56 protein-coding genes and 4 pseudogenes (1 of these 60 running past the window's edge) are annotated in these 55,167 nt (G+C 70.6%); 41 read left to right on the forward strand and 19 right to left on the reverse strand.

Annotated elements, in window-relative coordinates:
- The first annotated feature begins 386 nt into the window (after nt 1-386).
- Nucleotides 387-1,148 carry an IclR family transcriptional regulator gene (locus tag ACLZN2_RS04920; RefSeq protein WP_416977110.1) on the forward strand — a complete coding sequence of 254 codons (762 nt, stop codon included), beginning with the start codon at nt 387-389 and terminating at the stop codon, nt 1,146-1,148.
- Nucleotides 1,145-1,549, forward strand: coding sequence for a RidA family protein (locus ACLZN2_RS04925; RefSeq protein ID WP_416977111.1), 405 nt, complete (start codon nt 1,145-1,147; stop codon nt 1,547-1,549). The genes ACLZN2_RS04920 and ACLZN2_RS04925 overlap by 4 nt, the downstream gene beginning before the upstream one ends.
- On the opposite strand, the pseudogene ACLZN2_RS04930 reads toward ACLZN2_RS04925, so the two are convergent.
- Nucleotides 1,489-2,313, reverse strand: a pseudogene (locus ACLZN2_RS04930) (RNA-guided endonuclease InsQ/TnpB family protein); the annotation flags it as partial. The gene ACLZN2_RS04925 and the pseudogene ACLZN2_RS04930 overlap by 61 nt on opposite strands.
- A 243-nt stretch (nt 2,314-2,556) precedes the next feature.
- Here ACLZN2_RS04930 and ACLZN2_RS04935 point away from each other — a divergent pair.
- A complete protein-coding gene (locus ACLZN2_RS04935) occupies nt 2,557-3,066 on the forward strand; it encodes a hypothetical protein (protein ID WP_416977112.1) in 510 nt (169 codons plus the stop codon).
- An 18-nt stretch (nt 3,067-3,084) separates the two neighbouring features.
- Here the strand turns inward: ACLZN2_RS04935 and ACLZN2_RS04940 are convergent, their stop codons facing one another.
- A complete protein-coding gene (locus tag ACLZN2_RS04940; protein WP_416977113.1) occupies nt 3,085-4,455 on the reverse strand; it encodes a M14 family metallopeptidase in 1,371 nt (456 codons plus the stop codon).
- A gap of 270 nt (nt 4,456-4,725) precedes the next feature.
- Here ACLZN2_RS04940 and ACLZN2_RS04945 point away from each other — a divergent pair, with 270 nt between their 5' ends.
- The 5 genes from ACLZN2_RS04945 (at nt 4,726) to ACLZN2_RS04965 (ending at nt 9,812) form a co-directional block, all read left to right on the forward strand.
- On the forward strand, nt 4,726-7,176 hold the full coding sequence (locus tag ACLZN2_RS04945; protein WP_416977114.1) for an ATP-binding protein: 2,451 nt from the start codon (nt 4,726-4,728) through the stop codon (nt 7,174-7,176).
- Nucleotides 7,177-7,246: 70 nt separating this feature from the next.
- Nucleotides 7,247-8,173 carry an anti-sigma factor RsbA family regulatory protein gene (locus tag ACLZN2_RS04950; RefSeq protein ID WP_416977115.1) on the forward strand — a complete coding sequence of 309 codons (927 nt, stop codon included), beginning with the start codon at nt 7,247-7,249 and terminating at the stop codon, nt 8,171-8,173.
- 88 nt (nt 8,174-8,261) lie between these two features.
- Nucleotides 8,262-8,759: an ATP-binding protein gene (locus ACLZN2_RS04955; RefSeq protein ID WP_416977251.1), complete on the forward strand. Its 498-nt coding sequence runs from the start codon at nt 8,262-8,264 to the stop codon at nt 8,757-8,759.
- 73 nt (nt 8,760-8,832) lie between these two features.
- Nucleotides 8,833-9,414 (forward strand): isochorismatase family protein, encoded by a 582-nt coding sequence (locus ACLZN2_RS04960; RefSeq protein ID WP_416977116.1) that lies wholly within the window; start codon nt 8,833-8,835, stop codon nt 9,412-9,414.
- 23 nt (nt 9,415-9,437) lie between these two features.
- Nucleotides 9,438-9,812, forward strand: a complete 375-nt coding sequence (locus tag ACLZN2_RS04965) for a hypothetical protein (protein WP_416977117.1) — start codon at nt 9,438-9,440, stop codon at nt 9,810-9,812.
- Nucleotides 9,813-9,868: 56 nt separating this feature from the next.
- On the opposite strand, the gene ACLZN2_RS04970 is transcribed toward ACLZN2_RS04965, so the two are convergent.
- On the reverse strand, nt 9,869-10,324 hold the full coding sequence (locus ACLZN2_RS04970) for a DUF5707 domain-containing protein (RefSeq protein WP_416977118.1): 456 nt from the start codon (nt 10,322-10,324) through the stop codon (nt 9,869-9,871).
- Nucleotides 10,325-10,556: 232 nt separating this feature from the next.
- Here ACLZN2_RS04970 and ACLZN2_RS04975 point away from each other — a divergent pair, with 232 nt between their 5' ends.
- From ACLZN2_RS04975 to ACLZN2_RS04985, 3 genes are read left to right on the forward strand one after another with little or no spacing between them, the layout of a single operon-like run.
- Nucleotides 10,557-12,956 (forward strand): histidine kinase, encoded by a 2,400-nt coding sequence (locus tag ACLZN2_RS04975; protein ID WP_416977119.1) that lies wholly within the window; start codon nt 10,557-10,559, stop codon nt 12,954-12,956.
- The gene (locus tag ACLZN2_RS04980) at nt 12,953-13,636 is read left to right on the forward strand and encodes a response regulator (protein WP_416977120.1); all 684 of its coding nucleotides are present in this window, start codon (nt 12,953-12,955) and stop codon (nt 13,634-13,636) included. The genes ACLZN2_RS04975 and ACLZN2_RS04980 overlap by 4 nt, the downstream gene beginning before the upstream one ends.
- A gap of 24 nt (nt 13,637-13,660) precedes the next feature.
- A complete protein-coding gene (locus ACLZN2_RS04985) occupies nt 13,661-14,002 on the forward strand; it encodes an SCO4225 family membrane protein (protein WP_416977121.1) in 342 nt (113 codons plus the stop codon).
- Here ACLZN2_RS04985 and ACLZN2_RS04990 read toward each other — a convergent pair.
- Nucleotides 13,994-15,684, reverse strand: a pseudogene (locus ACLZN2_RS04990) (chitinase). The gene ACLZN2_RS04985 and the pseudogene ACLZN2_RS04990 sit on opposite strands and share 9 nt — an antisense overlap.
- A gap of 240 nt (nt 15,685-15,924) precedes the next feature.
- On the opposite strand from ACLZN2_RS04990, the gene ACLZN2_RS04995 reads away from it, so the two are divergent.
- From ACLZN2_RS04995 to ACLZN2_RS05060, 14 genes and pseudogenes are all read left to right on the forward strand, one after another.
- Entirely contained in the window at nt 15,925-16,794 is an 870-nt protein-coding gene (locus tag ACLZN2_RS04995) for a hypothetical protein (protein WP_416977122.1), read from the forward strand.
- Nucleotides 16,795-16,856: 62 nt separating this feature from the next.
- Nucleotides 16,857-17,564, forward strand: a complete 708-nt coding sequence (cpaB, locus tag ACLZN2_RS05000; protein WP_416977123.1) for a Flp pilus assembly protein CpaB — start codon at nt 16,857-16,859, stop codon at nt 17,562-17,564.
- A gap of 13 nt (nt 17,565-17,577) precedes the next feature.
- Nucleotides 17,578-18,867, forward strand: coding sequence for an AAA family ATPase (locus ACLZN2_RS05005; protein ID WP_416977124.1), 1,290 nt, complete (start codon nt 17,578-17,580; stop codon nt 18,865-18,867).
- 59 nt (nt 18,868-18,926) lie between these two features.
- A complete protein-coding gene (locus tag ACLZN2_RS05010) occupies nt 18,927-19,256 on the forward strand; it encodes a pilus assembly protein (protein WP_416977252.1) in 330 nt (109 codons plus the stop codon).
- A 178-nt stretch (nt 19,257-19,434) separates the two neighbouring features.
- Entirely contained in the window at nt 19,435-19,815 is a 381-nt protein-coding gene (locus ACLZN2_RS05015; protein WP_416977125.1) for a TadE/TadG family type IV pilus assembly protein, read from the forward strand.
- A gap of 14 nt (nt 19,816-19,829) precedes the next feature.
- Nucleotides 19,830-21,167 carry a CpaF family protein gene (locus ACLZN2_RS05020; RefSeq protein ID WP_416977126.1) on the forward strand — a complete coding sequence of 446 codons (1,338 nt, stop codon included), beginning with the start codon at nt 19,830-19,832 and terminating at the stop codon, nt 21,165-21,167.
- Between the two features lie 53 nt (nt 21,168-21,220).
- Nucleotides 21,221-22,165 carry a type II secretion system F family protein gene (locus ACLZN2_RS05025; protein ID WP_416977127.1) on the forward strand — a complete coding sequence of 315 codons (945 nt, stop codon included), beginning with the start codon at nt 21,221-21,223 and terminating at the stop codon, nt 22,163-22,165.
- Between the two features lie 16 nt (nt 22,166-22,181).
- Nucleotides 22,182-23,069: a DUF5936 domain-containing protein gene (locus ACLZN2_RS05030; protein ID WP_416977128.1), complete on the forward strand. Its 888-nt coding sequence runs from the start codon at nt 22,182-22,184 to the stop codon at nt 23,067-23,069.
- Between the two features lie 9 nt (nt 23,070-23,078).
- Nucleotides 23,079-24,365, forward strand: a complete 1,287-nt coding sequence (locus ACLZN2_RS05035; RefSeq protein ID WP_416977129.1) for a sensor histidine kinase — start codon at nt 23,079-23,081, stop codon at nt 24,363-24,365.
- A pseudogene (locus ACLZN2_RS05040) lies at nt 24,338-25,003 on the forward strand (response regulator); the annotation flags it as partial. The gene ACLZN2_RS05035 and the pseudogene ACLZN2_RS05040, both read left to right, overlap by 28 nt.
- Nucleotides 25,004-25,085: 82 nt before the next feature.
- Nucleotides 25,086-25,301: a Flp family type IVb pilin gene (locus tag ACLZN2_RS05045; protein WP_416977253.1), complete on the forward strand. Its 216-nt coding sequence runs from the start codon at nt 25,086-25,088 to the stop codon at nt 25,299-25,301.
- The gene (locus ACLZN2_RS05050; protein WP_416977254.1) at nt 25,301-25,903 is read left to right on the forward strand and encodes a pilus assembly protein TadG-related protein; all 603 of its coding nucleotides are present in this window, start codon (nt 25,301-25,303) and stop codon (nt 25,901-25,903) included. Before ACLZN2_RS05045 ends, ACLZN2_RS05050 begins: the two co-directional genes overlap by 1 nt.
- Nucleotides 25,904-25,920: 17 nt before the next feature.
- Nucleotides 25,921-26,505, forward strand: a complete 585-nt coding sequence (locus ACLZN2_RS05055; protein WP_416977130.1) for a hypothetical protein — start codon at nt 25,921-25,923, stop codon at nt 26,503-26,505.
- 8 nt (nt 26,506-26,513) lie between these two features.
- Entirely contained in the window at nt 26,514-27,131 is a 618-nt protein-coding gene (locus tag ACLZN2_RS05060) for an OmpA family protein (protein WP_416977131.1), read from the forward strand.
- A 462-nt stretch (nt 27,132-27,593) separates the two neighbouring features.
- Here ACLZN2_RS05060 and ACLZN2_RS05065 read toward each other — a convergent pair whose 3' ends face one another.
- A complete protein-coding gene (locus ACLZN2_RS05065; RefSeq protein WP_416977132.1) occupies nt 27,594-28,208 on the reverse strand; it encodes a Uma2 family endonuclease in 615 nt (204 codons plus the stop codon).
- Between the two features lie 133 nt (nt 28,209-28,341).
- Here ACLZN2_RS05065 and ACLZN2_RS05070 point away from each other — a divergent pair, with 133 nt between their 5' ends.
- Both ACLZN2_RS05070 and ACLZN2_RS05075 read left to right on the forward strand, forming a co-directional pair.
- Complete coding sequence (locus tag ACLZN2_RS05070) at nt 28,342-28,572, forward strand: Arc family DNA-binding protein (RefSeq protein ID WP_416977133.1); 231 nt, start codon at nt 28,342-28,344, stop codon at nt 28,570-28,572.
- A 96-nt stretch (nt 28,573-28,668) separates the two neighbouring features.
- On the forward strand, nt 28,669-29,013 hold the full coding sequence (locus ACLZN2_RS05075; protein ID WP_416977134.1) for a hypothetical protein: 345 nt from the start codon (nt 28,669-28,671) through the stop codon (nt 29,011-29,013).
- A gap of 82 nt (nt 29,014-29,095) precedes the next feature.
- Here the strand turns inward: ACLZN2_RS05075 and ACLZN2_RS05080 are convergent.
- Together ACLZN2_RS05080 and ACLZN2_RS05085 are read right to left on the reverse strand one after the other, a co-directional pair.
- Nucleotides 29,096-29,428, reverse strand: a pseudogene (locus tag ACLZN2_RS05080) (DUF6247 family protein); the annotation flags it as partial.
- Nucleotides 29,429-29,509: 81 nt separating this feature from the next.
- On the reverse strand, nt 29,510-29,827 hold the full coding sequence (locus ACLZN2_RS05085; protein WP_416977135.1) for a GntR family transcriptional regulator: 318 nt from the start codon (nt 29,825-29,827) through the stop codon (nt 29,510-29,512).
- A 150-nt stretch (nt 29,828-29,977) separates the two neighbouring features.
- On the opposite strand from ACLZN2_RS05085, the gene ACLZN2_RS05090 reads away from it, so the two are divergent.
- The 4 genes from ACLZN2_RS05090 to ACLZN2_RS05105 are packed head-to-tail and all read left to right on the forward strand — an operon-like array spanning nt 29,978 to nt 30,940.
- Complete coding sequence (locus ACLZN2_RS05090) at nt 29,978-30,322, forward strand: hypothetical protein (RefSeq protein ID WP_416977136.1); 345 nt, start codon at nt 29,978-29,980, stop codon at nt 30,320-30,322.
- Nucleotides 30,319-30,537, forward strand: a complete 219-nt coding sequence (locus ACLZN2_RS05095; protein ID WP_416977137.1) for a hypothetical protein — start codon at nt 30,319-30,321, stop codon at nt 30,535-30,537. The genes ACLZN2_RS05090 and ACLZN2_RS05095 overlap by 4 nt, the downstream gene beginning before the upstream one ends.
- Entirely contained in the window at nt 30,534-30,737 is a 204-nt protein-coding gene (locus tag ACLZN2_RS05100) for a hypothetical protein (RefSeq protein WP_416977138.1), read from the forward strand. The genes ACLZN2_RS05095 and ACLZN2_RS05100 overlap by 4 nt, the downstream gene beginning before the upstream one ends.
- Nucleotides 30,734-30,940: a hypothetical protein gene (locus ACLZN2_RS05105; protein WP_416977139.1), complete on the forward strand. Its 207-nt coding sequence runs from the start codon at nt 30,734-30,736 to the stop codon at nt 30,938-30,940. The genes ACLZN2_RS05100 and ACLZN2_RS05105 overlap by 4 nt, the downstream gene beginning before the upstream one ends.
- A gap of 784 nt (nt 30,941-31,724) precedes the next feature.
- Here ACLZN2_RS05105 and ACLZN2_RS05110 read toward each other — a convergent pair.
- The 8 genes from ACLZN2_RS05110 to ACLZN2_RS05145 all read right to left on the reverse strand — a co-directional run bounded on the left by ACLZN2_RS05110 (nt 31,725) and on the right by ACLZN2_RS05145 (nt 39,964).
- Entirely contained in the window at nt 31,725-32,384 is a 660-nt protein-coding gene (locus ACLZN2_RS05110; RefSeq protein WP_416977140.1) for a hypothetical protein, read from the reverse strand.
- Nucleotides 32,377-34,551 (reverse strand): hypothetical protein, encoded by a 2,175-nt coding sequence (locus tag ACLZN2_RS05115; RefSeq protein ID WP_416977141.1) that lies wholly within the window; start codon nt 34,549-34,551, stop codon nt 32,377-32,379. Before ACLZN2_RS05115 ends, ACLZN2_RS05110 begins: the two co-directional genes overlap by 8 nt.
- Nucleotides 34,552-34,556: 5 nt before the next feature.
- Entirely contained in the window at nt 34,557-35,003 is a 447-nt protein-coding gene (locus tag ACLZN2_RS05120) for a hypothetical protein (protein ID WP_416977142.1), read from the reverse strand.
- A 117-nt stretch (nt 35,004-35,120) separates the two neighbouring features.
- The gene (mycP, locus tag ACLZN2_RS05125) at nt 35,121-36,461 is read right to left on the reverse strand and encodes a type VII secretion-associated serine protease mycosin (RefSeq protein WP_416977143.1); all 1,341 of its coding nucleotides are present in this window, start codon (nt 36,459-36,461) and stop codon (nt 35,121-35,123) included.
- Between the two features lie 30 nt (nt 36,462-36,491).
- Nucleotides 36,492-38,048, reverse strand: coding sequence for a translation initiation factor IF-2 (locus ACLZN2_RS05130; protein ID WP_416977144.1), 1,557 nt, complete (start codon nt 38,046-38,048; stop codon nt 36,492-36,494).
- The gene (locus ACLZN2_RS05135) at nt 38,048-38,626 is read right to left on the reverse strand and encodes a hypothetical protein (RefSeq protein ID WP_416977145.1); all 579 of its coding nucleotides are present in this window, start codon (nt 38,624-38,626) and stop codon (nt 38,048-38,050) included. Before ACLZN2_RS05135 ends, ACLZN2_RS05130 begins: the two co-directional genes overlap by 1 nt.
- 72 nt (nt 38,627-38,698) lie before the next feature.
- Nucleotides 38,699-39,079 carry a DUF192 domain-containing protein gene (locus ACLZN2_RS05140; protein WP_416977255.1) on the reverse strand — a complete coding sequence of 127 codons (381 nt, stop codon included), beginning with the start codon at nt 39,077-39,079 and terminating at the stop codon, nt 38,699-38,701.
- 81 nt (nt 39,080-39,160) lie between these two features.
- A complete protein-coding gene (locus ACLZN2_RS05145) occupies nt 39,161-39,964 on the reverse strand; it encodes a hypothetical protein (RefSeq protein ID WP_416977146.1) in 804 nt (267 codons plus the stop codon).
- A gap of 425 nt (nt 39,965-40,389) precedes the next feature.
- On the opposite strand from ACLZN2_RS05145, the gene ACLZN2_RS05150 reads away from it, so the two are divergent.
- Nucleotides 40,390-40,971 carry a dihydrofolate reductase family protein gene (locus tag ACLZN2_RS05150; protein ID WP_416977147.1) on the forward strand — a complete coding sequence of 194 codons (582 nt, stop codon included), beginning with the start codon at nt 40,390-40,392 and terminating at the stop codon, nt 40,969-40,971.
- Nucleotides 40,972-41,057: 86 nt separating this feature from the next.
- Nucleotides 41,058-41,852, forward strand: a complete 795-nt coding sequence (locus ACLZN2_RS05155) for a methyltransferase domain-containing protein (RefSeq protein ID WP_416977148.1) — start codon at nt 41,058-41,060, stop codon at nt 41,850-41,852.
- Between the two features lie 30 nt (nt 41,853-41,882).
- Here the strand turns inward: ACLZN2_RS05155 and ACLZN2_RS05160 are convergent, their stop codons facing one another.
- On the reverse strand, nt 41,883-43,037 hold the full coding sequence (locus tag ACLZN2_RS05160; protein WP_416977149.1) for a winged helix DNA-binding domain-containing protein: 1,155 nt from the start codon (nt 43,035-43,037) through the stop codon (nt 41,883-41,885).
- Nucleotides 43,038-43,777: 740 nt separating this feature from the next.
- On the opposite strand from ACLZN2_RS05160, the gene ACLZN2_RS05165 reads away from it, so the two are divergent.
- The 8 genes from ACLZN2_RS05165 (at nt 43,778) to ACLZN2_RS05200 (ending at nt 51,651) form a co-directional block, all read left to right on the forward strand.
- Entirely contained in the window at nt 43,778-44,551 is a 774-nt protein-coding gene (locus tag ACLZN2_RS05165; RefSeq protein WP_416977150.1) for an isoprenyl transferase, read from the forward strand.
- 317 nt (nt 44,552-44,868) lie between these two features.
- Nucleotides 44,869-46,194 (forward strand): PhoH family protein, encoded by a 1,326-nt coding sequence (locus ACLZN2_RS05170; protein WP_416977151.1) that lies wholly within the window; start codon nt 44,869-44,871, stop codon nt 46,192-46,194.
- 418 nt (nt 46,195-46,612) lie between these two features.
- Complete coding sequence (locus tag ACLZN2_RS05175; protein ID WP_416977152.1) at nt 46,613-47,290, forward strand: transglycosylase SLT domain-containing protein; 678 nt, start codon at nt 46,613-46,615, stop codon at nt 47,288-47,290.
- Nucleotides 47,291-47,357: 67 nt separating this feature from the next.
- Entirely contained in the window at nt 47,358-48,062 is a 705-nt protein-coding gene (locus ACLZN2_RS05180) for a transglycosylase SLT domain-containing protein (protein WP_416977153.1), read from the forward strand.
- A gap of 122 nt (nt 48,063-48,184) precedes the next feature.
- The gene (locus tag ACLZN2_RS05185; RefSeq protein WP_416977154.1) at nt 48,185-49,555 is read left to right on the forward strand and encodes an AI-2E family transporter; all 1,371 of its coding nucleotides are present in this window, start codon (nt 48,185-48,187) and stop codon (nt 49,553-49,555) included.
- 192 nt (nt 49,556-49,747) lie between these two features.
- Nucleotides 49,748-50,695, forward strand: coding sequence for a MarR family transcriptional regulator (locus ACLZN2_RS05190; RefSeq protein WP_416977155.1), 948 nt, complete (start codon nt 49,748-49,750; stop codon nt 50,693-50,695).
- A 136-nt stretch (nt 50,696-50,831) separates the two neighbouring features.
- A complete protein-coding gene (locus ACLZN2_RS05195) occupies nt 50,832-51,218 on the forward strand; it encodes a roadblock/LC7 domain-containing protein (RefSeq protein WP_416977156.1) in 387 nt (128 codons plus the stop codon).
- 4 nt (nt 51,219-51,222) lie between these two features.
- Complete coding sequence (locus ACLZN2_RS05200; RefSeq protein ID WP_416977157.1) at nt 51,223-51,651, forward strand: hypothetical protein; 429 nt, start codon at nt 51,223-51,225, stop codon at nt 51,649-51,651.
- An 80-nt stretch (nt 51,652-51,731) separates the two neighbouring features.
- Here ACLZN2_RS05200 and ACLZN2_RS05205 read toward each other — a convergent pair whose 3' ends face one another.
- The 3 genes in view from ACLZN2_RS05205 to ACLZN2_RS05215 are tightly spaced (each overlapping or abutting the next) and all read right to left on the reverse strand, a layout consistent with a single transcriptional unit that may run on beyond the window.
- Complete coding sequence (locus ACLZN2_RS05205; protein WP_416977158.1) at nt 51,732-54,053, reverse strand: ABC transporter permease; 2,322 nt, start codon at nt 54,051-54,053, stop codon at nt 51,732-51,734.
- The gene (locus tag ACLZN2_RS05210) at nt 54,050-54,739 is read right to left on the reverse strand and encodes an ABC transporter ATP-binding protein (RefSeq protein ID WP_416977159.1); all 690 of its coding nucleotides are present in this window, start codon (nt 54,737-54,739) and stop codon (nt 54,050-54,052) included. Before ACLZN2_RS05210 ends, ACLZN2_RS05205 begins: the two co-directional genes overlap by 4 nt.
- Nucleotides 54,736-55,167, reverse strand: the 3' portion of a protein-coding gene (locus ACLZN2_RS05215; protein WP_133912636.1) for a PadR family transcriptional regulator. It continues 93 nt past the right edge of the window; the window shows 432 of its 525 coding nt (coding positions 94-525); the start codon falls outside the window, past its right edge; its stop codon occupies nt 54,736-54,738. The genes ACLZN2_RS05210 and ACLZN2_RS05215 overlap by 4 nt, the downstream gene beginning before the upstream one ends.

Genomic DNA, 55,167 nt, shown 5'->3' on the forward strand with positions numbered 1-55,167 from the left:
AAGGGGGACGTGATCGTCCGGTATCCGGCCAAGGTGACAGTGATCGGTGCGAGCGGGCGGGGTTCCTACGCGTGGACACGCCCCGACCGCCATGGATTTCCCCGCCTATGTCTGACCCGCACGAAGGTCCACCACGGGTACCGGACCGGTGACCTCGTCCGTGCCACAGTCCCGAAGGGGAAACGGGCCGGTACGTACACGGGCCGGGTGGCGGTGCGTGCCAGCGGAAGTTTCAACATCACGACCGCTGAGGGCACGATTCAAGGTGTTCACCACAGCCACGTTCGACTACTCCAACGTGCTGACGGCTACGCCTACACGATGAAAGAGGAGGAAGGCGCCTCCCGCTCCGAGTCGAAGACAGGAGCGCGCGCCCCAGATAACCCATGAGCCAGAGTGTCGACCGCGCGCTGTCCATCCTGCCGTTGCTCGCGCAGGGCCCCGCAGGCCTCAGGGAGGTCGCCGACCACCTTGGCGTCCACAAGACAACGGCCTTGCGTCTTCTGCGTACCCTGCACGAGCACGGCATGGTGTACCGCCAGGCCGACCAGCGCTACCGCCTTGGCGCCCGCCTCTTCGCCCTAGCCCAGGAGGCGATGGAGAACCTCGACATCCGCGAGATCGCCCACCCCCACCTCGTACGCCTCAACGAACAGTGCGGACACACCGTGCACCTCGCCGTGTACGAGGAGGGCGAGGTCCTCTACATCGACAAGGTGGAGAGCCGCAACCCGGTGCGGATGTACTCGCGGATCGGCAAGCCCGTGGCCATCACGGTCGCCGCCGTCGCCAAACTGCTCCTCGCCGACCTGCCCGAGGCCGAGCGGCGCGCGGTCGCCGAAAAGCTCGACTACCCGATGTACACGGCCCGTTCCACCCCCAACGCCCCCGCTTTCCTACGCGAGTTGGAGAAGGTACGGGAACAGGGCTGGGCCACCGACCTCGGCGGTCACGAGGAGTCCATCAACTGCGTCGCCGCCCCCATCCGCGGCGCGGACGGCCGGGTGGTCGCCGCGATGTCGGTCTCGGCGCCGAACGTCGTCGTCACCGCCGACGAACTCCTCACCCTCCGCCCGCTGGTGCGCCGTACGGCGGACGCGATCAGCGGCGAGTACTCCGGCAGAACGCCAGTAAAGGACCCCGTATGACGGACAAGATCGCGCTCACCCCGAAGACCCACACCACCCCGCCCGCGAGGTTCTCCCACGGCGTGCGCAAGGGCAACATCCTCCAGGTCGCCGGCCAGGTCGGCTTCCTGCCCGCCGAGGAGGGCAGGGCCCCCACCCCCGCCGGCCCCACCCTGCGCGAGCAGACCCTCCAGACCCTGGCCAACGTCAAGTCCGTTCTGGAGGAGGGCGGGGCGCGCTGGGAGGACGTGATGATGATCCGCGTCTACCTGACGGACGTGAACCACTTCGCGGAGATGAACGAGATCTACAACGAGTACTTCGCGGATCTCACCGAGGCACCCGCCGCCCGCACCACCGTCTACGTCGGTCTGCCCGCCGGCCTGCTCATCGAGATCGACGCGCTGGCCGTACTCGGCTGACGCTTCCCCTCAACCCCCGCACTCCCCGTACACCGTACGGCGGTACTCCGTTGTAGGTCTCCGTTGACGTGCTCCCTGGGACAAAGTCCAGGGATTCCGGCCTGGGCGTCCGGCCCTTCCGAAGGCTTCCTGCTTCAACGCGCTGTGCCGGGACTTTCGTCCTGGTCTTACCGGCGCTCCACGAGGCGTTTGGTGTCTCCGCCCGCCCGGCGGCGACGATACGGCGTCCTTCGAAGAGGACGTTGCGGCTTGCGTTGTGGTCGCGGCCGTGCAGGGCCGCCTTGTACTCCAGCATGCCGACGAACGCGGACCATCCCGCGTCGTGCACGGACTTGGCGAGCCGGGTGCGCACGAGGCCGGACACCGCGAGGTCTTCCACATACACCGCTTGGTCGTCGCGAATGATCTGTGTGGATGCCTTGTGGTGGAAGTCCCGGCGCCGGTCGGCCACCTTGGCGTGCTGGCGTGCGACCTTGATGCGGGCCTTGGCCCGGTTCTTCGATCCCTTGGCCTTGCGGGACAGCCCCTGCTGAAGACGCTTGAGCTTCTTCTCTGCGCGGCGCAGGAAGCGGGGGCTCCTTGGTGACGGTCAGGGACGTGGGTGGGGCCGGAAGCCGGCGGGACCACTTGACCTTGAGGATGCCGACCTTGGCCACGTACACCGTGCCGTCGTCCTGCAGCAAGAAGGCGTCGGTGTTGAGGCGGATCGACTGCCGGGTGTCCTTCTTCGACTTGTACCGGGGCGGTCCGGCTTTCCGGCCCTGCTAGTTGTAGCGGACCTGCACGCCCAAGACCTTACGCATGATTGGCCTCGTGAATGACCAGAACGATCAAGGACTGGGCATACCGGTTGTCTGGCGATGCGTGTGCACTTGGTCGCCACAAGAGCTGGTCCAACAGCTTCAGAGGCGTTCATCCCCGGCAGGAACGCCGGAGCCTTCTACATCCCGGTAACGAAACAGGGGCTGGCTGTGTCCGGCACAGGATCTTCGACCATACTTCGCGCTGTGGAGCAGCAGCGGATAGGTTCGAGCAGCAAGCCCCTGGAGGGCGCCGGATTCGACCCGGCGTTCATCCCCGGGCTCTCGTCGCCCCTGAAGGCGGAGCCGGAGGACGCGAAGCCGGCCGAGGAGGTCGAGGAGTCCGAGGAGACGGCGGAGACGGCCGAGGTCGAGGAGACCCCGGCCGCCGAGGCCGAGAAGGAGGCCCCCACCGAGGAGGAGGCCTCCGACGGCCCCGTCTTCGAGGCCTCCGACCGCCGGGCGCGGATCACCGCCGACGCCCAGGGCGTCCGGCTCCGCCTCGACGAGGAGGCGTGTGAGTTCCGCTGGGACGAGATCGGCGCCATCGAGACGGAGTCCCCGCGCTTCGGCAAGCGGTTCACCATCACGGTCCACACGCCTGACCGCCGCTGGTACCCGATAGAGATCGAGGCGACGGCCAGGTCCCGCTTCAAGGAGTGGGAGGACCAGCTGGACGAGGTCCTGGACGCCTACTTCGAGGAAGAGGACGCCTAGTCCAGGTCAGGGGCGCACCTAGCTGCAGTACTGGGCGGCCTTCCCAATGGACCGGTACATACAGTCCGCGTTCTCCAGCAACTGCAGAACCGCGTCCCGGTTCCGGGAGGTCTCCCGCTCGATCACCTCGTCGGGCGGGTAGAACCCACCCCCGGAGCTGGACGTCGGATACATCTCGAACGTGTACGAGAAGATCTTGTGCACGCCCCAGAGATAGTCGTCGATCGTCCCGTCGGTGATGTACAGGTCGCTCGACTGCTCCGCGGTGTAGCCGTTGCTGGCCGCCATCTTCTGCCCCACGGCCTTGAACGCGGCGTTGTCGTCGGCCGTCATCCCGGTCGCCGTGTCCGAGTACGTGTACCCGAACGGCCACAGCACCAGCTCGCTGTAGGTGTGGAAGTCGATCCCGGCGGTGATCTGCTGCTTGCCGCCGACGACCCGGCTGCGTACGAAGTCGGAGACGACCTTCACCTCGGGCGCGGACTCGGCCGCCGTACCCCGGTAGGTCTCGGATGACGTGGAGCCCGAGGAGCCGCCGCAGCAGCCGAACTTGTAGTTCCAGTTCCGGTTGAGGTCCGTACCGACGTACGAGGAACCGGAGTTGGGCTGCCGGTTCTTGCGCCAGGAGCGGTAGGAGCCGGTGGCGATGTCGTACTCGCCGCCGTCCGGGTTGAGGTCGGGGACGATCCAGATCTCGCGCCCGTTCACCATGTTCGTCACCCGGGAGTCGGTGCCGTAGCTCGCGCCCAGCTCGCGGAGCAGATACAGCGCCATCTCCACCGTGAGGTGCTCACGGGCGTGCTGGTGGTGGGTGAACAGCACCTCCGGCTCGGCCTCGTCGGTGCCGACGTTGTCGCTGATCTTGATGGCGACGATGTCCCGGCCGCTGTACGACTTGCCGATGACCTGCTTGCTCATGATGCTCGGGTAGGCCGCGATCCGCTGGTCGATCTCCGCGGTCATCTCGGCGTAGTTGTGGTACTTGGCGTCCGCCGTCGGGAAGTCGAAGAGGCGCACCTCGCTCTCGGCGAGACGGTTGGGCGCGGAGCCCACCGGGGTGACCTCGTACCCCTTGGCGCGGAGCTTGCTGATCTGGTCGGCGCGGCCGGAGACGACGACCGTCTCCTCGTCGGCCTCGTCGACGCTCACCCCGGCCTGGGCGATCGCGGTGCGGGTGACGGGGGTGTTGTGGTCGACGTGGATCTCGTACTGGCGGATGTCGTCGGAGGAGGCGGTCGCCTTCGGGGCGCTGTCGGCGGAGGCGGGGCCGGCCGTCGCCGAGAGGGGGGCCGCGAGGGCGAGGGCCAGCAGGGTGGCGAGGGCAGCGGTCCGTTTCCCGCTGCGGGCGCGGGTGGCGCCGGCGCCTTGGCCGCGGATGCGAAGTCGCATGAACTCTCCTTGTGGGGAGTGGTCGTGGGGGGTCGTGCTGTGCGCTTGCTGTGTGCGGCGGTGCGGTGCCGCTCATGGTCCGGGGTTGGCATGGTCAGGTCAACAAGCGACAAAGAGCCGCTTGGCCTGAATCATGCGGAAAGGGACGGGCTGATCGGCGGCGCAGTGTACGCGTGGGCGTGTCGCGGCGGTCGGACCTCGCCGAAGTGCACCCGTGGGGGTGAGGCCGAGGTGCATATATGTACAAGCCGGGGAAGCCTGAGGGTCCGCATGAACGCACCCCCAGAGGACTGGCCGATCATGGGCGGATCAGCGCCGCGCCGGGACTGTCACCTGCCGGTGGAGACGACCAGCTTCGTCGACCGGCGGAGCGAACTGGCCGAAGGGCGCGAACTTTTGGCCAGGGCGAGGCTGGTCACCCTGACGGGCCCCGGCGGTGTGGGCAAGACCCGCCTCGCCGCCCGGATCGCGGCCCGCGTCGAGCGCGCCTTCCCCGACGGCGTCCGCTTCGTCCACCTCTCCGGACTCCGCGACCCGGCCCTCGTCCCGCTGGCCGTGGCCGACGCGCTCGGCCTGCACGACTACTCCGAACGCCCGGCACTGGAATCACTCGTGGAGCGGGTACGCGAGCGCCGACTGCTCCTCGTCGTCGACAACTGCGAGCACCTGGCGACCTCCTGCGCCGCCCTCGCCGGCGCCCTGTTGCACGGCACGACCGGCATCCGCCTCCTCGCCACCAGCCGCCACCGCCTCGGACTCACCGAGGAACACCTCATGGAGGTACGGCCGCTGCCCGTCCCCGACCCCGACGGCGACCTCACCGCCGCCGACGGCTACCCCGCCCTCGCCCTCTTCGCCGACCGCGCCGCGGCCGTCGTCCCCGGCTTCCGCCTCACCGCCGCGAACCGCGCCGCCGTCGCCCGCCTCTGCCGTCGCCTCGACGGACTGCCCCTCGCCATCGAACTGGCCGCCGTCCGGATGCGCGTCCTCGACGTCCACCAGCTCCTCGCCCGCCTCGACGACCGCTACCGCCTCCTCACCGGCGGCAGCCCCGCCGTACTGCCCCGTCACCAGACCCTGCGGGCCGCCGTCGACTGGAGCCACGAACTGTGCGACGAGCGGGAGCAGTCGGTGTGGGCGCGGTTGTCGGTGCTGGCGGGAAGCTTCGACCTGGAGGCCGCGGAAGCGGTGTGTGCGGGCCCGGGGGGCTCCGTCCCCCGGGCCCTCCTCGTCGGCCCTGAACGGCCCTCGTCCTCGAGCTCCCCCAGAGGGGGGACCCCCGGACGGGCTGGTTTCACCGACGTCCTCGAGGTCGTCGCCGGACTTGTCGACAAGTCCGTGCTGTGCCGGGAAGTCGGCCCCGACGGCGGGCTGCGCTACCGGCTGCTCGACACCCTGCGGACTTACGGGCAGGAGCGGCTGCGCGAGATGCCGGGGGAGGAGCGCGCCGCCCGCATCCGGCACCGGGACTGGGCGCAGCGGCTGGCAGCGACCTGCGAGCGGGAGTGGTTCGGGCCCGGGCAGCCCGGGATCGTCGCCCGGTTACGCGCAGACCGGGACAACATCCGCGCCGCCCTGGACTTCAGCCTCACCACCCCCGGCGAGGCTCACGCCGGGCTCCGGCTGGCCGGCACCCTGTGGTTCGCCTGGCATGCCTGCGGAGCCCCCCGCGAAGGCCGCTACTGGCTCGACCGCGCCCTCGACGCCAACCCCGAACCCACCCCCGAACGGGCTCGCGCCCTGTGGGCGACGGGTCTCCTCGCCGGCTGCCCCGAGGACCTCACCCGGGGCCGCCGCCGCGCCGAGGAGGCCCGCGCCCTCGCCCAGCGCCTCGGCGACCAGGCCGAGGCTGCGCACGCCGACTACACCATCGGCGTCATCCGCCTGTTCAGCGACGACATCCCCGGCGCCCTCACCCACTTCCGCGCCGCCGTCGCCCGCGGCCGCGCACCCGGCCAGCACCTCAGCCTCCTCGGCCTGGACCACGTCGAACTCGCCTGCTCCCTCGCCTTCCTGGGCCGGGCCGACGAGGCCATCGAGGTGTGCGAGCAGATCCGCCGGCTCTGCGCGGAGCACGGCGAGCAGTGGGTGCTGTCGTACGGCGAACGCATCGTCGCCCTCGCCCACACCGTGAAGGGCGACTGGGAACGGGCGGAGGGCCACGCACGTGAGGCGCTGCGGCTCAAGCTCGCGGTCCACGACGTCGTCGGCATCGGCCTCACCCTCGATCTGCTGGCCCGGATCGCCGCCGACCGCGGCGCCCACGACCGCGCGGCCCTCCTGCTCGGCGGCGCCGACCGCGCCTGGACCGACGTGGACCGCGACCGCTGGGGCTCCGCCTGTCTCAACGCCACCCGCCGCGCCGCCGAGGACCGCGTCCGCGAGGCGATCGGGCCCGCCGCCTACCGCCGCGCATACGACCGCGGCACCGCGCTCACCCTGCCCGAACTCGCCGCCCATGTCCTCGACGACGAGGGGGACGACACCGGGTTCCCCCGCCCCGACGGACACTCCGAGGAGCCGCCCGCCCCCATCGTCCGCCTCACCCGCCGTGAGGCCCAGGTCGCCGAACTCGTCGCCGAGGGACTCGCCAACCAGCAGATCGCCGACCGCCTGGTGATCGCCCGCCGCACCGCCGAAGGACATGTCGAACGCATCCTCAGCAAGCTCGGCTTCAGCAACCGCAGCCAGATCGCCGCCTGGGTGACGGCCCAGCGCTGATCCTCCTCCTCCCCTCCCGCCGCACCCCACCCCACCGCACCCCGACACCCCACCGACCCACGAGGAACCCATGACCGCTCCGTCCTCGCCCTCCCCCTCCCCATCGCCCGCACCCGGCACCTTCGACCACCGCATGACCGTCTTCGGCACCGAGGAGGGCTTCCTCGGTGACGCCCTCCCCTTCCTCGCCGAAGGGCTCGCCGCCCCCGACGAGCCCCCGCCGATGGCGATCCTCGCCCCCGAACGGCTGGACCTCCTGCGCGACGCCCTCGGCTCCGACGCCCGCCACATCGGCCTCCTCCCGCACACCGACTGGTACACCGGCTCCGCCGCCAACGCCGTCGCCCGGGCCGCCGTCCACCTCGCCGGACACGGCGGCCCCGGCGGCCGTATGCACCTCCTCATGGAACCGGTGTGGAACGGCAGGGCCGGCCGCTCCCCGCGCGAGAGCGCCGAGTGGATCCGCTACGAGGCCCTCGCCAACCTCCTCTTCGCGCCCTCGGCGACCACCGCGATGTGCGTCTACGACACCCGTACCGCGGGCGCGGTCCTCATCGAGGCGGCCCGCCGCGCCCACCCCGACACGGACGTGTACGAGGACCCGGTCCGTATCGCCGCCGAACTGGACGCCGTACCCCTGCCGCCGACCCCGTCCGACGCGCGGCGGCTCACCGAACCGGCGCCCGAGGCGGTGCGCGCCTGGGCCGCCGGGCGCGGCCTTGCCGCCGCCGACGCGGAGGCGTTCGCCACGGCCGTCATGGAGGCCGCCGGCCTGGGCCGGGTCACCGGCGCGGTGCTGTGGGGCGAGGCGCCCGGCTGCGTCTGCGAACTCTCCCTCGCCGAACGGATCGACGACCCGCTCGTCGGCTTCGTCCCGCCCCCGGCCGCCGAGCCGGCACCCGGTCAGGGGCTCTGGTACGCCCGCCAGGTGTGCGCGTACGTCGACGTCCGGGACGCCGGCGGCGGGGGTACGGCCGTACGGTTGCAGTACGCGTGAGCCCACCCGCGTAAGCGGTACGGGTACGGAATCGGGTAGTCCTCCCCGTACACGGAAGGCCCGGGGAGGACATCCTGAGGCCATGGCCATGCTGCGACTCTCCGGCGGGGGACCCCGCCCGGAACCCGCGCCCCGCTACGGCGCCTATCCCCAGCCGCCGATGGGCGCCGGCCACTGGAGTGTGGAGTACGAGCCCCGGCCCGCCGCCGTGCGGGAGGCTCGGGCGCAGGTGCGAAGACAGTTGGAGGGGTGGGGGCTCGCGGACCGGGGCGATCTGGTCGACACCGCCGAACTGCTCGTCAGCGAGCTGGCCACCAATGCGCTGCTGCGCCCCCATTGCCCGGGTGGCAGGGGAGGTACGCCCACCGCGAGCCGGTTCCGGCTCACGCTGACGGCCGCGCACGGGGTGCTGCGGTGCGAGGTGGAGGACCGGGAGCGGTGCGTGCCCGAGATGGGGGACGCCTGCGGCGCGGAGAGCGGGCGGGGGATGTTCCTGGTGGACGCGCTGGCCCGGCGGTGGGGGTGTCAGCAGGACGGGGTGGGGAAAACCGTGTGGTTCGAGCTCGGAACGTGTGGATGTGAGTAGCTTGAGTTACTCAAGCTTGAGTTTGGCAAGTATCTCTCCTAGGCTCGTGCTCCCCTAGGAGAGGTGCCGTGCCGTGGCCGTGACCGTGCTCGACGACAAGACCGCGCTCGTCCTGATCGACCTCCAGGCGGGCACGCTCGTCGCCCCGACCAAGCCGTACGCCGCCGCCGACGTGGTCGCCAGGGCCGCCGAACTCGCCGACGCCTTCCGCGCCGCCGGCGCCCCCGTGATCCTGGTCCGCATGGCCACCTCGCCCGACGGCGCCGACGCCGTCCCCGGCCGCAGCGAGGCGCTCCGGCTGGCCGGCGGCCGCTCCCGGCCGTACGACCTCGGCCCGATCGCCGAGCCGCTCACCGGCCACGACGGGGACATCCACGTCACCAAGCGGAACTGGGGCGCCTTCCACGGCACCGACCTCGACATCCAGCTTCGCCGCCGGGGCGTCACCCAGATCGTGCTCGGCGGCATCGCCACCAGCCTCGGCGTCGAGTCGACCGCCCGCGCCGCCCACGAGCACGGCTACCACGTCACGTTCGCCGCCGACGCGATGACCGACATCAACGAGGACGCCCACCGGCACAGCGTGTCGTACCTCTTCCCGCTGATCGGCGAGCCGGGTACGACGGAGGAGATCCTCGCGCTGCTCAAGCGCTAGCCGGCTCAAGGTAGGTTGCCGGGGTGACAGAGCAGCCGCCGCCACCCCCGGCCGTCCCGCCGGGCTTCGGACCGCCTCCGCCCCCGTACGCACCGGGGTCGCCGCAACCCGCCGCTGCCGGACCCGAGTTCCTCGCCGTCGACAAACACAACTCGATCGTCGTCGACGCCTCCGGCGTGGCCTTCGAGATGTACGACATCACGGTCGACTTCCCCTGGCAGGAGATCCGGAGCGTCCACTACAAGGCGAGCCCCAACGGCAAGGCGCTGATGGTCGCCGTGGTCCATCTGGACGGCCGGGTCTACGAGGGTGTGGTGAACGCGAAGCCGCCCGGGATGCTGCATGGCTGGTTCGCGCAGCTGGCCTGGGTGCTCGGGTACTACCGGCCCATGGGATGACGACGCGGCCGGACCTGGGGGAGGGTCCGGCCGCGCCGCGGGGGTGAGGAGAGTGGTCAGTGGGCGGCGACCTCGAAGGTGGCGGCGCGGGGCACGAACGTCGTGCCGCCGTCCTTCGACGTCGCCAGGGTGGAGACGTACCACGTGCCCTTGTCCAGGTCGGCGGCCTCCGCCTCGGTGACCTTCAGGGTGTAGGTGCAGCGGTACGTCTCGTCCGAGACGGCCTGGCACTTGGCGCTGTCCACGTGCCGCAGTTCCGCCGCGGTCGGGTCGAGCTTCGAACTCGCGGGCCAGGCGATCACCTTGAGGTCCTTGATCCCGTTGTCGTCGGTCACGTCCGCGGTGAAGGTGACCGAGCCGGCCTTGTCGCCCGAGGGGGCGACATAACGCACCGAGCTGTTCTCCACGGACGGCTCCGTGGGGGAGAAGGCCCACGCGAGACCGCCGGCGGCCACCCCGCCGAGGACGACGACGGCACCGATGAGGGACGAGACGAGAACGCGCTTGGACATGGTGACTCCCCGTGGACAGGTGTGTGGTGTCGGAGGCGGTGGTCGGTCGACCGCTTCCTCGATGTGATCGAGCCTAGGGTCGGGGACCCGGCGCGGTCCTCGCGCTGCGGGACGATTGAGGGGGTCGAACCGCGGATAGAGCGGCCGTGGGATCTGCAACCCAGGTAAGAGGCGGGAATACGACCCGAGCCGGAGTCGGGTCCCTCACCTGCGGACATAGCCTGGGCGCACCATGAAGCGAACCGACGACCGACTGATCCCGGTCCTGCTGATCTGCGTCCAGGCGCTGGTGTGGCCCGGGGCGGCGCTCGCGCGCGGCACCGTCCCCTCCGCGTCCGACCTGCTCGTGGCCGCCCTGGTGGCCGGACCGGTGACCGCCGCACTCGCCCTGCGCCGTACCCGGCCGGTGACCACCCTGGTCCTGGTCGCCGTCGCCTGCGGGCTGGGGGCGGGGCCGCTGCCCACGGGAGCGGTGGCCGTGTTCGGGACCGCGGGCGTCGCGCTGGCCCTGTTCACCGTGGCGAGCGAACGCGACACCTTCACCGCCGTGCTGTGTGTGGTGACGCTCCCCTTCTGGCAACTGGCGCAGGACGTCACCCTGCACGGGCTCCGCGACGGCGACGGCCTCGGCGTCGCCCTCACCGCCCTGCTGTACCTGGCCGCGTGCGGCAGCGGGCTGCTGGCCCGGCGGGTCCGGCGGGCCCGACAGACGGCCGAGCAGGCGCTGCGCCGCGCCGAGGCCGAGCGCCACCGGCTCCCGGCGGCCGAACGGCGCCGGATGGAAAGGGAGTTGCATGACGTCAGCGCCCACCATCTGACCGCCGTGGTGGTCACCGCGGGCGCGGCGCTGGGACTGCGCGAGCGGCGCCCCGAACTGGCCCAGGAGGCATTACGGTTCGCCGCCGAGACCGGCCGGGAGGTCACCCGGGCCCTCGGCGCGGTCCGGGCGCCGACGCCCTCGCGTGAGGAACTCCCCACGCCGCAGGAGCGGTTGCAGGCGCTCGTCGCCGGGTTCCGCAGGCTCGACCAGCCGGTGGACTGCGAGATCGACCCCCTCCCGGACGGGGTCCTCGCGGACGCGGCGTACGGCATCGTGCGCGAGGCGCTGACCAACGTGGCACGCCACGCGCCCGGCGCCCGTACGACGGTGCTGTGCCGGTACGGCGACACCCGCACGGACGTCGTGGTCACCAGCGCGGCCCCGCCGGCCGGCGCGACGGCGCACGCGGCGGGCCTCGGCGGCGGCCGCGGCCAGGGCTTCCTGCGCTCCCGCGCCCGGGAGGCGGGCGGCACCCTGAGCACCGGCCCGACGGCCGACGGCGGCTGGGAGGTGCGCGCGGCCCTGCCCGGCCGGAGCGCCGCCCCGGTGGAGGGAAGCGTGCCGCGCGGCTACCGCCTCGCCCAGGTCGTCGCCGCGCTCGGGCTGTCCCTCCAACCGCTGCTCCCCGCACTGGTGATCCGCGCGGACAGCGCGTCGTACACCTCGCACATCACCGCGGGCGCGCTGTTCGCCCTGCTCGCCGCGGCCCAGGCGGTCGCCCTGCTGTGGCTCCGCCGGACCCGCCGGCTCGCCCTGGCCGCCCTGCTGGCCCTGGCCCCACTCTGGCCGGTGGCGATGGCGCTGGGCGCCTACACGGGCCCGGCGCTCCTACCGCCCGCCCTGAGCATGCTCGCCACCTGCGCCGCGCTCGCGGACAGACGGGCGACGGGGCAAAGTGTGCGCACAGTCTCAGCGACACGCCGTGCCGACGGCGTGTCGCTGAGACTCTCGCGACACTTCGAGGGCGCCGACCGGATTCGCCAACGGTATCCGGCCGTGCCCCCGCCGGTGGCCCTCGGCGGCGTCGCCGTGGCGGTGCACGCGGCGGCCCTGACCGCCGCCGTCCTGGACCGGGGGACGAGCCTGCCCGGCTGGGTGGTCGGCGCGGCTGCGGTGGCCGGGACGGCCCTTCCCGTCGCCGCCGCCGTAGGGGCCGGAGTCCTGCGCGGGCGGCGCGAGGCGGCCGCCCGGGGTGCGCGGGAGGAACGGCTCGCCGCCTGGACCGAGGAGGCCGTGCGGGAGGCGTGGGCCGAGCGCCGCCGGATCGCCGGCGGGCTGGAGACCACCGTGCTCTCCCGTACCGCCGACATGGTCGCCGAGGCGGAGGCGGGCCGCCTCGACACGACCGCCGACCGGGCCCGCGAGGCACTGGCCGCGATGCGCGCCCTGCTCGACACGGTCCGGGAGAACGAGACGGCGCCCGAACTGCGCCCCCAGCCCACACTCCAGGCCCTCGACCTGCTGGCCGCCCAGTCCCGGGCCACCGGCCGCGAGGTGGAGATACGGCTCACCGACCGGATACCGGACCGGCTGCCCACGGCCGTGGACCTGACCGCCTACCATGCCGCCGAGACACTGCTCGCGGCCGGCGGCACGGAACCGGCGCTGCTCGAAATCGACGCGGACGGCGATACGTTGACGCTGACCGCGACCGGTGTGCCGCTTGGCGCCCGGCCCGCCGTACGGGAGAGGCTCACGGCGCGGATCGCGGCGCTCGGTGGCACCCTGACCACCGGGGCGTCCGGCCCGGTCGGCCTCCGGCTGCCGCTCGCGCCGGTGGCGGAGCAGGGTGACGAGAAGAGGGAACGATGAGTCTCAAGGTGCTGGTCGTCGACGACCAGGGCATCGTACGGGCGGGGTTCGCCGCCGTGATCGACGCCGAGGACGATCTGACGGTCGTCGGCGAGGCCGGGGACGGCGCGACAGCGGTGCGGATGGCCGAGGAACTGCGCCCCGACGTGGTCGTCATGGACGTACGCATGCCCGAACTCGACGGCATCGCCGCCACCCGCATCATCACCGGCCGCGAGGGCGCGCCCCGGGTCCTCGTCCTGACCACCTTCGACCTCGACGCGTACGTCTTCGACGCCCTGCGGGCCGGAGCCTCGGGCTTCCTCCTCAAGGACGTCCAGCCCGCCGAACTCCTCCAGGGCATCCGGGTGGTGGCGGCGGGCGAGAGCGTGCTGGCGCCGTCGGCGACCCGGCGGCTGATCGGGCACTACGCCTCGGGCGGCGGCGCGGGGACCGCCTCCGGCACTCCGTCCCCCGAACTGGACAGCCTGACCGCCAGCCAGCGGGGCGTTCTCACCCTGCTGGCCGGCGGCCTCAACAACGCGGAGATCGCCGATCAACTGGGCATCACCGTGGGCACGGTGAAGTCCCACGTCAACGCCCTCCTGCGCAAACTCGGGCTGCGGGACCGCGTCCAGGCGACGATCCTCGCCTACGACCTGGGCCTGGCCCGCCCGAACCCACCCGGCCTGCACCTCTGACGCGCCGACCGAGGAGAGCCCTCCGTGACCGATTCCGTTCCTGAGTCCGTTCCCGATACCGCTCCCGATACCGTGGCCGGCCGCGTACGGCACGCCCTCACCGATGTCCTCGCCCTCGTCTACCTGGGCGTCTGCGCCGCCCTGTTGATCTGGGCGCTGGTGGTGACCGCCCTGGACGACTCGGGCGAGTCCATGGCCGGGGTCATCCCCCTCCTGGCCACGGCCCCGGCCAGCCTGGTCGTCCTGGCCCTCCCGGACCACGTTTCGATGATCGTGCTCGCCATCGCCTTCGGAGCCCTGGTCAACGCGACGGTCATCGGCTGGTGCTCCCGCGTGCTGCGCGGCAGTCGGCGTGGCTCACGGTAGCGCGTGCACATGCGGCCCCACGGTCGACGACCAGGCGTTGCCCGCCGACGCGTCCCAGTTCGTGGACCAGGTCATCGCGCCGCGCAGGTCGGGGTACGTCTTCGAGGGCTTGAAGGAGCCGCAGCCCGTGCCCTTGGTCAGGCAGTCCAGGGCGTTGTTGACCACCGTGGGGGACACGTAGCCGCTGCCCGCGCCGCTGGGGGAGGCGGGGAGGCCGAGGCCCACCTGGGACGGGGCCAGGCCGCCCTCCAACTGGATGCAGGCCAGGGCGGTGAGGAAGTCCACCGAGCCCTGCGAGTACACCTTGCCGTCGCAGCCCAGCATCGAACCGCTGTTGTAGTACTGCATGTTGACCACCGTGAGGATGTCCTTCACGTTCAGCGCGGTCTGGAAGTACGCGTTGGACGTGGACTGCATGTCGATCGTCTGGGGGGCCATCGTCAGCACGAGCGAGGAGCCCGCCTTCGAGGACAACGCCCGCAGCGCCTGGCTCATGTACGTGGCGTTCAGGCCGTTCTCCAGGTCGATGTCGACGCCGTCGAAGCCGTACGTCTGCATCAGCGCGTACACGGAGTTCGCGAAGTTCGCCGCCGAGGTCGCGTCGCTCACCGACACCGTGCCGTTCTGCCCGCCGACCGAGACGATCACCTTCTTGCCGGCCGCCTGCTTGGCCTTGATGTCGGCCTTGAACTGGTCGACCGTGTAGCCGCCCAGCCCTGCCGAGTCCAGGTTGAAGGGGCCCGGCCGGGCATCGTGTGCGGCGTCACTTGTCGAAGTTCTGCCATTGGCGTACTCGCCCGTGTGTGCACGAGCGATTCCTACCGCTCCACGCGATGGAGCCTCGGTGGATTCCTGCTTCGCAGGCCGACGCCGGAGCGTGCCCCGGTCTTACTCAGCCTCCACAGGCGTTTCACGTCTCCGCCTCCCTGGGCATCTCAGCCCGGGGTTTCCGCCCAGCGGCGACAGCCATCACGTTATCACGCAGAGTGCTTGCGTGGTTACGAAATGACGGTCACCGCTGCGACCTTCGTGCCGCCGCTGTAGACGTTGTAGCCGGTCGCGTCGGAGACCCCGGACCAGGAGAGGGAGACCGAGGAGGAGGTGGTTCCCGAGACGGTCAGGGACGTGGGGGCGGAGGGGATCGTGGGGGCCGGGTCGCCGCCTCCGCCGCCGTCGGGGCCGTAGACGGAGATGTCGTCCGCGTAGTAGGGCTGCTGGGCGTACCGGCCATGGGTGTAGACCGTCACCGAGGTGGTGGAGGACCCCGTGGTGAAGGTGGTCCGCAGTTGTTTCCAGGCCGCCGAGTCCGGGGTCCAGGTCGAGACGTCCGTGGTGCCCGTGCCCGTCACGCCCAGGTAGGTGTAGCCGCCCTGCACCCAGGCGCTCAGGCTGTAGGTGGAGTTGGGCTGCACGGCCACCGTCTGGGTGCACTTGGCGTTGTCCTGGCCGGCCGGGGTCGCCTTGAGGGCGGCGGCGCCGCCGTGCACCGGCGAGGACACCGTCGTACCGCTGCCCGCCGTACAGGACCAGTTGGACAGGCCGGACTCGAAACCGGCGTTCTTCGCGTTGTTCAGGTCCGCGGCGGACGCCTGAGCCGCGCCCGCCAGGGACAGGGCGAGGGCGGCGGTGACCGCCCCCGACCAGAGTCTCGTCAGTCTCGTCACTCGTTTATGTGGGGACATGACAATACGTTGGTTCAGACCAATTCCCTTGTCAAGGGATCCGGCTGTGGAGGGTCCGTGTGCGCAACCTGCCCCGGTTTGCCGCGACTTGCGCGAAGAACAGTTCCTTACCAGCTACGGAAAGCTGTTCTCCGGCCACAAGCGCGTGGTTACAGTGCTGACGTAGTCACGCAATGAAGTCACCTCGGTGCGCCGGAGTAACTCCCGGTGGGCCGGACCGCGGGAATCGGGGAGCTGCGCGTGCCAACTGCCGTTGCCGTGACCGGCGCCGACCTGGCGCTGCCGCCGCAGGACGAGCGGACCCTGCCCGCCGTCGTGCTCGCCGACCTGGACCGGCAGCCGCTGGAGCAGGCCCTGGAGGCCGTACAGCTGCTCGTCGAACAGCACGGGCATCTCGTCGTCGTGTACTCGCGGGCCGTGCGCCCGGCCGTGGAACAGCGGCTGCACACCATCCGCTCGCTGCTGGAGAGCGACCGCATCGCGCTGTTCCGGCCCGACCTGCCGCCCCTCGCGGTCGCCGTCCTCGCCCGCCAGTTGCGCCAGCTCGCCTCCTGCGACCTCGGGCCCGGCGTGCTCGCCTCGGCGGGCCGGCTGCTCACCCACTACCTCCACGCGGGCGCGCTCCTCGGGTCGGTCGCCCGGCTCGACCGCGTCCCGGTCGTCGGACTGACCTCGCATGCCCGGTCCTGGGTTCCGGGTAGTCAGTTCGGCGTGCTCGCCCATCCGCAGCCGGAGCTGGTCAAGGCCGCTCCCGACGTCACCCTTCCCGGACCGGAGTTCGGGACGTGGATGCTCGTCGGCCGCGGCCAGCTCCAGTCCGACTGGGTCACCTCCACCCTCGCCCCCTCCTGGAAGGCGCAGGGCCTGCGGGAGACCGAGGCGCCCGCCGAGTCCGCCGACTGGTGGGGGACGCCGAAGCTGATCGAGTTCTGCGCCTATCTGCCCGACCTGTCGGTCCTCTACCAACTCGTCGCCTCGGTCCGCCAGGGCGTCTGCCACTGGTGCGGGATCGACGTCATCGGCGACCGCTGCGTGTTCTGCTCCGCCACCCCGCCGCCCACCGCCGAGCTCACCGCCCGACCCGTCCGCGCGCTCACCGCGGGCGGCTGAGACAGCCCCGCCCACCCGTTCGTTCCCGCTCGACCCGACCCCCAACGAGGTTGCACGGTTCCATGAACTCCCGTCAGCGCCGCGGCGTGATTCTCCTGCTCCTGTCGGTGTTGTGCGCCCTCGGTGCCTTCGCCGGCGTCCTCTCCGTCATCGACGACGTGAACTCCAAGGTCGGCCCCGAGGTCACCGCCTACGAACTGCGGTCCGACGTCGCGCCGTACACGGCTCTCAAGGAGAGCCAGTTCAAGAAGATCGAGATGCCGAAGCGCTGGCTGTCGGAGAACGCCGTCACCGACCTCGCCGCGATCCGCGACAAGATCGCCGTGACGACCCTGAAGAAGGGCTCGCTCCTGCAGAGCGACATGATCGTCGACCAGCCCGCCCTCCAGCCGGGGCAGCAGGAGGTCGCCATCATGGTCGACGCGGCCACCGGCGTGGCCGGCAAGATCCGGCCGGGGTCCTCGGTCAACGTGTACGCCACCTTCGAGGGCGCCCGCGACAGCGACCCCGACCAGTCGAAGATCATCGTCACCAACGCGCGCGTCCTCGACGTCGGCGAGATCACCGCCCTCGAACCCGACCGCAACGACCGCGACAGCTCCGCCACCGACGCGGTCCCCATCACCTTCGCGCTGACGACCCTGGACGCCCAGCGCATCACCTACGCCGAGTCCTTCGCCAAGCGGGTCCGCCTCGCCCTCGTGGCCCCCGGCGGGGACACCACGATCCCCGACCAGGACCGTACGTACGAACTCGTCACGGACAAGTGAGAGGCCGCCGCCCATGCCCACGAGGATCCTCCCGGCCGTCGGCGACGCGGACGCGGTCCGCTCCCTCACCACCCTGCTCAGCCAGCTCCCGGACGCCGAACCGGGCACCCCGGTCACCGACTCCACCCAACTCGTCGACACCCTCGCCCGCCTCGCCGCCGAGTCCGTCGACGAACTCCCCGAAGTCGTGATCGTCCACGAACGCATCGGCCCCGTACCGGCGCTGGAGCTGGTCCGCGAGGTAGCCCTGCGCTTCCCGGCGGTCGGCGTCATCCTCGTCACCACCGACGCCGGGCCCGGTCTCTTCCAGGCCGCCATGGACTCCGGCGCCCGAGGACTCGTCACGCTCCCCCTCGGCTACGAGGAGCTCGCGAGCCGCGTCCAGTCCGTCGCCCAGTGGTCCGTCGGCGTACGACGTCATCTGGGCCACGGGGCCGACGCGTTCCCCGGCGTCGGCGGCACCGTCGTCACCGTCAGCGGCGCCAAGGGAGGCGTCGGCGCCACGCTGACCGCCGTACAACTCGCCCTCGCCGCCCAGGCCTCCGGCCGGCCCACCGCCCTCGTCGACCTCGACCTGCAGGCCGGTGACATCGCCTCCTACCTGGACGTCCAGTTCCGCCGCTCGGTCGTCGACCTCGCCGCCATCACCGACATCTCGCCCCGCATCCTCGCCGAGGCCGTCTTCCGCCACGACACCGGAGTCGCCCTCCTCCTCGCCCCCGCCGAGGGCGAACGCGGCGAGGAGGTCACCGACCGGGCCGTACGCCAGATCGTCGGCGCCCTGCGCTCCCGCTACGAGGTCGTGATCGTCGACTGCGGCGCCCAGCTCAGCGGCGCCGGAGCCGCCGCCGTCGAGATGGCCGACCGGGCCCTGCTCGTCACCACCCCGGACGTGGTCGCCGTACGCGGCGCCAAACGCACCGTCCGCATGTGGGACCGGCTCCAGGTCCGCAAGGCCGAGGAGACCACCGTCGTCGTCAACCGCCTCACGCGCGGTACGGAGATCCAGCCCCCGCTCATCCAGAAGATCACCGGCACGGCCGTGGCCGGCACCGCGATCCCCGCCAACTTCCGGGAGTTGCAGGCCGCGGTCGACGCCGGCCGGGTCCACGCCCTCGACGGCAAGGGCACCGTCCGCCAGGCCCTGTGGGCGCTCGCCGCCGAACTGGGACTGGTCAAGGCGCCGGAGACGGCCCTGGTGCGGCGGGGCGGGCGCGCCCGGGGCGGGGAGCGGGGCGCGGGCCGGGGCGCGGGCCGGGGCGCGGGCCGGGGCGCGGGCGGCTTCCGGCGGCGGAAGGAGTGAGCGCCGTGCGGAGGCTGCGCAGGGACGACCGGGGCCAGGTCACCGTCGAGTTCCTCGGCATGACCCCGCTGATCATCGTGACGTTGGTCGTGGTGTGGCAGTTCGTGCTGGTGGGGTACACGTTCACGCTCGCGGGGAATGCTGCCGACGAGGCGGTGCGGGCGGGCACGGCGGCGCACCCGGGGGAGCGGGAGGGGGCCTGCCAGCAGGCCGGCCTGGACAAACTGGGGGACGCGTGGAGGGGGAACGCCGACGTGGACTGCGGCACCGGCGGCGGCTATGTGACCGCCGACGTCTCCCTGCGGGTGCCCGTGCTGTTCCCGGGCACGATCGACTTCCCGTTCACGGTGCACGGGCACGCGGGGGCCGTCGAGGAGGAGGACGACTGAGATGTCGTACAGACTCCCGTGGGGGCCGCCGCGCCGGCGCAACCGCGGGCACCTTCCCCGTGCAGCTGGGGGCAGCCGTGTTCCCCGTGCAGCTGGGGGCAGCCGTGTTCCCCGCGCAGCTGTGGGCAGTCGTGTTCCCCGCGCAGCTGCGGGCAGTCGTGCCGCTGGGGCGGCACGGGTGGGCGCAGCGGCACCCCGCCGGGGCCAGGGCGGGAGCCGGGGCCGGGGCGACCGGGGCCAGGTCGCGCTGGAGTACCTCGGTTTCCTGCCCCTCCTGCTGCTCGTCGCGCTCGGCGCCGTCCAGCTGGGCCTCTTCGCGTACGCCGCCCAGCAGGCCGGCACGGCGGCCCGTACCGGGGCCCGCAGCGCATCCCTCGACCAGGACTTCGGCGGGGACTGCGCACGGGCGGTCAGCAGCTGGCTGTCGGTGAGCTGCTCGCGCGCCGACCTGGGCGACGAGGTCCAGGTGACCTCGAGCGTCACCATCCCGTCCGTCATCCCGGGCATCGGGAACTTCGGCACCGCCCGCAAGACGGCCACGATGCCGGTCGACCACTGAAGGAAGGCCCAGCCATGAGTCTGCGGGCACGCATCACCTCCCCCGAGGAGCGGGGCGGGCACAGCGAGGACAGCACCCTCGTCTCCTCGTACCGGGCCAAGCTGCTGGAGGAGATCGACCTCGCCGAGATGAGCTCGCTCGCGGCGGCCGAACGCCGGGCGCGACTGGAGCGGGTGCTCGGACACATCATCAGCCGCGAGGGCCCGGTGCTGTCGACGGGCCAGCGGTCGCAGCTGATCCGGCGCGTGGTCGACGAGGCGCTCGGCCTCGGCATCCTCGAACCGCTCCTGGAGGACGCCTCCATCACCGAGATCATGGTCAACGGCCCCGACGCGATCTTCGTCGAGCGGTCCGGCCGCGTCGAGCAGCTCCCGTTGCGGTTCGCCTCCAACGACCAGCTGATGCAGACCATCGAACGCATCGTCTCGACCGTCAACCGCCGCGTCGACGAGACCAACCCGATGGTGGACGCCCGCCTCCCGTCCGGCGAACGCGTCAACGTGATCATCCCGCCGCTCTCCCTGACCGGCCCGATCCTCACCATCCGCCGCTTCCCGCGCTCCTTCACCCTCAACGAGCTCATCGGCTTCGGCTCCCTCGACGAGCCGATGCTGTATCTGCTCGCGGGACTGGTGCAGGCGAAGTTCAACGTGATCGTCTCCGGCGCCACCGGCACCGGCAAGACGACCCTGCTCAACGCCCTGTCCGGGCTCATCCCGGAGGGCGAGCGGATCATCACCATCGAGGACTCGGCCGAACTCCAGCTCCAGCAGCCCCACGTCATCCGGCTGGAGTCCCGGCCGCCGAACGTCGAGGGCAACGGCCGGATCACCATCCGCGACCTCGTCCGCAACTCGCTGCGGATGCGCCCCGACCGGATCGTCGTCGGTGAGGTCCGCGGCGGCGAGTCCCTCGACATGCTCCAGGCGATGTCCACCGGCCACGACGGCTCACTCGCCACCGTCCACGCCAACAGCGCCGAGGACGCGCTGATGCGGCTGCAGACCCTCGCCTCGATGTCCGACGTCGAGATCCCCTTCGTCGCGCTCCACGACCAGATCAACAGCGCGGTGGACGTCATCGTGCAGCTGACCCGGTTCGCGGACGGCGCCCGCCGGATCACCGAGATCGCGGTCCTCGACAGCCACGGCTCGGAGCCCTTCCGGCTCGCGACCGTCGCCCGCTTCGACGCCCGGCCGATGACCGCCGACGGCCGCGTCCACGGCGCCTTCGGGTACTTCCCCCTCCCGCGCCGCACCGCCGACCGCCTCTACATGGCGAGCCAGCCGATCCCGCAGGCGTTCGGGGTCGCACGCGACGCACTCGAACTGACGACAAGGGAAGCCCGGTAGGGCCTTCCAGCAGCAGGACGGACAGGCCGCCCAAGGACCCCTTAGGACCCCCAATGGACCTCGACACCCTCATCACCCTCACCACCGGCGTGACCCTCCTGACCTGCGCCCTGGCCGTCGCGGGCGTGCACGTCTACGCCAAGGGCCGCGCCCAGCGCGCCGCCCTCGTGGAGCGCCTGTCCTACACCGGCCAGGCCCCGCTGGGCGGCCGTAGGCGCCGCTTCCGCGACCTGGACCGGCGGCTGCGCCGTACGACGGCGGGCCGCAAGCTGGAGCTGAAGCTGGCGGCCACCGGCCTGGACGTCACGCCGGGCGAGTTCTTCGTCTACATGCTCGTGACGGTGGCGGGCCTGTGGCTGGTCGGCCAGGCCGTCCTGGCCCCCTTCTTCGGCCCGTTGGCCGGACTCCTCGGCCTCTGGGCGGCCCTCCAGTTCCTCAACTGGCAGCGCCAGAAACGCATCGAGAGGTTCATCAACCAACTCCCCGAACTGGCCCGCATCCTGGCCAACGCCACCCACGCGGGCCTCGCCCTGCGCACCGCGATCGGCATGGCGGCGGAGGAGCTGGAGGCCCCGGCCGGCGAGGAACTCGGCAAGGTCGCCGACCAGTTGGCGATCGGTCACTCCATCGACGACGCCCTCGGTGAACTCGCCGACCGTCTCCCCTCCCGCGAACTCGTCGTCCTCGTCACCACCCTGGTCCTCTCCAACCGGGCCGGCGGCCAGGTCGTCGGCGCGCTGCGCAACCTCACCGAGACCCTGGAGGAGCGCAAGGAGACCCGGCGCGAGGTCCGCACCCAGCTGTCCCAGGTCCAGATGACCTCGTACGCCGTCCCGGTGCTCGGCGTCGGCGCCCTGTTCCTCATGGACGGCGTCAACGACGGCACCCTCGACCGGATGACGTCCTCCGCCGTCGGCCAGGCCTGCGTGATCGTCGCCTTCGGCCTCTACGCCGTCGGCTTCGTCCTCATCCGCCGTATGTCCCGCATCGACGTCTGAGGAGGGGACGCACACCGTGGAACTCCTGCTCGCACTCGTCATGGGCCTCGCCGTCTGGGGGATCTTCACCGGGATCCGCATGTACCGGGCCGAGGTGAAACTCCCCAGCGACCTCGTCCTCGCCCTGGAGGTCGGCGCCACCCGCACCGGCGCCGTCGGCTCCCTCGTCGACCGCATGGGCATGCGGTACGCCCCCTCCGTACTGCGCCTGATGGGCCCCAAGCAGGTTGCCCGGTACCGCCGCCGCATCGACCTCGCGGGCAACCCGGGAGGCCTGACGATCGACCGTTACGCGGCCCGACGGGCGGTCTACGGCGCGATCGGCGCCGTCGGCGCGCTGGCCGCCCTCCTCCAGGGCAGCTTCTTCGTCGCCCTGCTCATGCTCGCCTTCGCGGCCTTCTGGTCCGAGGTCGGCATCTGGTCGGCGATCAGGGTCCGCAAGGACGCGATCGAGCGAACCCTGCCGGACTTCCTCGACGTCCTCGCCGTGGTCGTCAGCGCCGGCCTCGGCTTCCGCCAGGCGCTCGACCGGGTGGCGTCGAAGTACGAGGGCCCCTGGGCGGACGAGATCCGCATCACGCTCCGCCAGATGGACCTCGGCATGAGCCGCCGCGAGGCCTTCGAGGAACTGCGCCGCCGCAACGACTCCGAACAGGTCGCCATGTTCGTCACCGCCCTCCAGCAGGGCGAGGAACTGGGCGCCCCGATCGTCGACACGCTCGTCGCCATCGCCAAGGACATGCGCCGTACCGACGCCCAGAACGCCCGCCGCAAGGCCGCCCGCGCCGTCCCCAAAGCCACGCTGATGATCACCACGTTCATGGTCCCGGCGACGATGCTCCTCCTCGGCGCGGGCATGCTGCTCGGCTCCGGCACGGACTTCAGCTCGATCACGGGGGAGTAGGCGACCGGTATGACGGTCACGAAGAAAACCGCGGGCAAGGCAGGCGTGGACGGCGTCAGCCTCCAGGTGAACGCCGTACAGGCCATGTGCCGGCAGGTCTTCGGCTTCCGGCTCGCCATGATCGCCATAGCCGCCCCCGCCGCCCTCCTCCACGCCTCCCCGGGCCTGGGCGTCCGCCTCGTCGGCGCGGCCGTGGTCGCCACGTTCATGGGCTCCTACGTCCTCTTCCGCGACTGGGAACGCTTCGGCCCCCTCCTCCTGCGCCACCCCACCCTCCTGGCCGCCGACACCGTCGTCGGGACGTTGCTGCTGATCTCCGCCGGCCCCGACACCACCCTCGCCTACGTCAGCGTCTGCACCCCACTCCTCGCCGGCATCGTCTACGGCTGGCGCGGCGCCGCCTGCTTCGCCTCGCTCCAGTCGCTGATCCTGCTGCTGGTCCAGGCGACCGTCGGCCACGGCACGAACGCGGGCCTGGCCGAACGCCTCCTCCTCCCCGGCTTCTGCGTCATCACCGGAGCGGTCGGCTCCACCCTGCGCGGCCTGCTGCTCCGCTTCGGCGAGGCCACCCAGGCCCTCACCGCCGTACGCGCCCGCCTCGCCGCCGCCGAGGCGGTGGCCGACGAACGCGCCCGCCTCGCCCGCGAGATGCACGACTCGGTGGCCAAGACCCTGCACGGCGTCGCCCTCGCGGCGGACGCCCTGGCCGAGTCGGCGGACCCTTCGCACGTGAGACAGCAGGCGGAGCTGGTTGCCCGCTCGGCGCGGAGGGCGGCGGCGGAGTCACGGGAACTGCTCGCCGACCTGCGGCGCGAGCCGGGGACCGCCGAGGGCGTGGACGTGCTGCCCGAACTGGCGGCCCACGCGGACGACTTCGCCGAACGCACCGGCCTACGGGTCACCTACCGCCCCACCGGCGACCGTACGACACTCCCCGTGCCCCCGATGGTGGCCCGCCAGCTCCTCACCATCACCGCGGAGGCCATGGAGAACGCCCACCGCCACGCGGACCCCACGGCGGTGGAGGTTCGCGCGGGCGTCCAGGACGACCTCCTCACCCTCACCGTCCACGACGACGGCCGCGGCCTGCCACCCGGCACCACCCTCGAACACCTCCGCGACACCGGCCACTTCGGCCTCCTCGGCATGGCGGAACGGGCCGCCTGCGTCGGCGCCCGCCTGCGCATCGCCAGCGCCGACGGCACCCCGGGCACGGAAGTCCGCCTGGAACTCCCCCTGGCCGCCCTGACCTTCCGAGAGGAGGCACCATGCCGGACCAGCCCGCCGTACGTGTAGTGGTCGCCGACGACAACCCGGTGGTCCGCGCGGGCCTCACCGCGCTGCTGTCGAGCTGCGCGGACTTCACGGTCGTCGCGGAGGCGGCCGACGGCCGCGAGGCCTGCGAGGCCGCCCTGCGCCACCGCCCCGACGTGGTCCTCCTCGACGTCCGCATGCCTGGCGTCGACGGCCTCACGGCCCTGCCCCACCTGGCCCGGATCGCCACGGTCCTGATGCTGACGTACAGCCACGAGCCGGAAACGGTCCGGGCGGCGCTACGGGGCGGGGCGAGCGGTTATCTGGTGCATGGGGAGTTCACGGTGGAGGAGTTGAGGGGGGCGGTGCGGACTGCGCGGGAGAGTGCGAATGCACACGATGATGTGCCCTCAAGTACCTTGTTACCTTTAACTTTTCCCGAACATCTTTCGCGACTGCAACTGTCCATGGGAAAGTCGGATCCGTCGGGTCACCGGGCGGGGTTCCAGCTCAGCGCGAGGGAGGCGGAGATCATGGACCTCATCGCGTCGGGCATGAGCAACCAGCAGATCGCCGCCGCATGCTTCATCAGCGAGAAGACGGTCAAGAATCACATCAACCGCATCTTCGCCAAGCTGCACAGCAGCAGCCGCGCCGAGGCGGCGGCCAAGTGGCTGGGAAATTGGGCCCAGGGACCCTCGTTCGGGACACCCCGACCGCCCTACGTTCCTCATGCCAATGCCTCAAACCGAGAGGAACGCCATGAGCGACCTGCTGCTGAAGACCGTCGTCGCGGCCATGGTCCGGGTGACGGAGGCGGTACGGCGCCGCGCCTCCGACGACAGGGGGCAGACCGCGGTCGAGTATCTGGGGATCATCGCGGTGGTGGTGGCGATCGTGGTGCTGATCGCGAACACGAATCTGGGGCAGACGATCGTGGACAAGCTCACCACCCAGATCGGCAAGGTGGCCCCCTGATCCGAGCGCGGGGGCGCGGAGACTCGGGGCAGGCTTTCCCCATCTACATCACGGTGGTGGCGGGCCTGCTCTTTCTCGCGTTCGCGTACTTCGCGGTGGGCCAGGCGGCGGTGAACCGCAACGGCGCCCAGACCGCGGCCGACGCGGCGGCGCTGGCGGCGGCGCAGGAGACCAGGGACCAGCTCTTCGACCAGTGGCGACTGGACGTCCTCGATCCCACGAAGTGGCAGGACATCTTCGACGGAGATGTGCTCGGGCTGGCCTCTTCGTGCTGGCGCGCATCCGAACTCGCCGCGCAGAACGACGCCAGCCTGCAGCGCTGCGAGGAGCCGGACGTCCTGCGCGCCAGCGTCACTGTGCAGGCGAACAAGACGGCGGGCGACTCCGTGATCCCCGTGACGAGAACCACGCGCGCCCATGCCTCCGCCGTCGCGGTGATCGATTCGCTGTGCACGTTCGAGTTGCCGGGTGAGGACGCCGAGGACGACGTACTGCCGACACTCACATGCGATGACGGGGCCGACTGGGAGCTGGACCCGGAGGACCTGACCGATCTGCCCGGTCCCGAGGACCTGTTCGACGTGCACCTGGCCACAGGCTGAGGAAGGAAACTGAAGTGATGAGCATGCGATTCGCGGCGAAAGCCCGCAGGGTGACGGTCGCGCTGACCGTCGTGGCCGGGTTGGCCCTGGGGTCGGCCGCCTGCGGGGGTGGGGGTGACGACGACGCCAAGAAGCCGCAGAACTCGTCGTCCGCCTCCAAGTCCGGTGGATCGCAGCCGAACCCGCAGGAGGGCGAGTCCGAGGCGCCGATCGCCGAGATGAAGGGCCCGAGCGGGCTGCTCCTGCAGCTCACCTCTGCCGTACGCGACACCGGCGGCTTCGTCACCGTGAACGGCGCCATCAAGAACGACGGCGCGGAAGTCGCGACGATCCCCTCGGCGCTGAGCGGCAACGAGACCGAGATCATGAACAACGGCCGCTCCCTCGGCGGAGCCACCCTCGTCGACTCCAAGACCAAGAAGCGCTACTACGTCCTCCGCGACACGGAAGGCCGCCCCCTCACCACCACTGGCTTCTCGACGCTGAAGGCGGGGGAACAGATCGACGTGTTCCTCCAGTTCCCCGCCCCGCCCGCGAGTAGCACGGAGGTCACCTTCCAGCTCCCGCTGTTCCCCAGCGCGGTCATCAAGATCTCAGGGTGAGGCCGGTCATGACCCCACGTCTCTCCCTGGCGGTGGCCACGGCCACCCTCCTCATCCTCGGCACGGCCCCCGCCGCCCACGCCGACGACACCACGCCCAGCGTCCCCCCGGGCACCGAACCCACCGCGACCGCACCGGTCGAGGTGGACCCCAACGACCCCGACCTCAAACTCCCCGAGGGCGGCACGCTCGCCGAGCCCAAGGTCCTCGACATCAAGCAGGTCGTGGAGGACGAGTCCGGCGACGAGCGGCGGGAGGACACCAACGCGGACGTGACGTTCGCCCTCCAGGCGGAGGTCCTGTTCGGCAAGGACAGCGCGAAGCTCGGCGCGGAGGCGAAGGCCCGGATCGCGGTGATCGCCGACGAGATCAAGAAACAGAACACCAAGCTGATCCGCGTCTTCGGCTTCACCGACAACCTCGGCTCCTCCGCCCACGGTGACGTCCTCTCCAAACAACGCGCGGACGCAGTCCAGGCGGAACTCGCCGGCGACCTGAACGACCCCGCCATCACCTTCGAGGTCCGCGGCTACGGCGAGCAGTACCCCATCTCCGACAACTCCACGGAGGAGGGCCGCAAGAAGAACCGCCGAGTCGAGATCACTTTCCCGAGGACGACGAGCTGATCGGAGACCGGACCGGTCGGCGTGGACGCACGCCGGTGAAGTGACCGTTGAGGCCGCCCGCTTCTCGGCCAGTGTCGTGTCTCCACGAGCCGAGTCAAGGGCGCTCCACTCCGCTGCGCTGCGTTCCGCGTCGCCTTCGGCGATGGCCCTGCGGCCCACCCGTGACACGGCTCGCTCCGGCACGGGGAAGAAGCGAGCGGACGGCCCGGAAAGACGGTGGCCGAGGCCTGTTCGCGGGTCGAGTCGGCCAAGTGGTTCGCCGGGGTCGACGGTCGCGGCAGCGCCTCGCACGCACGCCGGCAGGGTTCGGCGGCTCGCGGCCTGCCCGTGAGCGCACACAGCAGCGCACCGGGGTCGAGTCCACAAACGTGGTGTACGGCGCGGCGGGACAATTGTGTGCGCTGAGTCTCAGCGGAAGTCACGAAACCCCAGGTCGCGTTGTCGGTGCGTGAGACTCGACGCTCACAGCTCCTTGAGCGCGTCCAGCGTGATGTCGACGTCGACGTCGTAGGGGTCGCTGAGCTTGAGCTGCTCGCGGTGGGTACCGGTCAGGGCGTACGACTTGGACAGGGGATCGAGCTCGTATGTGCGCACGACCGGGTGCTTGTTCGCGCCGCTCATCTCGACCAGCCAGAAGTGGGGGATGCCGGCGGCGGCGTACTTGTGCGGCTTGGTGTCGCGGTCGCGGGCCTCGGAGTCCGGGGAGACGACCTCGACGGCAAGTACGACGTCGGAGGCTTGGAAGCGGGTCTGCTCCAGCCCGGTAAGGGCCTCGGCGCGGACGACGGACAGGTCGGGCTCGGGGCCGTTGCGGCGGTCGAGGACGACGGTCATCTCGCGTTCGACCTTCAGGTCCTGCGGGATGGTGCGGCGCAGGCCGTTCATCAGCAGTTCGATCATCTTGGCGTGAAAACGCCGCTGAGGACTCACGAAGACCAGACTCCCGTCGATCAGCTCGGTGTGCGGCGGGAGGTCGGGCAACGTGAACAGGTCGTCCACGGTGTATCCGTCCCGGGGCGGCACCGGCCAGCGGCGGCCGGGCTCGGCGGTCGGCTCGGCGAGGGGCTCGGCGGTCATGATTCCTCCCATGGGCGGGATTCTCGGCCTGCCTGTCCACGGTAGCGGCGGGAATCGATGATCGTCATCACAAAGGGTGACCGAGGCCAAAGAGGTCCCGTAGGGCGTATGCGCCACCACGTATACCCATGTTATGTCTGACGTCGTGATCCGCGTGCCCGCCGAAGTCCGTGACCAGTTGGCCGCTGTGGCGGAGGCGCGAGGAACCAGCATTCGAGCCTTGATGCAGGAGATAGCCGCTCAGACCCTGACTCCCGAGCAGATCATGGAGGCGGGCCGATCGCACCCGGGGACTGCTTGCCGAGCGGTTCGGCCACAACGTGACGGACGAGGAGTCGGCGGAGATGCGGCGCAAGATGCGTGAGGCCACCGCAGCCCACCGGGCCGCGCCCGCGGACGCGAAGTCATCCCGTTGATCCTGACCGAGCACTATGTCCTCGATACTCCCACGCTCCTTGCGATGGGCGGTGACAAGCAGGTCTCCGGTGTGATCCATGCTGAAGCGGCCAGTGACGACGTCCGTCTGTGGACGCCCGTGCTGTGCCTCCTGGAGGCCGAGCGCGGGCGCTCCGGGGTCGCCGCCCACGCGGGTGTGCTGTTGGACGTTCTCCGCGTGGTCGACGACGACTACGCCATGGCCGTGACCGTTGCCGAGCTGTGCCGCGACGGCGTCCCCTTCGGCGTCGCGGCGGCCGTACACGTGGCGCGCCCGAATCCGATGCTCCCCGAAGGCGCACTGGTGGCCACCGTCGAGCCCGAGGCCTACGGCGGGCTCGGAGTCGGGTTCATGGACCTGAACCGCTGACGTCGGTGTTCAGGGGATAGTCGACCCTGACGCAGTCGTGCCCTTTCTGGCGCGGCGAGTTCCGTTGTGAGCCGCTCGTCCCCGCCTCCGCCGCCTCCCGGATCTGCCGGATTTCGGCGATCGCCTCGGCCGGGTCCTGTTGGCCGCCGTCCACGATCCGCTCCAGTTCCCGCAGCCGGGCGGCCCGCTGCGGGTGCCGCTCGATGGCCACGAATACTGCCCACGAGTGCACGAAGGCCCGCAGCGGGGCGAGACTCTGTGTCTGCTGCGCGTTCGTCGTGGCCTCGAAGAGGTGCTGAGTCAGGGCGGGCACTCTGCTGGGGGAGATGCGGGCGACCGCTGCCCGCAGCGCGTCGGGGGTCAGCTCGGGCATGGGGATGAGCGGGCCGTACGGGCCGTCGGGCTGAGGGCTCATGGAGACCTCCGGTGCGGGTGGCGCGGTCTTCGTACGGTACCGGGGGCGGGGTCGTGTCGGATGTCTATCCGGTGGGCGGAGTCAGGCGGTGGGCTTGTCACCCTCGGGGGAGTTCGGCGACTGTTCCTCGGGCTCGCGCTCGATGACGAACGACCCCTTTCCGACCACCGTCCGCACATAGCCCAGCTCCGCAAGCAGGACCAGCGTCTTGCGTGCGGTTCCCCGTGCGAGTCCGAATTCCTGCACCAGCCGGTCGACTCCGGGCAAGGCCCGGCCCAGCGGGTAAGTGCCGCCTTCGATCCGCGAGATCAGCACGGCGGCGAGCTGTAGGTACAGGGGGTCCGCGGCTTCCGGGTCCAGCTCGTCGTCGGGGCCGTAGCCCTCCGGGATGTCCACCATGCCCCGACCGTAAGCAGCCAGAGATTGCAACGCTCATTCGTGTCATGCCATGGCAGGGCATGACCAGGTTGGGTTAATCTGCCAGCACGACAAGACCCCCGCGACGGTGAGCGCCGTCCGGGGGCATGGCCACCAGCCTCTGAGGAGCTGATGACAGTGAGCATTATCCATGCGCTGCTGCGCTGGATCCTGGACCTTTGCGTGCCCGGCACCGGCAGGCGGAGGGCGGGCGCGAGGCCTGCCGTGCCGATTGGCGCCCGTGAGGCGGTGCCCGCGTGCCCGGTCGTCGTAGGGCTTCCCGTCCACCGTTCCCCGTACGGCCTGCCGGTAGAGCTCGACGGCCGCGAGGCCGCTTCGGTCCGCCCGTACGTGGTCGCGTCGGAGCGCGAGCAGGAGCGGGTACGTCAGACGCGGCGCCGTGTCGCCCTGGTCCTGGCGGCCGACTTCGGCGTCGACCTCGACCGGCACGTGGTCGGCGCGGAGCGGGCGGCGTGATGGGGGAGGAAGGCAGGACGCCCCGCCTGCCGGTGCGCATGTGCGTGCGCTGCCACGTGACCACGGAGACCCCGGTCGTCGTCGCCGTGGTGCACCAGAACTCGGGTCCGGGCTTCGTGGTGTACGCCTGCCGGGCGTGCGCCGTGCACTACCCGCCGCAGCCGGAGGTTCTCACCGTCCGGCCGTCTGCTGGCCGAGCAGGCGGCGAGGAGTGAGCGCACGGCCCGGCGTCGCGGCGGGCGCGCGGGAGCTTTCACCTGAGTGCGCGCTGGCGCGTCGGCCCGGGTACGAGGACGTACACGGCTGGTGCCGCCGCCTGCGGGACATCCCACTCCCGCACGGCCGGGGCCTGCTGCTCGTACGCCGCTGCGGCTGCTCCTGCCACCAACCCCCGGTGGCGGAGGGGAAACGGTGAACGTCGGCACCCCACCCGAGCCGGGCACCTCCCGCCTGACGCTGCGCACCTACCGCGTGGACCGGAACGGCTGGCGTGTCGGCCCGGTCCTGATCCGCGTCCACGACGGTGGTGGAGACGCGACCACACTGCGGGACTCCTTGTCATGGCCGCCCTGCCATTGTTTCCGCTGTATGGAGGGCGAGGGCTCGGCGGGCCGATAGGCCCCGGATGTCCGGGGCGCGAGGGCGTGGACAACCCCGCGCACCGGACCCCCGCAGGTTCGGCGGATCACGTCGTCATGTGCCGACTCGCGTTCTCAGTGCCGCAAGGACTCCACCGGGCGCGACAGGCCAGATGACGGTGGTTTGGGTCTGGTGCAGGACCCGCCGGTGGTGTTGTTGGTGGTGATGAGGCCGTCGCTCCGGTGGGCGGTCGGGACGGTGGCGGCGAGCAGGCCGACGGAGGAGCCGGACGTTAGCTGGATCAGCGGAGGGCCCTTCCCTCGCTGGTCACAGAGAGTCCTCAAGCATTCCTGCTCAGGCGGCGCTCAAGCAGGTCAGCCGCCCGAGGGCGGGGCAGGGGGGACGGGAGGCGGGGGCGGAATGACGGGCCGGGGCGGAACCCGCGGCCGGGTCGGCCCCGCGACGGGAGGCGGCGGAGGCGGCCCCTCGGGCACCTGGAACCGCTGCAGTGGCGGGTGCCCGGCCGGGGGCGGCGGAGGGGGCGGCGGAGGCGGGGCCTCTGCAAAGGCCGGGAGTACGGGCCCACCCGCACGCAGCCGTTCGATGGTTTGCCCGGCTCGACTGCGGGCGTGCGGGGCGTCATCGCGTTCGTAGAAGCGGGGGAACTCCCGGCGGCCGAGCGTGTCTGTGAACAGCGGCTTGTAGCCGAGCGCGTGGGCGATCGCCATCATGCGGCGACACCGCTCGGCACTCGTAGCGTGGGGAAACTGCAGGTGCACGCGGCCGCGTCCATCGAAGTGCCTGATGATCTCCTCGTCCGTCATCAGTCGTCCTCGTAGCGTGGCAGTTTCTTGGGAAGGATACGGGAGCCCTGACATTCGGCCAGTTCGTAGGCGTACTTGGTGACCTGGTAGGCGAAGTCGGTCACGGCCTGGCGCAGTGCTGCTCCTGAGACCCTGCCCTCCCCGACCACGCCGGCCTCGGTGATGATCGCGTAGGACTCCTTCGCCTCCTCGGACCGGACTCCGCGGGGGACGCAGGGGATGTAGACAGAGGAATTGCCGCTGTCCACGTCGAGCTGGGCCAGGGCTTCGATGCCGTTGGCGGAGACGCGTACGGCTTCGCCGTCCGTGTTGCCTCCGTAGTGGTTGAGCCACTGCTGCACGGAGGCGTCTTCAACTTGAGCCATGCCGGAGAGAATCGAATCCGCGCTGGTGTATATGTGACAGGAGAACATGAGGTCTTTCCCCTCGTGCCGTTTGCTGGCCCCCTCCTCAGCCGTTCGCGTACGCGGCAGCGTGCGGATCACCACATCGCGATCGACGGCACCGTCGCAGACCTTCGACGGCAGGCGTTCGAGCCCCGTGGTCAACGCGAACCAGGCGGCAGCGCCAACGAGACTGAGGACCGTCAGGCAGATGAGAAACCCTTTCACACTCGCCTTGGTCGCAGCCCGCTCCTTACTCCGGGCATCCTCAGCCATGCGGACCATCCTTTGAATTGGTCAGGAATTCACTGGCGTCGTCCCAGCCGTCGTTGACGGCTACGCGGACGGTGTCGCTGGCCCCGTCTTTGGGGAGATCCACGTGGTGCTGGTCAAGGGCGTCCTTGACCGACCACTGCGTCTGCTGGTTGACGGAGTCCCGCATCGCGTAAAGGTCCTTGGCGCTGCTGTAGAGGGCCTCATCCCGGGCGCCATCCAGTTCCTGGCCCTCGAAGAGACGATCAACGGCCAAGCCGACGACTCCCCCGGCGAAACCTCCGACTGCGGCGCCGGTTGCCGCCTGACTACCAGGGAAAAGGGAGACCGACCCGTACCCCAAGCCCGTCGCAACCCACGTTTTGACGAAATCGCTCTTCTTCTGCAGAGCGTCGTTGTAGTCCTTCTCGCCATCGACGGCGGCTTGAACTTCGTCATCCGCCACGGAGTGCCCGATGATGCCCTCGATGATGCCCGCGTTCCTGCCGATGTTTTCGAGCACCTGGTCGCGGGTGCCGTCGAACAGAGAAGGATTGGAGAGATGTGCGTCGAGGAGGCCGCTGGTGTAGACACTCTCTCCGACGACGATCCCGGCCCTCCCCTCGGGATCCAGGGAGACCGCCGAAAGGAACCGGGTCACATCCGTCGTTTCCAGCCCCTCCGGATCCTCGCTGTTCGTGAGGAACACGTTGGCGTCAGAGCTTCCGAATGCCCGGCTGATCTCCGGCATGTAAGAAGCCGCCATGTTCCCGAAGCTGTCCCCCAGTCCCCTGCTCACCAGGTCTGCACCCCCGCCGGGCTGTGCCACCGCGTTCATGATGTTGGCCATGATCTGCACCTGTGTCGCACTGTGCGGCGGGGCCGGGGAGGTGTAGTCGTCCGCGGAGACTCCCGTGACCGCGGCCTCAAGGGCGTGGCCAAGCGTTTCTCCCCGCTCCGTGTACATGGTTGTGCCCAGTAGGTGGTCCAGGTCCGACTTGGACTCGAAGGCGTGGGTCGCTGCCTCGGGGTTGTGGGAGAGGCCTTCGAAGAGGCCCTCCAGGGGGTCGCGGCCGTTACCGTCGCCGAAGAGGAGGTCCAGGGAGTCATAGCCCTTGACCCAGAGGTCGTGGGTGCCCGCGTTGCCCGCGCCTTTGTCCGCCTTGAAGAGCTTCTCGCGGTAGTCGTCGAGGAACTCGGTGTCGTACTGCCCCTCCCGCATCAGGCTGCTGATGACCTGGGAACCGAGGGCGCCCACCGGGTTCATCGAGTTCGTGGCGCGGAAGTTGGTGTTCCGTTCCGCGATGAGGTCCTTCTTCCAATCCTGCATGGCGTCCGAGTCCGAGAAGGACGCCGTGGCCAGCGTCAGGCTCAGGTTCTTCTGGAGGCTCTTCATCGTGTCGAGTTCCGATTCCCTGGCGCCGGCATGCGCGTAGGTCATCTCGGTCCAGAACTGAAGTGTCCCCTTGGGGCCAAGCCGCGTCGCGAACTGCTCTGCGAACAGGGAGTCGCCGTTGTACTTCTCCATCGTGCGGTTGAAGTCGGCGATGTCGTCGAGGCTCATGTCGGCCGGGTTCTTGGCCATTTTTGCCAGCTTTTCCGCCGCCGCGACGGCCTTCGCTGCCGAGTCCCGGTCGGCGTAGGAGGCGTCGGCGAAGCCGTACTTGGCCTGGTCGACGAGAAGGCCCAGGACCTTCGCGGCGCTGTTGTCGCTCTGCGTCGCCTTGGTCAGGATGCCCTGGATCTCGTCGCGGATGGCGTCCACCACCTTCTGATCCGTCACGCCGGTGTTCCCGCTGGGATCGGACGCCCAGTCGGGGCGGACGTTCTGGGTGACCGTGAACGTGCCGCAACCGGTGTCGACCACGGTCAGGTGCTGCTTGCTGGCCCGCCCGATCGCGTCGTTCAGCCGAGTGCGGTAACCGATGAGTTCACCACGAGTGTCGCTGAGGATCTTGGTGATGGAGTCGGCCTGGGTGTGCGCGTCAGCGAACTCGGCGGCGGTCTTGGAGATGAACTCGCGGGACACGGTGGCGTTGACCCCCGCCCACTTGGCCTTGTCAGCCTTGGCCTTGAGGTTGTTCTCGGCATCCTTCTGCAGGTCCGCAAGCTTCTTCGTCATCTGCTCCCAATCGGTGACCGCTTCACCGAGCTTGGAGAAGTTGCCGTAGCGCAGCGCGTCGAGGTCCATCGGCGTCAGTGTTCCTTCCGGTCGTCGAAGCCCTCGTCCAGCGTGGCGATGCCGCTGACTGCACCGGCGATGTACGAGTCGTCGGCCGCATGCTGGTTCTTGGTGAACCGAAGGTGGTTGGAGATGTGAGCACAGGCGTCCAGCAGGGACCGCGTCTGCTCGCTCCAGCGTTCCGCCACATGTTCCAGCGCGGCACCCAGGGCGAATCCCTCGCTCTTGAGGCCGCCCGCGGCCGCCACGGAGGCCACCCGCGCGTGGCCGCTGTAGGTCGTGAAGTCCTCGAACAGGTCATGGGCCGCCTTGCCGACCGCCTCGAGGTCCTGATGGCCGGCTGCGAGATCGCCCTGAGTCCCGTCACCGCCCTGGTCGGCCGGGTACTGGTTGAGCTGCATCTGTGTGGTAGGCCGCTGGGCCGCCTCGGTCTTGAGCTGCTCCCACTCGTCCCACGCCATGCGTGGTTCCTCCCCGTGTTCCGGCGTACACCGCATGACAGTCGTGAACGCGCGTAGGCTAACTGGCCTCGTCAACTACCTCATTCGTGTCCGGCGCCTTTTCTTGGGCGTCCGCATTCAGAGGCCACTTGGTCCTTGACCGGGCGGAGCGGTGTGGCCCGGCGTGTCCGGTGGCGGTGTGAAGGTGGGCGGTAGGTGCGGGAATTGGCCTGAAATCGTCGTCACCGGGGGCGGTCCGGTCGGCCTTCGGCGCCTGAGCGCGACCATGGTTGCCGTGATCGCGCCGCCCAGCAGCACAACGGCCCCGATGCTCATCACGAGCCAGGGCAACTCGTCGTCGTCCTTGGATCTGGCCACCGCCATGCCGGGATCGGTGTCCTGCGCGGCACCGGACGCCTCCGACGACGGTGAGGGTGATGCCGAGGCAGCCGCGAGGTCCGGCAGTGGGTACTCGTCGGCCGGGCCCGGATCACCGGGGTTCGTCAGGGCGATGCGGGGGCGGACGATGCCGTAGCCGATGGAGTCGTTGCGCTTCGCGCCGTCCGTCGGGGCGCCGATGGTGTTGAGCATGACGCGCAGGACCTGGTTGTTGGTCCAGTCAGGATGCGCGGACCAGATCAAGGCGGCGCTGGCGGAGGCGAGGGCGGTGGCGCCGCTCGTGCCGTGGCCCTCGCACAGCCCGGTCTTGCCTCCGCAGGCATAGACCAGGTCTGCGCCCGGGGCCGCCATGTCCACCTGCGGCCCATACTGGGACTCGGCCGTTCTGCGCAGGTTCTTGCCCACTGCGGCGACGCCGACCACTCCAGGTGTGGCTGCCGGGTACATCACTTCGTTGACTTTGTCTCCGTCGTTGCCGACACCGGCGAAGACGAGCGATCCCTTGTTCAGGGCGTACGTCACCGCCGCTGTCAGCTGTGGAGAGCCCTCTGTGTGAGCCAGGGAGATGTTGATGATCTGTGCGCCCGTGTCCGCGGCGTAGCGGATTGCCTGCGGGGCGATCTTGTTGAAGCGTTTGTTTCCCTCGGCTTTGTTCGCCGCTGTCTCGGCCTTGGGCATGCGGATCGGGAGGATCTTGGCGCCGGGCGCGAGGCCAAAGGCGCCCTTTCCGCCACCGTATGCCCCGGTCCCGGCGATCAGGCCCGCCATGCCGGTGCCGTGACCCTCGTAGTCGGTGTGCTCATCACCGGGCTGGTCTTGGGCGAAGTCCTTGCCCGCCAGGATGCGCCCCTTCAAGTCCGGGTTGCTCCAGTCGACGCCGGTGTCTATGACGGCGACCGTGACATCCTCGCCGGTGCTGGTGCGCCACATTTCCTCGGCGTGCATGGCGTCGAGATGCCACTGCTCATCTCGGGATGACTCCGCGACGGCCGGTGCTCCCGCAGTGCCCACGAGCAGCAGGGCGAGCGTTGCCGCTGCCGCTGTGCGACGGCCCCTTTGGCGAGTGCTGCTGGTGTGCATGAAGTCCGTTCTCTCCGTTCCTGGAGTACGTCAGTCGATGACGGGCGGCAAGGGACGTCGGCCATTCTGCCGCCGGGTTTCCTCGTCGTCGGCCGCGATGCGCGGGCGGCCACTGTTGCCACCGCTGCTACTGCTTGCGGCGCCGGGCCTGCCCGCCGTTCCCTGGGTGCCGGGCCCCGGCGTGCGTGTTCCCCGCGCCGGCGGCTGTGGGGTGCCGCCGATGATGCCATCGTGCCGGAGCGGGCCCCCACCGGCGATGCCGCTGTTCGCGGGTGAGACCTGGCGACCGGCGATTCGGCTTGGCTGGCCCGTCACGCTTCCGGTCGGGTTCGACGCTCCGGTGGTTGGGCCCAAGGGGCCGCGTGCGGGTGAACTCTCCCCGCCGACGACCAGGCCTCGCGGAATGGCTCCCGTCGGCCTGCCCGCAGGCGGTGTGACGGGACGGCCACCGACGATGCCGTTGGCTGCGCCGCCTGGCATGCGCCCAGAACCCGGTGTCGGGACTCCGTGGCCGGGGGCGAGAGGGGTGCGCCCTGGGACCGCAGCCTGCCCCGGTCCCATCGGGCCGGTTGCCTGGACACCCTGTCGTGGGGATCCGGTGACGGCCCTGATGGGTCCCGCCGCACCATTCGCCGCCCTGCTCGGGCCTTGCCCGGAAGCACCCTTGCCGCTTCCGAAGGCAGGAGGAGCCAAGCCGGGCTGGGCGGGGGTGCCTCTGCTCACCTGGTCGGGGCCGGGTGGGTTGTTTCCAGTGCCCGTGGGGGAGTGCGGGCTCTGGGGCAGTGTGGTCACGGAGTCGATCTCCACATGGGCATCCGGAGCCACGTGCGCAGGTGCGGGCCGCTCCACCGATGGCACCCCCGTCGGCCGCCTGGCGTCGGAAGCACCAACAGATGCACCTTGGTGGCCTGTTGCAGGAGACGAAACACCCTCGCCGGATGACATGGTGTCCGAGGCGGAGGCGCCTGGCCGGGTCCTGTCTGCGTCCGTGATTACCGCCTCACTCTTTTCCGGCACCAACACATCCGGCGGCGGCGGAAACTTGGGCCGCTCCAACGCGCTCATCTGCGACGCCGACCAGCTGTATGTCTCCCCCAGCTTCCGCATCTGCGCCGCCGCTTGCTGTCGTACCTCCTCCTTGTGCCCGGCCAGGGCGGCCAGTTCGCGCTCGGACTTGGCTGCCACGGCCGTCGCGTCCGGGTCGTTGTGCGACGCCTGTGCCGCGGAGAGGTTCGCCGCAGCGCTGCCGGCGTCACGCGGGATCGAGGCCTGCGCCTGCACGATCGCCCCGGACGCCTCCGTCAGCCACTTCGCCGAGTCCTCGCTGAAGTCGCCCAGACGCAGAGCGGAGTTGGCCAGATCGGCGCTCCAGGTGCGGAACGCGTTCGCGCCCTCGCCCTTCCACGCAACCCACTGCGGGCGGACCTTCAGCTCCTCCGCGATCTCACGGACCGTCTTCGCCGCCGCGACCAGACGATCCGCCGCTGCCTGCACCTCACCCGCGTTCGCCCGGTCCAGCCACGCCAGCATCTGCTCGTGGCTCATGTTCTCGAACGACGTACCGCCGAAAGGTCCATCGGCCGGCATCAGATCGTGCCTCCCGCGTCGTCACCGGGCGGAGTCCGCTCGGGTTCGGAGTTGGCGGTCCCGCCCGCGGCGGGGAGCCCCGCCTCGTACGTCCCGCCGTAGTGCTCCGTCGTCTCCGCACTGATCGCCGCCATACGGTCCCGGATGTCCAGGTCGATGTTCTCGTAGCCCTTGTGCGAGGCGAGGACCGCGATGCCCATGCCTTCCATCGAGTCCGACAGGAGCTTCGACAGGGTCTCCAGTTCGCCGATCACCGTCTCGTACGCGGCGAAGAGCCCGGACGCCTCCGTCCACGCCCCGTCCCCGCCGCCGAACCGATGGCGTACGAGTTGCTCCTGGCCCACCTTCTTCGGGCCCGCCTCCGAGCCCTTCAGGTCGCGGATCAGGTCGTCGACCCGCTTGCGGAACGCCGTGAACGAGGACAGCTCGGTCGCCATGTCGGCCTGTGCGGCGAGTGCGTCCCGCGCCGTGTCGAACAGGCCGGACGGCCATGACGACGTCCCTGACGCCGACCCCGATGCCGATCCGCTCTCGCTCGGCAGCACAACACCCTCCCCGTAGAGTCGCAGCGCGAACACCTGACACCCCACCAGTGACTGTAGTCAGCAGCACTGACAGTCCGTAGTCACCCCAGCGCGGAGAGGCCGGAATCAGTCGGCACCTGCCGTGTCGACCTCGACCTCGACCACCACCCCCACCCGCACCCCCCACCCCGCCATGGCCCCCGCCTCCGCCTCCAGCACATGCCGGGCCCGTGGCCGGGGCATTCCCAGCCGTCCGGGTGGCATCGTGCGCACGGCCAGCACCTTCATCCTCCGATCGAGGTACGCGACGTCGATGGGCATCCGCATCCGGAAGGTGTGCACGCTGTTCGCGGGGGACAGCAGCATCGCCCCCTCCAGGGCATCCCGGCCGAGCAGTCCCTTCGTCCGGGCGCGATACGAACACGCGATCTCCAGCGGAACCGTGACCGGCCCCGCCTCCCCGTGTACGACCAACCGCCCCCGTCCGTCCTTCCAGCGCCGCCCCATGCCCGCACCGCCCCCCTCGCGCCCCACGTCTGTTTCGAGCCGCAGCATAGGAGTGTCGTCGTGGGCGATGGGAAACACGCCTCACGGCGTCCGTCGGTGGGCGGTGCCCAGCGCCCGCCGGATCGTGGCGATGACCGTGGCCGGAGAGTGGAACACCTCCTCCGCGGTGAATCGCAGGGCGATCCGTACCTCGGCGCACTGCTGGAGGTCGTTGAAGCGGACGATGTCACGGCGGTGGTCGTCGCGGCGGCCGTGGTACGCGTACCCCTCGATCTCGACGGCGACGCCCTGCGCCCGGAACAGGAAGTCGGGGCGCAGGAGTCGTCCGGCGGGGGTGACGAGTTCAGCCTGCGTCTCGGGGCGCAGGCCGGCGTCGTGCATGCGCAGCCGCGCGACCGTCTCCGCCGGTGAACCGGACGCGGGGTCGGCGAGCGCCAGCCAGGCGCGGGCCCGGACCACGCCGTACGACCGCTGGGCGAGGGCGGAGGCGACCGCGTCGAGGCGGGTGAGCGGCGCCCGGCGGACTGGCCCCTGACCCACCGCCACCGTGCGGTACGACAGCGCGGAGTCGACGGCCACCAGCGCTTCGTCCCGGGGCCCGGAGAGCAGCAGGTCGGCCAGGGTGCGGTCGACGCCGGTGACGCGCAGCCCGCCGTACGAGGCGAGCTCGACCACCTCGTCGGCGCGCAGCGCACCGCGGTACACCCGTACTCCTTTGCGCTGCCGAACCCCGCCCAGATCGGTGAACTCGGCCTCGGCCTTCAGCAGCTCGATCCGCCACGCCCACGCCGCCGCCCGGTGACTGACCACGAGCTCCGGCGCGGCGAGCTGCACCGCACGCAGCCGCATCGCGAAGTCCGGCCGCACCCCCGGTGCCACCCACACGCCCCCACCGAGCGCCCCCCACCCCTCCTCCCGCAGCCGCCGAAAGACAGAGGCCCGAGCCCACCCCGCGTCAACGGCCCACCCCACCACCAACAACCCACCCACCGCCACATCCCGCAACTCCCGCATCCCCCCACCCTTCCACCCCCCGCCACCACCCCCATCCCCCTGTGGATAACCAGGAAGTGTTGTCCGAGTCTCACCGGTACTTGCGGTCGGACCTCCCTGACCTGGGAAAATGCCTCATCGGTCGTCGAGTTCCTGAGACTGAGAACACACAACCCCACCTACCGGACGGGCTCAGCCCTCTCCCGCTACTCCGTACGAGAGTTGATCTTGCGGGCAGGGTTCGCGCGAGGCCGGGGACAGGGCACAGACGTGACAACGGGGCGTACGGTCCAATGGCTCGGAGAGGTGGTTGTCGTATGCGGAAGATCGTCCTGATGATGTCGGTGTCCCTGGACGGGTACATGGAGGGACCGGACCGGGACATCTCCTGGCACCGGGTCGACGACGAGGTCCACCAGGACGCCAACGACTTCGTCGCCCGGTTGGCCGGCCTCCTCAGCGGCCGGGTCACCCACGACCTCATGGCCGACTTCTGGCCCACCGCCGACGCCGACCCCGAGACCCCCGCGGTGATGGCCGAGTTCGCCGCCATCTGGCGGGAGATCCCCAAGTACGTCTACTCGCGCACGCTCCAGCACGCCGACTGGAACACGACGATCGTGCGCGAGGTCGTCCCGGAGGAGGTACGGGCCCTCAAGGAGGGGCGCGAGGCGGACCTGGGCCCCGGCGACCTGGGGCTCGGCGGCGCCGATCTCGCCGCCGAATTCCTCCGCCAGGGCCTCGTCGACCAGATCCGGCTCTACGTCCACCCCGTACTGATCGGCCGGGGCAAGCCCCTCTTCCCGCACACCGACACGATCACCGGCCTCCATCTCGCCGAGTCCCGCACCTTCGGCAACGGCGTCGTCCTGCTCCGCTACGACGTGGGGCATGACTGAGACCAGGAGCCCGGGGAAATAATCGGCGGCAGGTTCGCCGTGTCGCCTGCCACGATCACCCCATGAGGGACGCCATGAGGGACGCCATGAGAGACGACGACCGCACGGACACGGCCTTCGAGGATCTTCTCGCCGAGGGTGCCGCCGTTCCCACCGAGGGGTGGGACTTCTCGTGGTTCGAGGGGCGGGCGACCGAGGCGCGGCCGTCCTGGGGGTACGCGGGTTCGCTCGCCGGGCGGCTGGCCGGGGCCACGGCCGTGCTCGACATCCAGACCGGCGGCGGCGAGGTCCTGGACTTCGCCCTCGCGCGGGCCGCCGCCGCACCCGTCCTCACCGTGGCGACCGAGGGCTGGCCGGCGAACGTCGCCAAGGCCACCACCCTGCTGCGGCCGCACGGCATCGCCGTCGTCGCCTCCCCGGAGGAGGCCCCGCTGCCCTTCGCCGACGCCACCTTCGACCTGGTCACCAGCAGGCACCCGGTACGGCCCCTGTGGGGTGAGATCACCCGGGTGCTCCAGCCGGGCGGCACCTACTTCGCCCAGCACGTCGGGCCCCGCAGCGTCTACGGGCTCGTCGAGTACTTCCTCGGTCCGCAGCCCGAGGCGGCGAGCCACGACCGGCACCCCGACAACGAACGCGCCGGGGCCGAGGCGGCGGGCCTGGAGATGGTCGACCTGCGCGCGGAACGCCTCCGGATCGAGTTCCACGACATCGCCGCCGTCGTCCACTTCCTGCGCAAGGTGGTCTGGATGGTGCCGGACTTCACCGTCGAGGCCTACGAGCCGCGGCTCCGCGCCCTGCACGAACAGCTCACCGGCCAGGGCCCCTTCGTCGCCCACAGCACCCGCCACCTCTTCGAGGCCCGCAAGCCGCATGCCTGAGCCGCCCCACGCACACGCACACGCACACACTCACGCATGCGCTCCCGTGCTCACCTCCCCGATCACCAGTTCCGCCGTCGCCTCCAGTACCTCCCCGACCCGGTCGGCCCGTTCGCCGAGCTCCCGGGTCCGGCGGGCCGTCAGCCGGCCGAGTGGTTCGACCGTGACGGTCGTACGACGGCCCCGGCGCCGTTGGTGCCACACGCCCGCCACCACCCCGTCCACCAGCAGCACCGGGAAGTTCCCGGCCTGCCCGCCCGCCAGCGCACGCCCGTAGGCGGCTCCCGGGAACAGCAGCTCCCGGGGCTGGGCGGCGATGACGTACGCGTCGAAGTACGGCAGCAGCCGCACCCCGCGCACGGGCCCCTCCGGGAACCCGGTGTCCCCGGCCGCCACCCAGGCCCGCCGGCCCTCGAACAGCACCTCCTCCACCTCCCCCTCCCCGTACGCCTCCTCGAACAGCGTGACCGCCCAGCCGGGAGGCGCCGCCAGCCACTTGGCGAAGTCCTGCGGGGTCGCCGGGCCGTAGGCCGTCAGATGGCGGCGGAGCAGCAGACGCAGGGCCTGCCGGGGCGGCAGCGGTTCGAAGCGGGGCGGGCGGGTGTACGTCACCTTGCGGCCGCGGTTCGGCCCGAAGCACAGCGCGCCCGACTGGCCCGCCCGGTACAGCACCTGGCGCCAGCGCGGCCACAGGTCCTGGAAGGCGGGCATCACCCGGTCGCCGGCCCAGGGCCCGGTGCGGGCGACGACCTCCTCGTCCAGCTCGTCCAGCGTCAGACACACCCCGTCGAGCGACTCGCCGACCGCCGCCACCACCTGCTCGACCTGTTCCTCGGTGAGCCGCACGTCCGGTGGGAAGGGGCTGCGGCCGGACGGGACCGCCGTCAGGGCGGCCGTCCACAGGGGGAGTTCACGGGCGGGCAGCAGATGGACCGTCCCGCGCGGGCCGTGCGTCCGCACCAGCGACCGGTCCTCGGTCAGCGCGGCCCGTACGTCGGTCCGTGTCATCCCCTCGGCGCGGATCCCCACCGACACCTCCGCCGCCGAGGGAACCTGCGCGTGCGCGCCGAGCATGGCCGCGACGATCTCCGCGGGCCCTCCGGTACCGGCCGCGAGCGGATTGGCCAGGAACTGCCGTTCCAGCCGCCGTGCGGACGCCTCTCGCCAACTGATGCTCCGGGTCATGGCACCGACGCTAGAACGCAAAGAGGACGGGAACTGTCCGCCATCGGGGTGCCGACGGTGTGCCATCGGACAAGCAGAAAAGGGCATTCCGGTTCACTCTGTCACAGAACCCCCCACGTTCTCCATGGGGTTTTCACATCGTTATCGCGAACGGTTCGCATTCACTGTCTGCCTCACGTAAGTTCAAGCGCGGGTTATTCGCGTGAGCAAAGCTGCGCGGGCGGCATCGCGCAGTGGAGGGGGCTGTGCGGCGCCGCCCGCGTCAAGCCGGCGTGAGGGGTCGGGGTAGCCCGTCAGGGGGACGGGCGGACAACTGCCCGACCGGCGCCCAAGTCCCGCCAAAACCTCGGCTTCCCTCGGTAAACGCCGTCATTCCCCTGGGATTCCGCTGTGTTCCGGCCATGAGGGGCCCATGAATCATGCCTCGGAAGGCCATCTGGGCGTCGCCGAGTGACTCCGGAGAGTAATTGTCCCGCGCCGATGCACGCAGCATCACTTACGAAGGGTTATGGTGGAAACCCCCCCTCGGGCCGGTCCGTCTCCCCCCCCACGGACCGGCCCGTTTTTTTGCATCAGGAAGGGGCGCCTCGCGAGCACGGGGGACTATCCCGACCTCAAAGGGGCGCGGGGAACTGCGCGACCAGCCCCCACCGACCCGCACCCGACAAACAACCGCACCCCCCGCACCGGTACCCTGTTGGCCCGCGGGGACCGCACTCGCACGGAGGGGCTGACATCACGTGAACCTGCGCGACAAGCTGCGCGGCCTTCTGGTCAGGCTGTACGCACGCCGGGTGGAAGGTCACCTGGACCACGCTCAGGTGCCCAAGCACATCGGCGTCATCATGGACGGCAACCGACGCTGGGCGAAGGCCTCGGGTTCCACCACCGAGCACGGCCACCGCGCCGGTGCCGACAAGATCGAGGAGTTCCTCGGCTGGTGCACCGAGACGGACGTCGAGGTCGTCACCCTCTGGCTGCTGTCGACGGACAACCTCGACCGCCCCCAGGAGGAGCTCGTCCCACTCCTCGGCATCATCGAGGACGTGGTCCGCACCCTCGCCGCCGACGGCCGCTGGCGCGTCCACCACGTCGGCACCCCCGACATCCTCCCCTCCCATGTGCAGACCGCGCTGAAGGAGGCCGAGCAGGCCACCGCCCACGTCGAGGGAATACTGGTCAACGTCGCGATCGGCTACGGCGGCCGCCAGGAGATCGCCGACGCCGTCCGCTCGATGATCACCGACGCCGCCGACAAGGGCGTCTCGATGGAGGACCTCGCGGACTCCGTCAGCGTCGACCTGATCGGCCGCCACCTCTACACCGGTGCCCAGCCCGACCCCGACCTGGTGATCCGCACCAGCGGCGAACAGCGGCTGTCCGGATTCATGCTGTGGCAGACGGCCCATGCGGAGTACTACTTCTGCGAGGTCTTCTGGCCGGCCTTCCGCAAGGTCGACTTCCTGCGCGCCCTGCGCGACTACGCCGCACGTCACCGCCGCTACGGCGGCTGACCGCGGGACGGAAGTAACAAGGAGTTCACCGGCGCGCCGTCATATGCCGTGGCATGGCGGCGCGTTTTCGAGGGCATAAGCCAAGCAGGTCGACGCCCGAACCACGGGTGTCGCATCCTCAGCGGACGGCACGGGGCCGTCCGCCCGGGAGGCCCTTTGCACCAGCCCGACCGTGCGGTCCCAGCACGGAAGAAGCAGTGGAGGGCCGGTCCCCGGCCCGTGCATCGCGGCCGACGACCGGTCTGGTTCTTTCCGCCCTCCCGGCCCTGCTTCCACTCCGTCGCTCCCCGACCTCATCCGAGGGGGTACGTCCTTCCGTGGTGACCAGCACAAAGCGCCGTATGCCTGACCGGCGCACCTATGTTCTCGACACCAGCGTCCTGCTGGCCGACCCGAACGCCATGACCCGCTTCGAGGAGCACGAGGTCGTGCTCCCCATCGTCGTGGTCACGGAACTCGAGGCCAAGCGGCACCATCCCGAACTCGGCTACTTCGCCCGGCAGGCGCTGCGCCTGCTCGACGACTACCGGGTGAAGTACGGACGCCTCGACGCCCCCATCCCGATCGGGGAACTGGGCGGGACCATCCGTGTCGAGCTCAACCACTCGGATCCCAGCGTGCTGCCCACCGGCTACCGGCTGGGGGACAACGACTCACGCATCCTCGCGGTCGCCCGCAACCTGCAGGCGGAGGGGTTCGACGTCACCGTCGTCTCGAAGGACCTGCCGCTCAGGATCAAGGCCTCGTCGGTCGGTCTCCTGGCGGAGGAGTACCGCGCCGAACTCGCCATCACGGACGCCTCCGGCTGGACCGGCATGTCCGAACTGAGCCTGTCCGGCGAACAGGTGGACATCCTCTTCGAGGAAGGGCACGCCTACGTCCCCGAGGTCGCCGACCTGCCCGTGCACACCGGTCTGACCATCCAGTCGGAGCGCGGCAAGGCGCTCGGCCGGGTCACCGCGGACGGCAACGTCCGGCTGGTGCGCGGCGACCGGGAGGCGTTCGGCATCAAGGGTCGCAGCGCCGAGCAGCGCATCGCGCTCGACCTGCTGCTCGACCCGGACGTCGGCATCGTGTCGATGGGCGGCCGGGCCGGCACCGGCAAGTCGGCGCTGGCGCTGTGCGCGGGCCTGGAGGCGGTCCTGGAGCGCCGCCAGCACCAGAAGGTGATGGTCTTCCGTCCGCTGTACGCGGTGGGCGGGCAGGAACTCGGCTATCTGCCGGGTTCCGAGGCCGAGAAGATGAGCCCGTGGGCGCAGGCGGTCTTCGACACGCTGTCGGCCGTCACCTCCCGCGAGGTCATCGAGGAGGTCACCGCGCGCGGGATGCTGGAGGTGCTTCCACTGACCCACATCCGCGGTCGCTCCCTGCACGACGCGTTCGTGATCGTCGACGAGGCCCAGTCCCTCGAACGGAACGTCCTGCTGACCGTTCTGTCCCGGATCGGCGCCAATTCGCGGGTCGTTCTCACCCATGACGTGGCCCAGCGGGACAACCTGAGGGTCGGGCGCTACGACGGTGTCGTCGCCGTCGTCGAGAAGCTGAAGGGCCATCCGCTCTTCGCGCACGTGACGCTGAACCGGTCCGAGAGGTCACAGATCGCGGCGCTTGTGACCGAAATGCTGGAGGATGGGCAGATCTGACCCTGAACCGCACAAGTTCATAAGCGTTGAGCGTCAGTTGGTGCCGTCCGGCAAAGGTCGAGAGCCTAGTCGGGCGGCATCGGCGTTGTGGGGGTTTCGCGAAATCCGCAAGGTTCCAGGGGATGTGAGCTTTCACACGCAACTCGGAATTGCCTTGCGGTGGCTGGTTACGGCAGAGTCTCGATCCTGTCAGGCCCCGCATACGGCACACGTGTACCCCCAGGGGTACGGAAACGCACTTGCACCACCTTCAACTCCATAGCGTCGCCGTATGCCGCCCGAGCACCACGCGGCGCTCCCCTCCGGGGAGTTGCCCACCGGGCCCGTGTCTCCCGTGACCCACCTTGGGGAGGCCAGCGTCAGGGGCACGATTGCGTCCGCCAGGTCACCGAAGCGGGCGCTGCTGGAAGGAAACCGTGTGAGCCGGATCTCGGTCCGGGGATTCGCAGTGGCCTCGGCCACCGCGGTCACCGCTGTCGGAAGCGTCGTCGGCGTTGCCTCGGGCAGCACCGCAGCACCGAACAACGACGCTGAGGCGACGGCGGGCGACGCGACGCTCCTCGCTGACATCCCTGCCGGCCAGCAGGCCCAGGTGCAGACCGCCACCGTGGCGCAGCAGGCCAACTACCAGGCCATCGCCGCCGACGAGGGCGCCAAGAAGGAAGCGGAGGCAGCGGCACGCAAGGCCGCCGCCAAGACCGCCGTCGCGAAGAAGGAGGCCGCCGAGAAGGCGGCCAAGGAGCGCGAAGAGGCGAAGGCCAAGGCCAGCCGCAGCGCGTCCGACTTCCCGGTCCAGAGCTCCTACACGATCGCGCAGATCCAGGCCATGGCCGCGCAGATGGTGCCGAGCGGCCAGTTCCAGTGCTTCAGCAACATCGTGGACCACGAGTCCAGCTGGAACTACCACGCCGTCAACGCCTCCTCCGGTGCCTACGGCCTCTTCCAGGCGCTGCCCGCCTCCAAGTACTCCTCCGCGGGCTCCGACTGGCAGACCAACCCGGCCACCCAGATCAAGTGGGGCCTGAACTACATGAACAGCCGGTACGGCAGCCCCTGTGAGGCATGGTCGTTCTGGCAGGCCAACCACTGGTACTGAGCCCGAGCGGCTCCGGCCGCGCAGCCCTTCCTTTCACCTCGACCTCACCTCGACCGAAGGATTTCGTGTGAGCCGGAACTCGGCCCGGGGATTCGCCGTGGCCTCGGCCACCGCGGTCACCACTGTCGGCGCGGTCATGGGCGTTGCCCAGGCCGGCACCGCACAGCCCAGTGACGACGCGCAGGCCGCGGCGAGCGACTCCACGCTCCTCGCCGACTTACCCGTAGGCCAGCAGGCCCAGGTGCAGACGGCCTCGCTGACCCAGCAGGCCACCACCCAGGCCATCGCCGCGGACGCCACCGCCAAGAAGGAGGCGGAGGAAACCGCGCGCAAGCAGGCGGCCAAGGACGCCGTGGCCAAACAGAAGGCCGCCGCCGCGAAGGCCAAGGCCGAGAAGGAAGCCAAGGAGCGCGAGGAAGCGGAGACCCAGTCCTCCACGGCTTCCGGCAGCAACGCGAGCTTCCCGCAGCAGGCCTCGTACACCGTCGCCGAGGTCCAGGCCATCGCACGTCAGATCGTGCCCGCCGGCCAGTTCCAGTGCTTCAGCAACATCGTGAACCACGAGTCCACGTGGAACTACCAGGCCGTCAACCCCACCTCCGGCGCCTACGGCCTCGTCCAGGCATACCCGGGATCGAAGATGTCGTCCGCCGGCGCCGACTGGCGCACCAATCCGGCGACACAGATCAAATGGGGCCTGAACTACATGAACGAACGTTACGGCAGCCCCTGCGACGCCTGGGACTACTGGCAGGCCAACGGTTCCTACTGAGCCCACGCTCAACCCCGCGCAGCCCCTCCCCGTCCTTAGGGTGAGGGGCCGTCGCCCTGTACGGTCGGAAGCCGACGACTCCAGGGGGAGTGGTGGGGAGAGACGGGGGAAGAGGGCGGATCATGTCGCGAGTGCCAGGGTGGCTCGGCCGGCTCGGTGCGGGCCTGACCGAGATGGGTGAGCGGCTCGACGAGCGCCGCGCCGACGTGGAGCGGGAGAGCACCCCCGAGGAGCCGCAGCCGCAGCCGCAGCCCGAGTCGCAGCCGTCGGCGCCCGAGACCGTCGTGGAGCCGTCCCCGGAGCCGCCGCCCGCGCTGCCGCGCCCCGATCCCGCACAGGCCGTGCCGTGGGGTGTGCGGGTCGCCGCCGAGGCGGGCTGGCGGCTGCTGGTGCTCGCCGGGACCGTCTGGGTGCTGATCAAGGTCATCAGCGCCGTCCAACTGGTCGTCCTCGCCTTCGTGGTCGCGCTGCTGCTGACCGCCCTCCTCGAACCCACCGTGGCCCGGCTCAAGCGCATGGGGGTCCCCCGGGGACCCGCGACCGCCCTCACCGCCATTCTCGGGTTCGTCGTCATCGGCCTGATGGGCTGGTTCGTGACCTGGCAGGTCATGGAGAACATCGACAACCTCTCCGACCAGGTCCAGGACGGCATCGAGGATCTGCGCCGCTGGCTGCTCAACAGCCCCTTCCACGTCACCGACAAGCAGATCAACGGCATCGCGAAGAACCTGCGCGAGGCGGTCGGCGCCAACACGGACTCCATCACCTCGGCGGGCCTGGAGGGCGTCACGGTCGTCGTCGAGGCGCTCACCGGCATCCTGCTGGCGTTCTTCTCGACGCTCTTCCTGCTCTACGACGGCAAGCGGATCTGGCAGTGGACCCTGAAGCTGGTCCCGGCCGCCGCCCGCCCGGGCGTGGCGGGCGCGGGCCCGCGGGCCTGGGCGACGCTGACGGCGTACGTGCGGGGCACCGTTGTCGTGGCCCTCATCGACGCCATCTTCATCGGCCTCGGCATCTACTTCCTCGACGTGCCGATGGCCGTGCCGCTGGCCGTGTTCATCTTCCTGTTCTCGTTCATCCCGCTGGTCGGCGCGGTCGCCTCCGGCGCGCTGGCGGTGGTCGTTGCGCTGGTGACCCAGGGCGTGTTCACCGCGGTCATGACCCTCGCCGTGGTCCTCGCCGTGCAGCAGATCGAGGGCCACATCCTCCAGCCCTTCATCCTCGGCCGCGCGGTCCGCGTCCACCCGCTCGCGGTGGTCCTGGCGGTGGCCTCCGGCGGCATCGTGGCCGGCATCGGCGGCGCGGTGGTCGCCGTACCCCTGGTGGCGGTGACGAACACGGTGGCGGGCTACCTGAAGGCGTACGCCCAGGAACCGGCCCTACGGACGTCACCGCGCCCCAGGGGGGCAACGGCGCTGGAGGTGGCCCCTGTCGGCCCACCGACGGGCGACCCGGCCCGTCGGGCGCCTGAGAACGAGGACGAGGCTCCTTAGACCTCACCTGCAACGCTCATCTGAATTCGGTCAAATGAGCGTCGAACAACGATATTTGAACAACCCGACGAGACAACTTCCGTCAGGTCGGAGCAGGTAGCAAATCCCCGGCTGGGACATGCGCCCGGGCTGATAGACATTCCCCCCTCAGCGGTACGCGTCAGGCGTATGTGCGACAGGACAAGGGGAGTGATGTCGGGCTACGAGCTGCTGGCACGCGCCCTTGCCGCGTGCGTGCGCGAGGGGTTCACGGGCGAGCTGCGGGTGGCGGGTTCACCCGGCGGCATCTTCCATCTGAACGGCGGGCTGATCGCCGCGGTCGAGTCGCCGGGCGCGCCCGGCGCGGAGGCGCTGCTGCTGCGCTCCGGGCGCATCGCCGGCGAGGACTGGGCGGCCCTGGTGCGCGAGTCCGGCGGCGCGCGCTGGCCGGTCGCCGGGCTGATCGCCCACGGCTACGCGGGCGCCGCCCAGCTCCGCGTGGTGTGCGCGATGGCCCTTCAGGACGCCGCGTTCGCGGTCGTGGCGGGCAGCGTCAACGGCTGCGAACGCGGTCCGGCGACCGGGCCGCCGCCCGCCCCGGTCGTCATCGGCGAGGCGCCCACCCGGCTGCTCCAGGAAGCGGCCCGCAAGCTGTCGGCGCTGCTCTCGATGCCGTACCCGGTACGCCCCGAGCGGGAGCGTCCCGTGCCCGGCTCCCTCTCCTACGCCGCCGACAGCCTCGGCCCGATCCAGCGTGAGCTGCTCACCCACGCCGACGGTCGGCGCACCGCCCGCGACCTCGCCTTCCGTACCGGGCGCGGGGTCTACACGGTCACCGTGGCGGTGGCCCGGATGCTGGGGGAGGGGCTGCTGGAGTGCGGGGACGCGCCCACGCCGATACCGGTGCGGCTGCCGCCCGGCGGCCAGGGCGTACGGCCCCGGGAACCGGCACCGCCCCCGCCGCCGCCCGCCCTCGTCGCGTGGCCCGAACCGTCCCCCGAGCCGGCCGTCCTGCCCCGCCGTCGCCCGGGCGCCAGCGGCATCAACGAGGCCCTCGCCCCGGAACGCGACGAGAACAACGACGGGAACAACGACGAGGACAACGGCGGCGGCACCGGCTGGAAGGACTTCTTCCGCCTCCGCAATCCCACGGCGAAATAGGCGAGGCGAAATAGGCGAGGCGGAAGAGGCGAGGCGAAAAACAGGCGACCAGCTGCACTGTCGGCCCCACCCGGAAATTCCATCCCCCACAGAAAACAGACGGACAGATGCGATCAGAATCAGGGGAGTTGCATTCATGGACCACAAAGCCCTCGCGCACGAGATGCGCGGTCTGCGCGAGCAGGTGACCGGTATCACCGACACCGCCCTCGCCGCGGCCGACGGGCTGCTCATCGCCGCCGACACGGCCGACTCGATCGACCCGGAGGGCCTCGCCGCCCTCGCCGCGGCCGGTCTCGGCCTCGCCCGCCGTACCTCCGAGGCGACCGCCCGCGGCGCCCTGCACCGCACGGTGACCTACGGCAGCCACGGCTGCGCCGCGTTCTACGCCGTCGGCGACACCGCGCTGATGGTCGTACTCGGAGACGAGGGAATGGATGTGGAGCGCCTGCACCGGGCGACCCAGCCGGCCCTGCGCCGCATCGATCTGATCCTCACCGAGAAAACCGCCGAAGGAGTCTGAAGGGATGGCGACGAAGCGTATGACCCCCGGTTTCTCCGATCAGGTGATGGGCCTGGTCAAGTCACTGCGTACGGATGCACCCGACTGCGTCGCCTCCGGCGTCGTCGACATGTCCACCGGAATGCTGCTGTCCTACGAGACGGTCGACAACCACCCGCCCGAGGTCCTCGACCTGCTGGCGGGCGCGACGCTCGACCTGTTCCAGGGCCGCACGGTCGTCATGATCGAGGACGTCTTCAAGGAGCGGCGCGGCATCCAGAGCGACAACCACTTCTTCCAGGAGATCCTCGTCAACAGCGACAACCTCACCCACCTGTTCGTGAGGATGAACGAGCAACAGGACGTCGTCGCGGTGGTCGTCTGCCGCAAGTCCGTCAACGTGGGCATGCTGTTCGCGCAGGTGCGAAGGGTGGTGCGGGAGTACCAGCTGTGACCCGGTCACCAGCTGTGAACGGCCGGAGGGCCCCTCGCCGAGGGGCCCTCCAGGTCACCCTCGCCGAGGGGCCCTCCGGATCACTCCGTGCGCAGCCCCTCCGGCCGCATCAGCCGCAGCAGCGGCGGCAGGCTCAGCAGCGTCACCAGCAGGACGACGGCCGCGCCGATGCCGGTCATCGACAGCACGACCTCCCAGTTCACACCCACCGGCTGGTCGGTCATCCGCAGCAGCACCGCGCCCAGCGTGAGCCCCACCACCGAGGCCAGCAGCAGGCCGAGCCCGATCGGGATCGCCGTCTGCCACAGCACCGACAGGCTCAGCGTGCGGCGCCGGGTGCCGAAGGCGACCAGGGACGACAGCAGTTTGCGGCGCTCGCGCAGCTGCTCCAGCTGCGACACCAGCAGGCTCGCCCCGATCAGCGCCAGCACACAGATCGCGCCGACGAACAGCCCGGTGCGGATCGACTCGTACCTCCGGGACGTCTCGGTCGCCGACCAGACCATCGGACTCGCCAGCGGGTCCACGGCGGCGGCGGTGTTGAGGGTGTACTCGCGGGCGTCGGGTACCGAGTCGTCGATCGAGAGGTAGATCTGCCCGGAGATCATGCCCGCGAAGTTCCGGGGCATCGCGCCCGGGGTCATCAGGAAGCCGCCGCGCAGACCGCCGTACAGGTCCTCCACCGCCGTCACCTGCTGGATGCCGGCCGGCACCGTCCAGGTGACCACCTTGTCGCCGTCCTCGAGGTACAGCTTCTTGCCGGGCTTGTTCAGCAGCGGTCCGTCGGTCGAGTAGTCGTCGCCGTCGCCCAGGAAGATGTCACCGTCCTTGCAGGAGGGCAGCTTCGCCACCTCGCGCAGAGCCGCGCAGTCGCCCACGGCCAGCTGGGTGCCGTATTTCGCGCCGTCGCCGGTCGTCGAGGGGGCGTCGCCGAGATAGCCCTCCGACAGCGCGATGACCCGCCGTACGCCCTTGGTGTCCTCGAACCGCCGGGCGGCGTCCGCCAGCGGCGTGCCCCGGGGAATGGTCACCTGCATCTGTGCCCGGGAGAGGTCCTCCTTGCTGGGCTTGGTGTACTGGTCGTCGACGCCGGCGAACAGCATCTGGAGCGCGATCGCCCCGGCCACCGCCACCGCGATGCCGTTGACCATGCGGGCCGCCGTACCGCTGCTCAACTGCAGTCTCCGTACGGCCAGTTGCCAGGCGACCCCGCCCGCGCCGAGCCGGGCCACGACGCGCTCCACCAGCCACGGGAGCAGCGCGGTCACACCGACCAGCAGCAGCAGGACACCGCCGACCACCAGGTACTGGTTGAAGTCCCCTTCATCGCGGCCCTGGCCCATCATCGGATAGAGCATGGCGAGACCGGCCAGCGGCAGCAGCAGCCGCCACCACAGCCGGCGCCGGGCGGGCTTCGCCGCGCGCACCACACCGAGCGGCTCGATCACCACGCCGCGCAGGGCGAGGAGGGTGACGAGTACGGCGGCGGCCGGCACCGCGATCGCGACCAGCGCGGCGAGGGCGGGCGAGGGGTTGAGGTAGCTGGGCCAGACGCTGATGCCCAGCACCTCGACGGAGCCCACCACCTGCCGTCCGAGCAGGAAGAACGCCGTGCCGAGGACCAGACCGAGCAGTGCGCCGGCCATTGCCTCGCCCGCCGCGACCCGCCGGGTCATCCCGCCGTCGGAGCCCACCAGCCGCAGTGCCGCGAGCCGCCGGTCCCGCCGCTCGCCGCCGAACCGCACGGCCGCCGCGATGAACACCGCGACCGGCATCAGCAGGACCGTGATCATCACGACGCTCAGCAGCACCAGTACGGGGTCGGCCTTCTCGGGCTCCGGGTTGGGAATCCCGAACCGCGTCAGCCGGGCAACGCCGGGGTCCTCGGTGTCGAGCCCGGTGGCGCCGGCGAAGTAGGCGAGTTCCTGCGAACCGACCAGACCGGGTTCCGTGATGGTCCCGACGATCCGGTACGGCACGCGCTCCCGCAGCAGCTTCGCGCCGTCCGAGGCGAGCAGCCGCTTCAGCGCGGGGGAGACGACCATCTCGCCCTTCGCCGGGAACGCGTCGACGCCGGGCGGCAGCGGGGCGCGCGGCCCCTCCGCTTCCAGCAGCCGGCCGCGCACGTCCTTCGAACGGAACGTCGTGTCGGACTGCGCGATCAGCAGGCTGTTGTCCGCGGGTTTCGGCTCCTCGGCTGTGAACGAGTAGTCGGAACGGGCCTGTTCACGCGAGTGCCGTTCGACGATCACCCCGGGCAGCGCGGCGGCCAGCAGCAGCACCGCCACACCGAGCCCGACGCCGACCGCCGTCAGCGTGGCCCGGATCCACCCTTCCCGGCCGCCCGCGAAGGCGAACCGGACCCCCAGGGCGAGATCCCTCGTCCACTGGCGCGCGTTCATACGACCCGCTCCATGTCCCGCGACTTCCCGTCCCGTACGACGATCTCGCGGTCGGAGTAGGCGGCCACCCGCGCCTCGTGCGTCACCAGCACCACGGCCGCGTTGGCGGACCGGGCCGCCTCGGTGAGAAGTTCCATCACGCGCTCGCCGTTGAGCGAGTCCAGCGCGCCGGTCGGCTCGTCGGCGAAGACGACCCGCGGGCTGGTGACCAGCGAGCGCGCCACCGCGACCCGCTGCCCCTGCCCGCCGGAGACCTCACCCGGCCGCTTCTTGGCGAGGTCGTCGACCTCCAGCCGCTCCATCCACCCCAGGGCGGTGCGCTCGGCCTGCTTGCGCGCGGTGCCGTTCAGCCGCAGCGGCAGGGCCACGTTCTCCACACAGGTCAGTTCCGGCACGAGCTGCCCGAACTGGAACACGAACCCGAACTCCGAGCGCCGCAGGCGGCTGCGCCCGGTGTCGTTCATCGTCGCCAGGTCCTGCCCGTCGTACAGGATCGAGCCGGAGTCGGGCGTCACGATGCCGGCGAGGCAGTGCAGCAGCGTCGACTTGCCGGACCCGGACGGGCCCATCACCGCGACGACCTCGCCGGGGTGGATGGAGAACTCGGCGCCGTCCAGCGCCATGGTCGGCCCGTACGCCTTCTTCAGGTCCTCGGCGACGAGCAGGGATCCCCCGGGAGCGTTCATGCGGTCACCGTGGCCTTCAGCTTGTCGAGGCGCGCGGCGGCGAGCTCCAGCCAGCGCAGGTCGGCCTCGAGATGGAACAGGGCGTGGTCGCAGATGAGCTGGTCGGCCAGATCACCCTTGCGCTTGCGGTCGGTCAGGATGCGCATGCTGCGCAGGTGCTCCGCCCGCTGGGTGTCGAGGATGTCGGCCGCGTCGCGCTCGGTGAGCAGCGCGAGGACGACCTTCGTGTACAGGGTCGACTGCAGGTACGGCTCGGGCTTCTCGGGCGTGGCGAGCCAGCGCTCTACGTCGGTGATCCCGGCGTCGGTGATGGCGTACCGCTTGCGCTCGGGCCCGCCGCCGGCCTCGATGCCGTCGACCTCGACGAGGCCGTTCTTCAGCAGCCGCGACATCGTCGAGTAGACCTGGCCGTAGTGCAGCGGCCGGTC

The sequence above is a fragment of the Streptomyces sp. T028 genome (assembly GCF_048159505.1).
Lineage (GTDB): Bacteria > Actinomycetota > Actinomycetes > Streptomycetales > Streptomycetaceae > Streptomyces.

Coding starts and splice junctions, on each gene's coding strand:
- ACLZN2_RS04920 (WP_416977110.1), top strand. CDS start 387: ATGAGCCAGAGTGTCGACCGCGCGCTGTCCATCCTGCCGTTGCTCGCG.
- ACLZN2_RS04925 (WP_416977111.1), top strand. CDS start 1,145: ATGACGGACAAGATCGCGCTCACCCCGAAGACCCACACCACCCCGCCC.
- ACLZN2_RS04940 (WP_416977113.1), bottom strand. CDS start 4,455: ATGCGACTTCGCATCCGCGGCCAAGGCGCCGGCGCCACCCGCGCCCGC.
- ACLZN2_RS04945 (WP_416977114.1), top strand. CDS start 4,726: ATGAACGCACCCCCAGAGGACTGGCCGATCATGGGCGGATCAGCGCCG.
- ACLZN2_RS04950 (WP_416977115.1), top strand. CDS start 7,247: ATGACCGCTCCGTCCTCGCCCTCCCCCTCCCCATCGCCCGCACCCGGC.
- ACLZN2_RS04955 (WP_416977251.1), top strand. CDS start 8,262: ATGCTGCGACTCTCCGGCGGGGGACCCCGCCCGGAACCCGCGCCCCGC.
- ACLZN2_RS04970 (WP_416977118.1), bottom strand. CDS start 10,324: ATGTCCAAGCGCGTTCTCGTCTCGTCCCTCATCGGTGCCGTCGTCGTC.
- ACLZN2_RS04975 (WP_416977119.1), top strand. CDS start 10,557: ATGAAGCGAACCGACGACCGACTGATCCCGGTCCTGCTGATCTGCGTC.
- ACLZN2_RS04980 (WP_416977120.1), top strand. CDS start 12,953: ATGAGTCTCAAGGTGCTGGTCGTCGACGACCAGGGCATCGTACGGGCG.
- cpaB (WP_416977123.1), top strand. CDS start 16,857: ATGAACTCCCGTCAGCGCCGCGGCGTGATTCTCCTGCTCCTGTCGGTG.
- ACLZN2_RS05005 (WP_416977124.1), top strand. CDS start 17,578: ATGCCCACGAGGATCCTCCCGGCCGTCGGCGACGCGGACGCGGTCCGC.
- ACLZN2_RS05010 (WP_416977252.1), top strand. CDS start 18,927: ATGACCCCGCTGATCATCGTGACGTTGGTCGTGGTGTGGCAGTTCGTG.
- ACLZN2_RS05020 (WP_416977126.1), top strand. CDS start 19,830: ATGAGTCTGCGGGCACGCATCACCTCCCCCGAGGAGCGGGGCGGGCAC.
- ACLZN2_RS05025 (WP_416977127.1), top strand. CDS start 21,221: ATGGACCTCGACACCCTCATCACCCTCACCACCGGCGTGACCCTCCTG.
- ACLZN2_RS05035 (WP_416977129.1), top strand. CDS start 23,079: ATGACGGTCACGAAGAAAACCGCGGGCAAGGCAGGCGTGGACGGCGTC.
- ACLZN2_RS05045 (WP_416977253.1), top strand. CDS start 25,086: ATGAGCGACCTGCTGCTGAAGACCGTCGTCGCGGCCATGGTCCGGGTG.
- ACLZN2_RS05055 (WP_416977130.1), top strand. CDS start 25,921: ATGAGCATGCGATTCGCGGCGAAAGCCCGCAGGGTGACGGTCGCGCTG.
- ACLZN2_RS05060 (WP_416977131.1), top strand. CDS start 26,514: ATGACCCCACGTCTCTCCCTGGCGGTGGCCACGGCCACCCTCCTCATC.
- ACLZN2_RS05065 (WP_416977132.1), bottom strand. CDS start 28,208: ATGACCGCCGAGCCCCTCGCCGAGCCGACCGCCGAGCCCGGCCGCCGC.
- ACLZN2_RS05070 (WP_416977133.1), top strand. CDS start 28,342: ATGTCTGACGTCGTGATCCGCGTGCCCGCCGAAGTCCGTGACCAGTTG.
- ACLZN2_RS05075 (WP_416977134.1), top strand. CDS start 28,669: ATGGGCGGTGACAAGCAGGTCTCCGGTGTGATCCATGCTGAAGCGGCC.
- ACLZN2_RS05085 (WP_416977135.1), bottom strand. CDS start 29,827: ATGGTGGACATCCCGGAGGGCTACGGCCCCGACGACGAGCTGGACCCG.
- ACLZN2_RS05090 (WP_416977136.1), top strand. CDS start 29,978: ATGACAGTGAGCATTATCCATGCGCTGCTGCGCTGGATCCTGGACCTT.
- ACLZN2_RS05110 (WP_416977140.1), bottom strand. CDS start 32,384: ATGGCTGAGGATGCCCGGAGTAAGGAGCGGGCTGCGACCAAGGCGAGT.
- ACLZN2_RS05115 (WP_416977141.1), bottom strand. CDS start 34,551: ATGGACCTCGACGCGCTGCGCTACGGCAACTTCTCCAAGCTCGGTGAA.
- ACLZN2_RS05120 (WP_416977142.1), bottom strand. CDS start 35,003: ATGGCGTGGGACGAGTGGGAGCAGCTCAAGACCGAGGCGGCCCAGCGG.
- mycP (WP_416977143.1), bottom strand. CDS start 36,461: ATGCACACCAGCAGCACTCGCCAAAGGGGCCGTCGCACAGCGGCAGCG.
- ACLZN2_RS05130 (WP_416977144.1), bottom strand. CDS start 38,048: ATGCCGGCCGATGGACCTTTCGGCGGTACGTCGTTCGAGAACATGAGC.
- ACLZN2_RS05140 (WP_416977255.1), bottom strand. CDS start 39,079: ATGGGGCGGCGCTGGAAGGACGGACGGGGGCGGTTGGTCGTACACGGG.
- ACLZN2_RS05150 (WP_416977147.1), top strand. CDS start 40,390: ATGCGGAAGATCGTCCTGATGATGTCGGTGTCCCTGGACGGGTACATG.
- ACLZN2_RS05155 (WP_416977148.1), top strand. CDS start 41,058: ATGAGAGACGACGACCGCACGGACACGGCCTTCGAGGATCTTCTCGCC.
- ACLZN2_RS05160 (WP_416977149.1), bottom strand. CDS start 43,037: ATGACCCGGAGCATCAGTTGGCGAGAGGCGTCCGCACGGCGGCTGGAA.
- ACLZN2_RS05185 (WP_416977154.1), top strand. CDS start 48,185: ATGTCGCGAGTGCCAGGGTGGCTCGGCCGGCTCGGTGCGGGCCTGACC.
- ACLZN2_RS05190 (WP_416977155.1), top strand. CDS start 49,748: ATGTCGGGCTACGAGCTGCTGGCACGCGCCCTTGCCGCGTGCGTGCGC.
- ACLZN2_RS05195 (WP_416977156.1), top strand. CDS start 50,832: ATGGACCACAAAGCCCTCGCGCACGAGATGCGCGGTCTGCGCGAGCAG.
- ACLZN2_RS05200 (WP_416977157.1), top strand. CDS start 51,223: ATGGCGACGAAGCGTATGACCCCCGGTTTCTCCGATCAGGTGATGGGC.
- ACLZN2_RS05205 (WP_416977158.1), bottom strand. CDS start 54,053: ATGAACGCGCGCCAGTGGACGAGGGATCTCGCCCTGGGGGTCCGGTTC.
- ACLZN2_RS05210 (WP_416977159.1), bottom strand. CDS start 54,739: ATGAACGCTCCCGGGGGATCCCTGCTCGTCGCCGAGGACCTGAAGAAG.